The following is a 51,684-nucleotide window of genomic DNA, read 5'->3' as shown; positions in this document are numbered from 1 at the left end:
GTCCGACAACCGCTCACCCGCAGGCACCCTGACCTGCCCCACCCTCGCCACACCACAACCAACGAGCGCAGGACATTTAAGTCACCGGCATTGCGGCTAGGCGTCGATCCGCGAGCGGTCGAGCGTCGCCGCGGAGCTGGTGATGAACTCCTTGCGGGGTGCCACGTCGTTGCCCATGAGCAGGTCGAAGACCTGCTCGGCCGAGTCCAGGTCGCCGATGTTGATACGGCGCAGGGTCCGGTGGCGCGGGTCCATCGTGGTCTCCGCCAGCTGGTCCGCGTCCATCTCGCCGAGGCCCTTGTAGCGCTGGATGGCGTCCTTGTAGCGGATGCCCTTGCGCTGGTACTCAAGCAGGGTCTGGCGCAGCTCGTTGTCCGAGTAGGTGTAGACGTACTTGTCCTGGCCCTTCTTGGGCTGGACGAGCTCGATGCGGTGCAGCGGCGGGACGGCGGCGAAGACCCGGCCCGCCTCGACCATCGGGCGCATGTAGCGCTGGAAGAGGGTCAGCAGCAGGCAGCGGATGTGCGCGCCGTCGACGTCGGCGTCGACGAGGAGCACGATCTTGCCGTAGCGGGCGGCGTCGATGTCGAAGGTGCGGCCCGAGCCGGCTCCTATGACCTGGATGATCGCTCCGCACTCGGCGTTCTTGAGCATGTCCGAGACGGAGGACTTCTGGACGTTGAGGATCTTGCCTCGGATCGGCAGGAGCGCCTGGAACTCGCTGTTGCGGGCGAGCTTGGCGGTGCCGAGCGCGGAGTCTCCCTCGACGATGAAGAGCTCGCTGCGCTCCACGTCGTCGCTGCGGCAGTCGGCGAGCTTGGCGGGGAGCGAGGAGGACTCCAGCGCGGTCTTCCTGCGCTGCGCCTCCTTGTGCTGGCGGGCCGCGATGCGCGTCCTGGCGGCCGCGACGGCCTTCTCCAGGACGGCGCGGGCCTGGGCCTTGGCATCGCGCTTGGTGGACGTCAGGAAGGCCTTCAGCTCCCGGGCGACCACGGTGGCGACGATCCGGCGGGCGGCCGAGGTGCCGAGCACCTCCTTGGTCTGCCCCTCGAACTGCGGCTCGGCGAGCCGGACCGTCACGACGGCCGTGAGGCCCTCCAGGGCGTCGTCCTTGACGATGTCGTCCTCGGCGACGCGCAGCATCTTGGCGGAGCGCAGGACCTCGTTGACCGTCTTGGTGATGGCCTGCTCGAAGCCGGAGACATGGGTGCCGCCCTTGGGGGTGGCGATGATGTTGACGAACGACTTGACCGTCGTGTCGTAGCCGGTGCCCCAGCGCAGGGCCACGTCGACGCCCAGCTCACGGGTGACCTCGGTGGGGGTCATGTGACCGCGGTCGTCGAGGACCGGGACGGTCTCCTTGAAGGTGCCCTGACCGGTCAGGCGCAGCACGTCGCAGACGGCCTTGTCCTGCGCGAGGAACTCGCAGAACTCGCTGATTCCGCCGTCGAAGCGGAACGTCTCCTCGCTCTTGCCCACGCCCTCCAGGTCCCGTTCGTCCCTGACCACGATGGTCAGGCCGGGCACCAGGAAGGCGGTCTGGCGTGCGCGCTGGTGGAGGTGGTCCAGGGAGAGCTTGGCGTCCTTGAGGAAGATCTGGCGGTCCGCCCAGTACCGCACGCGGGTACCGGTGCGGGCCTTGGGGACGCGCTTGCCCTTCAGCAGCCCGTTGCCCGGGTCGAAGGGGCTGTCGGGGCCCTGCTCGGTGAAGATGCCCGGGACACCGCGGCGGAAGCTGATCGCGTGGGTGGAGCTGTTCCGGTCCACCTCGACGTCGAGCCTGGCCGACAGCGCGTTCACCACGGAGGCGCCCACGCCGTGCAGACCGCCGGAGGCCGCGTACGAGCCGCCGCCGAACTTACCGCCGGCGTGCAGCTTGGTCATGACGACCTCGACGCCGGACAGCCCGGTCTTGGGCTCGACGTCGACCGGGATGCCCCGCCCGTTGTCGCGCACCTCGACGGAGCCGTCGTCGTGGAGGATCACGTCGATGTGGTCGCAGTAGCCGCCGAGAGCCTCGTCGACCGAGTTGTCGATGATCTCCCAGAGGCAGTGCATCAGGCCGCGGCTGTCGGTGGACCCGATGTACATACCAGGGCGCTTGCGGACCGCTTCGAGCCCTTCGAGTACGAGCAGGTGCCGCGCGGTGTAGTTGGAACCGTCACGGTCTGCGGTCAGCAGCGCACTGGACGGCACGGACGTTTCGGCGGTCACGCGGTTCGCTCCTCGCTGAATTTGAAAACTGGCCCGGTGGGGTAAGGCCCGGCGTCGGTCACCGGTCAGAGGGTACCGATGCCTGGTAGAGCCGTTGTCACGCCACCCTCCTGATTTCTCATGCTAGTGCAGAGTCGTATGGGTGTTCGATCCCTCGATGGGGTGACGTGAACATCACGTTCCCTTCCGCGCATGAACCATTTAGGCTCCGGGCACGTCCTCATGAACAACCGGCAACCCAGCCGGGAGGACGAAACCGAGACAAGCAATGCGAAATCCGTAGAGCGACGCAATACGGCTCATTCGCCGCCAACCGGCAGCAGCAGCCACCTCAGGAAGAAGTTTCGAGGAAAAGCCACGAGCGGGAACGTTTTCGGCCTGGTTGGATGTTGACCCTGGTACGACAGCTCGTCGAGCTAGAGAAGAGGCGACGTGACTACTGTTCTGACCCCCGCGAGCCCCCTGACGGCCGCTGACCGCTGCGACCGCTGCGGCGCCCAGGCGTACCTGCGCGTCGTCCTGACCAGCGGCGGTGACTTGCTCTTCTGCGCCCACCACGGTCGCAAGTTCGAGCCGGAACTCAAGAAGATCGCCGCGGAAATACAGGATGAGACGGACCGGCTCACCGACGTGCCGGCCAAGGCAGTAGACGAGGACCGCTGACGCCTCGCATTCACGACGAGCCATGGGCCGGTCGCTGACCGGACGACGGGCGGCCACCCCCGCGTTCAACGGGGGTGGCCGCCCGTTCTCGCGCCCGAGGCTCAGAGGTTCGCCGGCAGCACGGTCGAGACCCGCGTGTAGACGCCCGGATTCTCGGCCTGCCCACAGCCGCTGCCCCAGGACACCAGACCGATGAGCCGCCCATCGGCCACCAACGGCCCGCCACTGTCCCCCTGGCAGGCGTCCTTGCCGCCCTGCGGGTCGCCCGCGCACAGCATCGTGTCGGCGCGGTACACGGTCCCGAAGCCACCGGGGTAGGCCCGCTCGCACGCGGCGTCGGGCAGGACCTGGACATGCGCCGCACGCAGTCCGGAGGCGTAGGTCCCCTTGCCGGTGGTGTCCCCCCACCCGTACACGTCCGCGGCCGTCCCCGGCGCCTCGGCCGCGTCACCGACGCGGGCCGGCGTGATCACGTACGACTCGGGCAGCGGGCTCGCCAGCGTCAGTACGGCCAGGTCGTTGGCGTTGGCTGTCGGGTCGTAGTCCGGACTGATCCAGGTGCCGGTGACACGGACCTCCCGCCCGCCCGCGCCGCCGAGGGCGCTCCGGCCCGCGATGACCTTGAAGTCGGAAAGCTCCCAGGGCGCACCGCCCAGGACGTCCCTGCCCAGGCAGTGGGCCGCGGTCAGCACCCGCGTGGGCGCTACGACCGCTCCCCCGCAGAACTGACCCGCCCGCGTACCTCCGAACCGGTCACGGCTGGAGAGGGCGACCGCCCATGGCGCGTCCGCGATCTGGGCGGGCTGCCCGCCCACCACGACACTGTCGGCGGCCGCGGGAGCGGCGGCGGCGAACGGAGCGGCCGCCGTGGAGATCAGGCCCAGGACAGCGGTGACTGCTCGGGCGATGGGGCGACGCATAGAGCCTCCTGACTCTCCGATGATGTCGGTTAACCCAGCGTCGTGCAGAGACCCGCGCGATGCACCTCGCAAGGCCGAAGGGCCCGACTCCCTCTCGGGGAACCGGGCCCTTCGGCTCGTACGACCGCGGACTAGTCGAGGTAGTCGCGCAGCACCTGCGAACGGGACGGGTGGCGCAGCTTCGACATGGTCTTCGACTCGATCTGGCGGATGCGCTCACGCGTCACGCCGTAGACCTTGCCGATCTCGTCCAGCGTCTTCGGCTGACCGTCGGTGAGGCCGAAGCGCATGGAGACCACGCCCGCCTCACGCTCGGAGAGCGTGTCGAGGACGGAGTGCAGCTGCTCCTGGAGGAGCGTGAAGCTGACCGCGTCGGCCGGGACGACCGCCTCGGAGTCCTCGATGAGGTCACCGAACTCGCTGTCTCCGTCCTCACCCAGCGGGGTGTGAAGGGAGATCGGCTCGCGGCCGTACTTCTGGACCTCGATGACCTTCTCCGGGGTCATGTCGAGTTCCTTGGCCAGCTCCTCGGGGGTGGGCTCGCGGCCCAGGTCCTGGAGCATCTGGCGCTGCACGCGCGCCAGCTTGTTGATGACCTCGACCATGTGCACCGGGATACGGATGGTGCGGGCCTGGTCGGCCATGGCGCGGGTGATCGCCTGACGGATCCACCAGGTGGCGTACGTGGAGAACTTGTAGCCCTTGGTGTAGTCGAACTTCTCGACCGCGCGGATCAGACCCAGGTTGCCTTCCTGGATCAGGTCCAGGAAGAGCATGCCGCGGCCGGTGTAGCGCTTGGCCAGCGAGACCACCAGGCGGAGGTTGGCCTCCAGGAGGTGGTTCTTGGCGCGGCGGCCGTCCTCGGCGATGATCTCCAGCTCACGCTTGAGCTTGGGCGCCAGCTTGTCGGAGTTGGCAAGCTTGTCCTCGGCGAACAGACCGGCCTCGATGCGCTTGGCGAGCTCGACCTCCTGCTCGGCGTTGAGCAGCGGGACCTTGCCGATCTGCTTCAGGTAGTCCTTGACCGGGTCGGCGGTGGCACCGGCGACGGCGACCTGCTGCGCCGGAGCGTCGTCCTCGTCCTCGTCGGACAGGACGAAGCCCTTGTTCTCGCCCTCGGCCTCCTCGTCCTCACCCTTGCCGGGCGCGACGTCCTCGAGGAGCTCCTCGCCCTCGACGACCTCGTCGGCGTCCTTCTTGGAGGCCGTCTTCTTGGCCGTCGCCTTCTTGGCGGCCGCCTTCTTGGCCACCGTCTTCTTGGCCGCGGTCTTCTTCGCGGCCGCCTTCTTGGCCGGGGTTCCGGCCTCGTCGGCCGGGTCCGCGCCCTCTGCCGCCGGAGCCGCCGCGGCGGCCGAGACGGTCTTCGTCACGGTCGTCTTGGCGGTGACGGTCTTGGTGGCGGTGCGCTTGGCCGGGCTCTTCGCTGCGACGCTCTTGCGGGCGCGCTTCGGCGACTCCGCTGCACTGACCATCAGCGTCACACCCTCTTCCTCGAGGATCTGGTTGAGGCTGCGCAGAACATTCTTCCACTGGGTTGGCGGAATCTGGTCAGCCTCGAAGGCCCGACGCACGTCATCGCCGGCGATCTGCCCATCAGCCTTTCCCCGCTCGATGAGCGCCATCACAGACTCGGACTCGGCGATCTCCGGCGGGAGCGTACGGGATGTGCTGGCCGACACGAACAACCTCTCGGAACGATGGAAAACGGCTTCCGGCCCCGCCCATGATCGGGCCGGAGCCGACGACCGTCGACGGGGAATGTGCCGACGGCGCGGGCTGGACCGGGGAACTGCACAGCGCCTGACACGGCTGCTGTATTCCTTCCTCGGCTGTCACCTCTTAGGTCATCGCACGACTTCGAAGAGTGTTACGCCCAATCCGCGTGGCCCGAGTCACACCCCATGTACGACTAATCGGTCAGAACGGGTGTTCGTGCCACATTCGCGCCGCCGGAACCCCCGCGGCCCCGGGGACACGTCATGATCCCCGGGTTCCGCGCGGGTCCGGCGACACGCGATGCGCGCACTCCGCCCGCCCGGCCACGGCCGGGGTCAGTGCTCGCGCGGAGCGGGCACGACGCGCTCCACCTCCGGGTGGACCGTGAGCAGCTGCCGCATGGCCGCCTCGGCTCCCTGGGCGTCGCCGGCCGCGAGGCAGTCGACGATACGCGCGTGGTGCGCCAGGCAGGGCTCACCAGGGCGGTCACAGCCGGTGGCGGGGCCGCCGGAGACCTGCAGGGCGGCGGCGACGATGCCGGAGAGGTGCTCCAGCATGCGGTTGCCGGCGAGCTGGATCAGCAGGGAGTGGAACTCGGCGTCGGCCCGGGTGAAGGTGATGCCGTCACCCTGGGCATAGGCGTGGCCCATGATCTCGACCATGTCGGAGAGTCGCTGCTGGACGTCCTCACGGCCGTGACCTGCGGCAAGCCGCGCGGCGAGGGGCTCGATCGTCCAGCGCAGCTCGTTCAGCTCGCGGCGCTGGTCGTCGCGTTGTGGCCCGAAGGCGCGCCACTCGATGATGTCCGGGTCGAGCAGATTCCAGTCACTGACGGGCCTGACCCGGGTGCCGACGTTGGGACGGGCGCTGACCAGGCCCTTGGCCTCGAGCACGCGCAGCGACTCGCGCACGACGGTGCGGGAGACCTCGAAGCGCTGGCCGATCTCCTCCGGGACGAGCGGGCGGTCGGCACCGAGGTCACCGGAGACGATCATCTGCCCCAGCTGCTGGACGAGCTGGCCGTGCAGCCCTCGGCCGCGGCTGCCGGCGCTACGACGCCCGACCCGGCCGAGGTCCGTCTCCACCCCCTCCCAGGAGGGCGGACCCACGCGCCCAGCAACGGGCGCCTCCGCGTACGGGTAGCGATCGAGGTCGCCCGGGGCGCCGAGGCCGGAGTCGACGGGGCGGGCGGCGGTCATCATGGTGTGCGCAAGGGTACTCACGCATCCTTTGTCGGCGTTGCCCCGGTGACCCTTGAGGTCTTTGGTGAAAAGCACACGAAAGGGTGATCGGCACTCGCTACACAATTGACGATTTATCGGACATAGATGGGCATTTTCAAGAGAGTTGCCGGGGAAGCGAAAGCTTCCGATCTTGGTGTGATCACCAACGCGCTCTGCGATGAAGGCCGGTGATCAGATACGCGCAGAGCAGAGCGGTCAACGCGAGTGCCAACGCCACCCCTACGGGCTGGGCCACCACGCGCAGCGCACCCAGCAGCCAGCGGTCGGCCGCCACCGGCCACTGCACGCTGGCGAATTCCCGCAGCCGGCCGGGGAGTCCGGCGATCGACCGGCCCGCCGGTGCCCAGCTGACCAGCCGCAGCAGTGGAGCAACGACGACGGGCACCGAGAGCACGGCTGCCACTCCCGCCGTGGCGACCCGGAAGACGCCCGCCCCCAGCACCCCCGCCCAGGCGCAGCCGACGATCAACCCCAGCCAACTCGCACAGAGGGTCGGCCAGTTTTCGGGTACGGGAACCAATTCTCCGCCGTAGACGAGGCGGAGCGCCTCCAGATCGGCCACCACGACGAGCACGGCGAGGACCACGGCAACGGCGGCCGCGACCGTCAGCTTGGCGAGCAGCAGCCCGAGCCTGCGCGGCACGACACCGCGTCCCGTGGTGAGTGCCGGGTAGCGGTACTCGTCGCCGAACGAGAAGGCGCCGAGCAGTCCGGCGCCCAGTGCGGCGGGTGGCAGCGGTGAGAGCTCGGGCCATCCGGCCAGCACCGTGGGCAGAGGTGTCCGGCCGCTGCGCGCGAGAAGTACCGAGATCACCACCGAGGCGACGAGGACGGCCGCCGCGACGAGCGGAGTCGCCGGTACGCCGGCCAGCCTGCGGATCTCGTACCGCAGCGGCCTCAGTGGCGAACGCGCCGGCCGCCGGGCCCTCGACGTTCCGGGCCCGGAGGAGGCCCCGGTTCGGCGTTCTTCGGGCTCGGCCGGACCTGAGGGATCCCGCGGGCCCAGCGGGCCGGTGTCGCCCACCTCGTCGGCCAGCTGGTGGATGAGGACTCCGTGCCGGAAGGCTGTCTCGCCGATCGCGGCGCAGTCACTGCCGTACACGGAGAGACGGTTTCCCCGTTCGGCGATCACTTCGACGGTACGGCGGGCCGCGCGCGCCTCCTGGGTGACCGCGGCGGCGAGCCGCGCCGCGTGGGGCGTCCGCACGGCCACACGTGGGCGCAGCCGGGTACGGGCGAAGGCGGCCGCGTCCTGTGCCGCGACGAGCCGGCCCTTGTCGAGCGTGACGACACGGTCGGCGTTGCGGGCCGCGTCCTTGGGATTCGTGGTGGTGTAGAGGACGGTGCCGCCGTCGGTGGCATGAGCGCGCAGGAGTTGGTGCAGCCACGCCTGCTCGCGGGCGGAGAGTCCGGCACCCGGCTCGTCGAGCAACAGCGTGTGCGGGTCGCCCAACAGGGCCGAGGCGAGGCCGAGTCGGCGGTCCATGCCACGGGCCAGCCTGCCGATGCGCTGGTCATGGAGGCCTGCGAGCCCTACGAACTCGAGCATGTCGTCGGCCCTGGTCGCCGGGACCCCGGCTGCGGCGCACAGCATCCGCAGCTGGCTGCGCAGGGTCCGCGAGGGGTGTCCGGGAACGTCGCCGAAGAGCACTCCGACCTCGCCCGCGGGGTGCGCGATGCGCTGCAGTGGGCGGCCGCGGAAGTAGGTGACGCCCCGGCCCGGCTCGAGTTCGAGCATCAGCCGCAGGGTCGTGGTCTTGCCGGATCCGGCGGGGCCGAGAAGGGCGGTGACCTGGCCCGGGGGGGCGTCGAAGGTGAGATCGTCCACGGCGGGCGGGAGGTCACGGCGGGGGCTGCTGGTGAGTCCGATGGCCTGGAGCATCGCTTCTCTCGCGGTAGGTGAGACCGCTCCGCGGCAGGGCGGCTACCCAAGCAAGATAACGCCACATTTCAGACTTTTAGTGCATGGTTGGACCCCGGGGGCGCCGGAGATCGGAACGGATCGACGCGGTCAGACTTCTGGACGGAGCATGGGCGGATTGAGCAGTGTCGCCCCACCGGCGCGGAACAGCTGTGCGGGCCGCCCTCCCTGACGGGTCGTGGTCCCGCCGGCCGGAACCAGGAACCCCGGTGTGCCGGTCACCTTCCGATGGAAGTTGCGCGGGTCGAGCGCCACACCCCACACCGCCTCGTAGACCCTGCGGAGCTCGCCGACCGTGAACTCCGGCGGACAGAACGCCGTTGCCAGTGAGGAGTACTCGATCTTCGAACGGGCTCGTTCGACACCGTCGGCGAGGATTCGCGCGTGGTCAAAGGCGAGCGGCTCGGCCTGCTCATCGCTCTCGGTCGAACCGTCCTTGCCGAGCACTTCCTCCACCGGCGCCCAGCGGGCACTGTTCGCGTCGCCGCCGGCGCGCGGGGCCGGCAGATCCGGGGCGAGCGCCAGATGAGCCACGCTGACCACCCGCATCCGGGGGTCACGCTGCGGGTCGCCGTAGGTGGCCAGCTGCTCCAGGTGGGCACCGTTGCCGGGCATGGGTGCCGGGGTGCCCGGGTCGTGGACGCAGAGCCCGGTCTCCTCCACCAGCTCACGCGCGGCGGCCGCGCCGAGGTCCTCGTCGGCCTTGACGAAGCCGCCGGGCAGCGCCCACCTGCCCTGGAACGGCGCTTCCCCCCGTCGTACCACCAGCGCACACAGGGCGTGGCGCCGCACGGTGAGCACGACCAGGTCCACGGTGACGGCGAAGGGCGGAAAAGCCGACGGGTCGTAGGGAGGCATGTCGTGATCATAGTCGTCTTCCTGACGATAAACACGCCCCTGCCGTGCATCGACGACGACTTCTTCGCGCTTCCCAGCAACGTCCCTCACCGTGTCGAGCGACATCCGATCAGACCCCCAGCTGGAGGCCGTCGGCGGCCTCCTCGACCATGCCGAGGCCGAGCCGGCTCACCCGTGCGGAAAACGGCTCACCGGCGACCCGGATGCCCGACAGCTGGACCGCGCCGAGCGGAGCCGACCGGACGGGGTGGAGGGCGACCGTGCCCCCCGGAGCGTCGGGCCGGATCCCCACGAGGGCCGTCATGAGGTGGACGGCGCCGGCGGCGGCGACCGCGGCCGGCCGACAGGCCGCCGGATGCGGAACCGGGACCGCACCTGCCGCCCGCACGCTTCCCGCGTACATCTCGGGCAGCCGGTAGCCGAACGCCTCCGCCGCGTCGAGGGTGCCCTTCAGCAACGACGCCGCCTCCCTCTCGTATCCCTCCGCTGCGAGACCCGCCACCGCCACCACCGTCTCGTGGACCCTGACCGCGCCCGCCCGGTGACCGAACGGGTTGTGGCCCGGCTCTTTGGTGCCGAGGCTGCGCAGTCCCCAGCCGGAGTCCAGCGCGGGGGTGCCCAGCATTCGGGCCAGCTGGTCGGTCGCGGATCTGTCCAGCAGGCCGGGCGCGTACCGGCCGCCACCAAGAAGCCCGGTGTCGAGGAGGTGCGATGCCCAGCCGCCGAGCTGTGTCCACGGCCGACCGCCCGGTGCCAGGGCCGCGGCGGGCCTGCCCCCTGACCGGTCGTCGATCCAGAACTCCGCCCGGAACCGCTCGCGCAGCGTGCGGGCCCAGTCCCGCCAGCCGTCTCCCCCGGGTCGGCCGCAGGCGTCGAGCAGGTCTGCGCCGAGCACGGCCGCGCGGTGGGCGTGCGCCTGCGTCTCGGCCCGCCAGGGCCCGGCGGGCCCCGGGTCCGGGACGAACCCGTGTGGGTCGGCCGCGGTACGGAGCCAGAGGAGGCACCTCTCCGCCGCGGGAAGGAGTTCCGCGAGGTCCTGCTCGGGCAGGCCCCAGCGCCTGGCCTCCGCGAGGACCGTGGGGAAGGCGAGGGTCGCCTCGATTCCCGTGCAGCGAGGCGGGAGGAAGGGGCCCGCGTCTCTGAGCGGGCCTGGAATGCGTCCGGCCGCCGGCCCCGGTCCGTCGAGCTGGATGCGGGCGATGGCCCGGAGCGTCGTGACGGCGAGCCGAGTGCCGAGCGGAAGCGCCATTCGCGCGGCCCAGAGCCCCTCGGCGGTGACGGGTCCGCACCGCCAGGGCACTCCGGCGGCGAGATGGACGTCGGCCGGGTGTTCCTGGTCGCGCTGGAGCAGCGCCCGCAGGTCGTCGACGGCGACACGCAGCAGCTCGCCGACCCGAGGGTCGTCCCCTTCCGCGCTGGCCTCCGCGACACCGATGCCACCGGGACGGCCGGTACCCGGCCCGGTGGGACCGGGAAGTCCGTGGGGGCGGTCGCCCCGCACTCTGAGTTCGATGGTCCGGGCGGATCCGGGAGCGAGGTCGACCTCCCAGCGCAGCAGCCCCGCAGCCGCCAGTGCGTCGGTCGGCGGCGGGTCGGTGCTGACGGACGCGCACCGGCCGTCCTCCGCGGTCCAGCGCATCCCCGTGCCGTGGACGCTCGCGGCGATCTCGGCTCCCGCCCTCCCGGCCGCGACGGCGCCCAGATCCGCGAGATCCGTCCCCAGAGAGATTTCCACCGGGAGCCTGAGTGGCCTGCCGGCGAAGCTGCGCAGTGTGATCCGCTCGGTTCCGTCGGCGCTCCGCGAGCGCTCGACGGTGAGCCCGGGGTCGGGCCCGGAGTCTCCCGCCATACGGACCACGGAGAGGAATACAGCACGGTCCGCCGCGTCCTGGCGGCCCGCGAGGGCGAGGGGCTCGCGGCCGGCCACCCGCAGCACGCAGCGGGAGAGGAGGCGGCGCCCGGAGGCGTAGACCCCTTCGAGACCGTGTCCGGTGAGCTGTCCGTTCTTGGAGGAGACGGCGACGGCGGGCAGGGCGACGCAGAGGAGCGCGTCGTGCACCGACGGAAGCTCCGGCGGCCGTACGGCTCCAGGGGGCTTGGGGCCGGTGGCGGGTGCGTGCCCGGCCGGGAGTCCGGGGGCCGGGGCGGGACGGGTGGCCATGGGTGGTGTGCGGTGCTCTCTGTGCGATCCGGACTACCGATGAGGGTTCGGCGGCACGGGTCGTCGGGCTCCGCCACTGACGTGAACGCCGCTGTGGGCTGCCGGGTCACGGGCGTCATCGCTCCCTCCTCGTCCCGCGCTGCCCGCCGCGCCGCGCCGCCGCATCCCGCGGCGGCCTGGGCGCGATCTTGCCGGGCCGGGTGCCGGCACCCGTCCGGCCCTGCCTGACGGCCTTGGCCGACTTGGCCACCTGCACCGGCTTGGCTCGCTTGGCTGCCCTGTCCACCCGTTCCGCCCCGCCCGCCGGCGGGCGGGTGTCCTGGGAGCCGATCGGCCGGGCCTCGGCGCGGGCCTCCACAGCAGTGGCCGCCCTCGATTCCCGTTCGTGCCTCAGGCAGCTGCGCAGCGACTCGGGGTCGAGCCCCTCGTTGCAGGCCTGGTGCAGCAGGCGGGCGAAGACGTATTCGGGGTCGGCTTCCAGCGCGAGGCCCAGTGCGGCGCGGGCCGCCGGTTCGTCCCCGGTGGACCAGGCCACCCAGCCGGCGAGGGTGAGCGGGGCCGCGGCGTGCTCGTCGAAGGGGGCGACGCAGCGCCGGGCCAGCGCGCGCCACAGGCGCAGGGCGGCGGCGCCCTCGCGGCCTTCCATCCACTCGGCGGCCTGGTCCCGCGTGTCCCGGTCCTGAAGGCCGAGAATCAGGGTGGCGGCCTCGTCGGCCCCGATCGACGCGTCGTCCGCCGCGTCCTGCTCGGCCGTCCCGTCGCGGCCCCCCGGGATCGTCACGGGCGTGCTCGCCGTGGCGCCGGCCGGGTCGGACGGGATGTCGAAGCGCCGGAGCATGTCCCGGGCGAGCTTGAGCGTCGTCTCCCTGACCTCGGCCCGCCCGACGCCTGGCGGGCCATCGAAGATCTTGGGGACGATCAGGGTCGAGCCCTCGTTCAGCGCCTTGCGCTGCTGCTCCTCGTCGGGCCACGAAGGACGCGGCTTGAGTCGTGCCTCCATGTCCCGCAGGGATCCGCGGACCTGGATTCCGGCGTAGGCGGCCGAGGCCGCCATGACCGACGTTCCGGTGAGCGCCATGGGCGTGCCGTCGGCCGGGCAGCAGCGGCTGTCGGGGCAGCAGTAGGAGAAGTACAGGCCGTCGGAGATGCAGAGGGCTTCGTAGACGGGAATGTCGAGTGCGCCGCAGGCGGTGCGCAGGCGCTGCGCGAAGGGGCGCAGCCGCTCCATCACATGGCGGCCCGTCTCGCCCGGTGGGGGGTCCTGACAGAGGAAGACGACGATGCCGTCCGGGCGGGTGCCACGCCGGGCGCAGCCGTCGACGAGGCACTCCGCGAGCTGCTCCGCCGTCGAGTCCCATTCCCTCGACGATCGCGGGATGCCGAGCCTGACCCGGCCGCCGAATCGTCCGAGCTCGCCGTGGAGGGCCACGAGGACGACGGAGTCGCTGGGATGGAAGCCGAGCATGAAGGGCAGGGCGTCGGCCAGTTCGGCGGGGCCGCGCAGGGTGATCTGCTGCGCTTCGGTCGTTCCACGGAATTCGTGCGGGTTCGTGTTCATGGTCACGACGGTCTCGCGAGGTGAGCCGACTCCGAAAGCCCTGTGGATAACTCGGCGGGGAGGTCCTCACCAGGTTTTCCACAGGTTTCGAGGCTCGTTCGCGCATTGTCCGAGTCATCGGGTTGCATGGGGGGCATGACCAACGCAGAGCGCCTTCCCGACCGCGCGGCCCTCCGAGCCACCGCCGACGCCGTACTCGCCCGCCTTGTCGGCGATCCCACGGGCACGGCGAGACTGCGCGAGGACCAGTGGCGTGCCATCGAGGCGCTCGTCGCGGACAAGCGGCGTGCGCTGGTCGTCCAGCGGACCGGGTGGGGCAAGTCCGCGGTGTATTTCGTCGCGACGTCGCTGCTGCGCGAGTCCGGCAGCGGTCCCACCGTGATCGTCTCCCCGCTCCTGGCGCTGATGCGCAACCAGGTGGAGGCGGCTGCCCGTGCGGGCATCCGCGCCCGGACGATCAACTCGTCGAACACGGAGGAGTGGGAGACGGTCCAGGACGAGGTTGCGGCGGGCGAGGTCGACGTCCTGCTGGTCAGTCCGGAGCGGCTCAACAACCCCGGCTTCCGTGACGAGGCCCTTCCCCGGCTGGCCGCAGCCACGGGCCTGCTCGTGGTTGACGAGGCCCACTGCATCTCCGACTGGGGCCATGACTTCCGGCCCGACTACCGTCGTCTGCGAACGATGCTGGCCGAGCTGCCGGCAGGTGTTCCGGTGCTCGCCACCACGGCCACGGCCAACGCCCGGGTGACGGCCGACGTCGCCGAGCAGCTCGGTACCGGCGCGGGGACCGACGCGCTGGTGCTGCGTGGCCCGTTGGACCGGGAGAGCCTGAGCCTCGGTGTCGTCCGGCTGCCCGACGCCGCGCACCGGCTGGCCTGGCTGGCCGATCACCTCGACGAGCTGCCCGGTTCGGGGATCATCTACACGCTCACGGTGGCCGCCGCCGAAGAGGTCACCGCGTATCTGCGCCAGTGCGGCCATACGGTCTCCTCGTACACCGGCCGCACCGAGAACGCGGACCGGCAGCAGGCCGAGGAGGACCTGCTGGCCAATCGGGTCAAGGCCCTGGTGGCGACGTCGGCCCTGGGCATGGGGTTCGACAAGCCGGACCTGGGCTTCGTGGTGCACCTCGGTTCGCCGTCCTCTCCCATCGCGTACTACCAGCAGGTGGGCCGTGCCGGGCGTGGTGTGGAGCATGCCGAGGTGTTGTTGCTGCCGGGCAAGGAGGACGAGGCGATCTGGCAGTACTTCGCGTCGGTCGCCTTCCCGCCCGAGGAGCAGGTGCGCCGCACCCTCGACGTCCTGGCGCAGGCGGACCGTCCGCTGTCCCTCCCTGCCCTGGAGCCCCTGGTGGAGCTGAGGCGGACCCGGCTGGAGACGATGCTCAAGGTGCTCGACGTGGACGGTGCCGTACACCGGGTGAAGGGTGGCTGGACGAGTACGGGACGGCCCTGGGTGTACGACTCCGAGCGCTATGCCTGGGTGGCGCGGCAGCGTGCGGCCGAGCAGCAGGCCATGCGCGAGTACGCGGCGGGGACGGGCTGCCGGATGGAGTTCCTGCGCCGTCAGCTCGACGACGAGGAGGCCGCGCCGTGCGGCCGCTGCGACAACTGCGCGGGGTCCCGGTTCGACCCGAAGGTGAGCGACGCGGCGCTCGATGCCGCCAAGGGGGAGCTGGGCCGTCCCGGTGTGGAGGTGGAGCCGCGCAGGATGTGGCCGACCGGACTCGCTGCGGTGGGCGTCGACCTGAAGGGCCGTATCCCCGCGGGCGAGCAGTCGTTCGGCGGACGGGCGCTGGGCCGGCTCTCGGACATCGGCTGGGGAAACCGGCTGCGTCCGTTGCTGTCCGAGCGGGCGTCCGACGGTTCGGTTCCCGACGATGTCGTGCAGGCGGTGGTGCGGGTGCTCGCCGACTGGGCGAAGGGGCCTGGGGGTTGGGCGTCCGGGGCGCCGGACGCTCCGGCCCGGCCGGCCGGTGTGGTGACGGTGGCCTCGCGCAGCAGGCCGCAGCTGGTCGGCTCGCTGGGGCAGCGGATCGCGGAGATCGGCCGGATGCCTCTGCTGGGGGCGGTCGAGTACGCGCCGGAGGCCGAGGAGCTGCGGATCTCCCGGACCAACAGCGCTCAGCGGGTGGTCGGGCTGCACCAGGCGCTGATGGTGTCTCCCGCCCTGGCGGAGCGACTGGGCTCGGCCGGGGGCCCCGTGCTGCTTGTTGACGATCTGTCGGACAGTGGTTGGACGCTCGCCGTGGCGGCCCGTCTGCTGCGCCGGTCGGGTGCCGAGGGGGTGTACCCCCTGGTGTTGGCCGTCCAGGCGTGAAACGGGGAGTGAACAGTGGGCGTCTGGGCAGGGATATGAGTGTCATACCAACCCATTCCAGTCAGCGGTCTCAATTGCTCGTTGCCGCCTGCGCACAGGCCCGCAAGAATTGGGAGACCGCCCGGCATGGCCCCGTACGCGGTCCGGAAGGACTGTGCCGTGGTGCGCCCTCACTCGCCCCTGCCCGCCCAACGGGCGCGTATCCGAAGGGAGGACCGTGACCTTCGGATTCGCTCCGTCCGCAGCCACCTCGATCACCTCGTCCGAGTCCGCCAGCCGCCTCGCTCGGATACTGGAGCCCGCCGAGTGGGCGGCTGCCGGAATCCCGCTGCTGCGGAACCCTCGTGAGATCGTCGGCGGACTGCACACACGTCATCGGCCGACGCCCACGACGGCGGTCGTCGCGGTGCTCGACCACGAGGAACGCCTCATCGCCAGCGCGTCGTTCACGCGTCGCCCGGTCGTCGCGGACGGCTGGGAGTTCCGTAACGCGCTCCTGGCCCATCTGCGTCGCGTGATCCCGCACGACCTGCGTCGGCGTACGCCGGTGCGTACCGCCGTGCTGCTCTACTGCCGAGAGGGCGACGAGCGTTGGACGGAGGAGGACGGCGCCTGGATGTGGGGACTGCGGGACGCGTGCACGCTCCACGGACTGCGCTGCGGTGCGTACATCGCGCTCACCCGCGGTGGTTGGCAGGTGCTGGGCGAGGGACGCGGAGGGCGGCACCCGAGCCTGGGATCGCGTCCCGACGCGCTCGGCGACGCCGCCTCCGAGCGAGGCATCTTCGCACCGCGCACGGCCGGCGGTGCCGCCGAACCGCTGCGCCGGACCGCGGCCCGCTGAGACGGACGCCGGCACGCGGGACCACGGCCCGGCTGCCCGCGAGGGGCAGCCGGGTCAGGACCGCGGGAGGCTCTCCGGCTCAGACACCCGCGCCGAGCACGGCGTTGATGCGCTTCGGGTCGCCGCAGACGATGAGCAGCGCGGTCGCGCGTCCCATCGCCAGGGGCAGCGTCCAAGCGGCGACTTCGTCGCTCGAGCCGTTGACCGCCACGACGACGACGGGCCGTGCCGCGGCACGCTCCACGGCGGAGGCGTCGGCGAAGAACACGTCGTCGCCTGCGTCCTGCTGAGCCCAGTAGGCGGCCTCGCCGAAGGACAACTCGTGCGCAGCCCACGGGTGCTGCTCACCGGTGGTGAGCACGAGGATGTCGCCGGGGGCGCGCCCGCTTTCCAGGAGCAGATCGACGGCCTCTTCGGCGGCGTCGAGCGCGCCGTCGACCGGGGCCGGGATCAGCTGGATCTGCGGACCGGACCGCTGTTCGGAACGATTCTCCGTGCGGGACGACGGGGACTGCCCGGCACCGGGGTGCGGGCGCGGTACCGGTGGCGCGGGGCGAGCCGGTCCTGGACCGGGACGCCCGGGACGCGGCGAAGCCGCGGAACGCGGACCGGGTACGGGACGGGGGGTCGGCGCGGGGTGGCCTGCGGCCGTGCCGCGGGGACCCTGGGCACTCTCGTGAATCTGAGGCTCCTCGGGGATGAGAGGCATAGTGGATGTCTATCAAACGCCGGCGCGCGAAGCTCCGGCGGGTGGGCACAATCGTGCGACCCGGCTGTCGGCATGGGCCCTGCCGGGAAATTCAGAAGTCGAAGCCGAGTTGGCCCCCGCTTTCCAGTGCGACCGCCTCAGCGGAGATCCGGACCTTCTTGAGGTGGCTCCACTGGGGCAGCGCGTCGAGATACGCCCAGGAGAGACGGTGGTACGCCGTGGGCCCCAGCTCTCGCAGGGCGGCCTTGTGGACCGGCGAGGGGTAGCCCGCGTTGTCGCCGAAGCCGTACGCCACGCACTCCTGCGCCTCGGTCTCCAGCTCGGCCATCATCGCGTCGCGTCGCACCTTGGCGATGACCGAGGCAGCCGCCACGGCGACGCAGGACTGGTCGCCCTTGATCACCGTACGGACCTGCCAAGGGCTGCCGAGGTAGTCGTGCTTCCCGTCGAGGATCACCGCGTCGGGGCGTACGGGCAGGGCGTCAAGCGCGCGCACGGCGGCCAGCCGGAGCGCGGCGGTCATGCCGAGTTCGTCGATCTCCTCGGGGGAGGCGTCGCCGAGGGCGTAGGCGGTGACCCATTTCTCCAGCTCAGCGGCGAGGGCGGTACGACGCTTGGGCGTGAGCAGCTTGGAGTCCGTGAGTCCCTCGGGGGGTCGCCGCAAGCCGGTGACGGCCGCGCAGACCGTGACGGGACCGGCCCATGCTCCGCGTCCGACCTCATCGACCCCGGCGATGATCTTGGCGCCGGTGGTGGCTCGGAGCGAGCGCTCGACGGTGTGAGTGGGTGGTTCGTAGGGCATGGCGCCAGACACATTACGCCGATCGGCACAGCCCGCGATACCCGGATTCCCATCAGACGTCCGAAGCGGCCGGAAGAAGCCCTCGGCGGCCCCGTTCCGGCGTGTTCTGATCGATCATCGCGACGGCCCGGGCGTCCCCCTACCCCTTCCCATGGCGGAAAGGGGACAGGGGGTCTACGCACCCATGCGGACGGACGGTCACGGCCGGGTTCAGGGGGCGCCGTTCGAATCGCCGTGCCAGGCGCCTCCCGCATACGGGTCGTACTCGTCCTCCCTGCTCGGCACCCCGCACTCGGCCGGAGTCCGGTCGATCCCACGCTCCGCCAGGATCGAGCGCGCCCGCGCCTCCGACCAGCTGGTGGCGTACCAGCTGCCGTCGTCCTCACGCAGGCGCGCCTCGATGTCGAGGAGCGCACAGGAGCGCTGCGGCTCGGGAAGCCGGTCGAGCGCGGGTACGGCGTCGGCCGAGAGACCCGCGAGATAGGGAACGTCGATCTTCTCGGAGCTGCGGAACCGATCGACGTTCTGCTCGGCGACGATGGCGTCGGGCGAGGCCAGGCCGAAGAGGAGCATGCCCGCGGCGGCGCTCACGGCCACCGCCCGGGGCAGCAGGCGGGCGCCGAAGATCCCCGCAGCCATGATCAGCAGAATCACCAGACCCAGCCACATCTCCATGGCGGCCACCGAGATGCGCAGCCGCGTGAGCCCGTACGCGTCCACGTACAGGTCCATCCTGCGTAGTGCCGAGGCGACCACGACCAGGGTGAGGAGGCACAGGGTGCCGAGGACGGCGCGTACGAGCGTGCGGTCGCGCGGGTTTGCACGCGGCGCCCAGCGCAGGGCGAGGCCGATCACCACGAGGGTGAGCAGGGTCGCCATGAGGAGCTGCCAGAAGCCCTGCCGGGCGTACTCGGAGTAGGTCAGGTCGGTTTCGCGCAGGACCTTGTCGTATCCGCCGAAAAGGACGGCGAGTTGGACCGCGTTGAACGCCGCGAAGAGCAGGTTCAGTACGACGAGAGGCAGTGACCACTCCAGGCGTGCCCGTGCCGTGCCGGGGCGGACGGCCATCCGGTCCCAGCGCAGAGGTGCGGCGGCGGTACGGGCCACGGCGACGGCACCGAACAGCCCGAGCAGGAAGAACGAGAGCCGCCAGGGCGCCTGCTCCAGTGAGATGTCGGGGATGAGCGCGCCGAGCAGATCGGCGAAGGCGGCGTCGGCGCCGGCGAAAAGCGCGCCGAAGACGACGAGGAGGACGACGGCCACCGCGACGGTCCTTACGACCGGCCCCCACCGGCCGCGCGAGCCGTCGGCTCGGTCGCGCACCCCGCGCCAGACCCAGGCGGTGCCGGAGCCGAGGGAGTCGAAGAGCCCGACGGGTGAGAGCAGGACACTCGGCCAGCCCCGGCCACCGTGCAGGGCCAGGGCCGTCGCCCCGAGGGCGGAGACGATCGCGAGGAAGGTCGGCCAGCCGGCGTCCCGCAGCGCGGGTACGGCGAGGAGGGCGAGGCCGCCGATCGCCCAGACCAGCGTCCAGGGCCGCAGTCGGCGACCGGCCGCCCGAGCGGTGAAGCCGGCAGCGAGGACCGTCGGAGCAGCCACGATCATCAGGTTGAGCCCGAGCCCCTCGCCGAGGAGCAGCGCACTGAGCAGGGCGGTCGCCAGGACGGCCCAGAGCGTCGGAGCGGTCACCGGGGCCGGGGCGGCGGGGCGCAGTCGGTCGAGCCATGGCTCGACCGGAGGCACGGGTGGCGCCCAGGGGTGCGACGGCCTGCCGCCCGGCCCCCCGGCAGCCGCCACGGCCCGCACCTGCTGCGGCTGGGCCTGGCGCTGTGGCTGCGGCTGCGGCTGCGGCTGAACGGTCGGCACAGCGCCGGACGGCGTCGTACCCGCGGTGCTCTGCGGCTCAGAGGCAGGCTTCACCTCCGCTTTGTCCTGCGGTGGCGGTTCGGACGGTATGTGGGACACGGGACCCCCTCCCGACCCGGCCGCGTTCGGTGCCGTGGCGGCGGAGGGGAGCGGTCCGGGTGTCGCGTCGGCGCGCTCTCGTCATGATCAGCGCTGCGGAGTGGCCGACTCTAACGCCGCTCCGGCCCGACGGACCCGGCCGGGCGGCGCTGTGTCAGGACCGTGACACACGCCGGCCCGTTCCAGGGGTACGGGCCGACGTTCAGGATCATGTCGCCAGGGGCCCAAGGCCGGACCGGTACCGGGCCGGCCGGACCCCGGGGCGGGCAGGAGCATCGGATCAGGGACGGACGGTCGTCGGCAACCACTCCGGGAGTTCCTCGGTCCGCTCCAGCCAGGAAGCGGGCGGCGCGCCGGCCGTGTTGGAGGCAACGACACCGCCGGCGATCGCGCAGGTGGTGTCGACGTCCCCGCCGACCTGGGCGGTCGTCCAGAACACCTGCTCGTAGTCGCCCAGGGCCCGGGCCGCGGACCAGAGTGCGAACGGGACGGTGTCGTGGGCGCTGGTGCGGCGCCCACTGCCGAGCACCGCCGCGACGGTGGCGGCGTCACCGTAGTCGAGCATGTCGCGTGCGCGGCGCAAGCCCGCGCCGACGGCGCTGCGCGGCACGAGGGCGACGACTCCGTCCAGCAGGTCCGTGGGCTTGGGCGGACCCGCCGGATTCGCCACGAGCGCGGCGGCGGCCGCCACGGCCATCGCGCCGACGACGGCTTCCCGGTGCTGGTGCGTGGTGTACGCGGAGATCTCGGCCTGGTGGGTCGCCTGCTCCGGGTCGTCCGCGTACCAGGCGCCGAGCGGGGCGATCCGCATCGCGGCGCCGTTGCCCCAGGAGCCCTGTCCGTTGAAGAGCGCGGCGGCCAGTTCACGCCAGTCGCCGCCCTCCCGGATGAGCCGGAGCATCCGGTTGACCACGGGCCCGTAGCCCCGGTCGAAGTCGTGGTGCTCGGCGAACGAGTGAGCGAGCGCGTCCTGGTCGATCCGGTCGTGCTGGGCCAGCACGGCCAGGACCGAGCAGGCCATCTCGGTGTCGTCGGTCCACTGCCAGGTCCCCGACGGAAGTTCGCGTCGTTTGAGCAGCGGATAGTTGACGGGAACGAAGAACTGGGAGCCCAGGGCGTCTCCCACGGCCAGCCCTCGAAGGCTGGCCAGGGCGCGTTCGAAGCGCCGGTCGAGAGAGGAGTCAGCGGTCATCGCTGAACCACTCTATCCGGTGTGGCCGTACGGTTCCGGGGTACGCCAATGCTCGAACGGCCGGTCCAGGCTGTATCGGCCGTCCTCACCGAGCAGCAGCGTCCGCGTCTCGCCGTTGCCCGGATTGGACAGCGACTCGAACTCGGCGACGGACCAGTGGAACCAGCGCATGCAGAACAGCCTCATCGTCAGCCCGTGGGTGACCAGCAGGACGTTCGGGGGGTGGTCCGGCGCCTCGAAGCTGCGGTACAGGCTTTCCAGGAACGCGCCGACCCGGTCGTAGACGTCCGCTCCCGACTCGCCCTGCGCGAAGCGGTAGAAGAAGTGCCCGTACGCGTCGCGGTACGCCTTCTGGAGGCGTACGTCGTCCCTGTCCTGCCAGTTCCCCCAGTCCTGCTCCCTGAGCCGCGGCTCCTCCCTCACCCGGACCTGCCGGGGGTCGAGCCGGAACGCCCGGAACGTCTCGTGGGTGCGGCGGTACGGAGAGACGTACACGCTGACCTGCTCCTCCCCGAACAGCTCCCGTAGCCGCTCCCCCGTCTCCCGCGCCTGCCGAAGACCGGTGTCGGTGAGTCTGAGCGCGTGGTCGGGCTCCCGCTCGTACACCGTGTCGTCGGCGTTGCCTTCGGACTCTCCATGCCGTACGAGGACGATGCGCCGCGGTCGTGCCATGTCATGACCCTAGATGGCCGCCCCCGGGCGGGCTCGACCGGGGAGGCGTCCGGCGTCCATCCGGCGTATGGCTCCGGTGAACCGGCGGCGCACCTGCCGGTCGTGCGAGACCATGACCAGGGCTCCGGCCCACTGCCGAAGCGCCTCTTCCAGCTGCTCGACAAGGTCGAGGGCCAGGTGGTTGGCGGGCTCGTCGAGCAGCAGCAGGTCGACCGGCCGGGCCAGCAGGCGGGCGAGGGCGAGCCTGCGGCGCTGCCCAGCGGAGAGGCTTCCGACCGGCACGTGGAGGTCGCTCGGGCGGAACAGTCCGTACGAGAGGAGCAGTTCTCTCTGCTCGTCGTCCGTGAGCCCCAGCCCGCGGCCGAAGGAGGCGAGGACGCGCTCCGCGGGCCGGTGGGCCGGTATCTCCTGGGCGAGGAACCCGATCCGGCCGCTGCGTCGGACTTCCCCGCTGTCCGGCTCGATGAGCCCCGCCATGACGCGGAGCAGGGTGGACTTGCCTGCGCCGTTGCCGCCGTGGACCAGGAGCTTCTCCCCCGCCCGGACGGTCAGCCGATCCACGACCAGCCGGTCCGCGACACGCACCGAGGTCAGCGAGATCAGCTCCCCTTCGGCGCTTCCGGCGACCGGACGCGCGGCGAAGGAGAGCGGTCGCGGGGGCCTGGGGACCGGTTCGGCCCGGAGGCGGCGCAGTCGCTCCTGGGCGTTGCGGACCCGGCCGGAGACCGACGCCTGGACCCGGCCGCCGGCCCGGTCGTACGCCATCTTGTTGTTGTCCTTGATCGAGCCCCCCAGGGCCACGCCGTGGGCGGTGGTCGTCGCGTACGCCTCGAGCCGGGCCGTCTCCTCGTGCCATGCCTGGTACTCCTGCTCCCAACGCTGCCGGGCGGCCGCACGCTCGGCGCGGAAGCCGGCGTATCCGTTCCCGTACCGGACGACCGTGCGCCGGTCGGCGTCGACCTCCAGGACGGACGTGGCCACCCGTTCCAGGAAGACACGGTCGTGGGAGACGGCTACGACCGTGCCGCGGTGGGCGAGCAGTGCCTCCTCCAGCCAGTCCAGGGCCCGCTCGTCGAGATGGTTGGTCGGCTCGTCCAGCAGGAGTATTTCGGGCGCGGCGGCGACGCCGCAGGCGATGCCGAGCCGGGCCTGCTCGCCGCCCGACAGGCTGCCGAGCAGGCGCTCGCGTCCTACGGAGGCGAGGCCGAGACCCTGCATGGCCTTGTCCACGCGGGCGTCCGCTGCATAGCCGCCTCGCAGTTCGAAGGATGTGAGCAGCTCTCCGTAGGCGTCGAGTTCCTTCGCTCCGGCCGTGGCGAGCGTCGCCTCGCTCTCACGGAGCCGCCGTTCCATGGTCCGGAGTTCGGCCAGGGCGTCGTCGATCGCGTCGCCCACGGTGTGGTCGGGCGAGAGGTATGGGGTCTGCGCGAGCATGCCCGTGCCGCCCTCGACGAGGGTCGTGACCTCTCCCTCGTCGGGCGCTTCGAGACCCGCGAGCAGACGGAGAAGGGTGGATTTGCCCGCTCCGTTCTCCCCCACGATCCCGACCCGCTCACCGGGGCGCACGGTGAGCGAGATCCGGTCGAGCAGCAGGCGTTCGCCGCGGGACACGGTCACCTCATGCAGAGAGATCTGTGTGGGCAAGGGCGCCTCCGGCTTCGGTCGACAGGGAATGGCGGTCCCGTAAATGCAACGGAAGTGGCATTACGAAGACTATGGCACACTCGACTCCCTAACGCAACGGGAGTCGCAATTGAACGCGTCGACGGAAAGTGACGAGACACCCCCGCCCGGCAGTCGCCGCCCCGGCGGCCGCACCGCACGCACCCGGGCAGCCGTGCGCGACGCCGTCCTGGCAGGGCTGACCGAGCACGGTTATCCGGCCCTCACCGTCGAGTACGTGGCGGAGCGTTCCGGCGTGCACAAGACGACGCTCTACCGCCGCTGGGGCGGCCTCGAAGGGCTCCTCGCGGACGCCCTGGTGCTCGCCGGCGAGGACAGCTGGATGCCGCCGGACACCGGCAGCCTGGAGCACGACCTGCGGGCGCTGGCCCGCGAGGTGGTCGAGTCCTTCTCCGACCCCGCGGCGTCCGCGGCTCCCACCGCGTTCGTCGGCGCCGCCTTCCAGTCGGAGCGCGCCGCGGATGCGCTGCGCGCCTTCTACACGGAGCGCTTCACCCGCTGCGAGGCGGTCGTCGAACGGGCTCTGGCTCGCGGCGAAGCGCCGGAGGGCACGGACGCGGGCGCGGTCGTCCGAGCCGTCTCGGCGCCCCTGTTCCTGCGCCTGTTCGTCACCCGCGAGCCGGTCGACACGGCGCTGGCCGACCAGTCGGCCCGCGCGACGGCGGCCGCCGTCGCGGCGGGGGCCTACCTCACCCCGTCGGACCCCGCCGAACCAGCCGGCCTCGGCGGCCGGGCCGATCCCACCGAACCAACCGATCCCACCGAACCCGGTGGCCCGACCAGTCCGACCAGCCCCGCCAGCCCCACCGACCCCGTCCGTCCGAGCGGACGACATCCCGGCGAGGCGTGATCAGACCGTCCAGGACGGCTCGAGCTGCACCACGTCACCGCTGAGCGCCGCCACGTCGGCCTCCGTCTGGGCACGCAGTCCGAGCCGTTCGACCCGCTCCACCCGGTACTTGCCGTGCTCGGCTGCGGACCGCCACATCGACAGCACCACGAACTCGTTCCCCGGGGCCTCGCCGAACACCCCTCGCAGCATCCCCGGGGAGCCGGCCATCGCCGGGTTCCACACCTTCTCCTGCATCAGGGCGAAGTGCTCGACACGGCCCTCGTGCACCCTGCAGTGCGCCACCCTCGCCACATCGGCGTCCGCGAACTTCGGCTCGAAGCCGGTCTTCACATCGAAGCGGTGGTCGAAGAGCTTGACCTGGCTGTCCTTGAACGAGCCGGACTGCGTCGCCGCCAGCCGGTCGTGCGATCGCGCCATGAACGAGTCGTAGAACGCGCGGCTCTCCCAGAACGAGAAGACATGGGCGACACCGGGCCGCGCCCGGCTCCATCCACCGCCCTGGCCCCGGAACCCCGGCTCACCCAGCAAACCCGCCCATTTCCGCTGCCCCCGCTCGAACCCGCGACGGTCCACCACGGTGCAGCGAATCCACTTGACCAGCACGGCGCCATCGTACGGGGCATTCACCGTCCGCCACCCCGTTCTCGCGCGCAGCGCTCATGACACCATGAGCAACCGGTCCAAGACCATGGGCAGTTGACCGGGCCCGGGTTTATCAGTCGTACACAGAGAGGGGATTCACGATGAGCGGACTCAACAAGGGGGTCGGCAAGGTCGAGGTGACGCTCAAGTGGGACCCCAGTCCGATCGGCGCCGCGGCGCACGATCTCGACATCATCGCCGGGGTCTACACAGCGGACGATCCGTACGGCCCGCCCGCCTATCTGGTGCACTTCGACAACCGCTCCCCCGACGGCACGATCACGCTCAGCCGGGACAGCCGTACGGGCCAGGGCTTCGGCTACGACGAGGCGATGATCCTCGAACTGGACCGTCTCGCGCCGCGCTACGCGCGTGTGGTGGTGGGAGTCGCCATCCAGCAGGGCTCCGGCAAGCTGACGTTCGGCGCCATCGCCAACACCGGCGTACGGGTGCGCGAGGGCTACACCGAGCTCGCCGCCCATGGCTTCGAGGACGTCGCCGGAGCCACGGCGGCGACGATCGTGGAGTTCACCCGCCACGGACCGGACGGCTGGTCCTACCGGTCGATCCGCCGCGGCTTCGACGCGGACCCGCAGACTTTCGCGGCGACGATGGGCGCCAGGACCACCTGACCCATCCCCGGCGCGGACGCGTCAGGCACCTGGGAGGGGACCGGCCCGAGGCCGGTCTCCTCCGGCCGCCAGGGAGGCCCGTGGGTCGAGCTCCGGTACGACGGAGTGGACGGGCCACGTCGGCCTTTCATGACCGGCCGCCAGGCCCTCCCGCGCCGTGCGGCGCCATCGCGCACGGCCGAGCAGGGGCGAGCGTTGGCCTCCGCTCTGTTCCGCGCCGACGTCGCTCCGTGTGGGGAGACGGCGCTCCACCCGGACGAGGGGTGCGTCCGGCGCCAGGCCATCGGCCGCAGGGCATGGTCGAACAGCGTGGTCGGGGTTCCGGGCAGTCCGATCCCGGGCGTCCCGCTCACAGGCGGACGGACGACTCGATTCTGTCGATCACGCCCAGAACCCTGTCACCGGCCCCCCGTCCGGCACAGGCCCGACGAGGGCCTGGACCCGGCGGACGTCCCCTCGTCGGTCGCACCGAGCAGCAGCCGGGCAACCAGGTCCACGAGCGCCGAGGGCGGTGGCGCCGAAGAATCGGCACCACCGCCCTCACGCGGGAACCTCACCCGCGAGCCGGCCCCGTTGGGTCAGCTGCAGCCGCTGGTGGAGCCGCAGCCCTCGCAGATGTAGCAGGAGCCGGCCCGCTGCATTTTCGTACCGCAGGAGAAGCACAGCGGGGCGTCCGCGCTGATGCCCAGCTGCATCTCGACGAGCTCAGCCGAGGTGTGCGCCTGCTTCGGGGCCGGGACCTCCGCCTTCGGCGGGGTCGTGACGGCCTTCAGGGTCTCCGTCTGACGCGGGGCGGACTGGGCCAGGCCCTCGACGTCCATCTCGTCGTCGGCGGCCTCGTAGGAGCCCGTCTCCAGGTGGCGCTGACGCTCCTCGGCCGAGTGGATGCCGAGCGCGGAGCGGGTCTCGAAGGGCAGGAAGTCCAGCGCGAGACGGCGGAAGATGTAGTCGACGATCGACTGGGCCATCCGCACGTCCGGGTCGTCCGTCATGCCGGCCGGCTCGAAGCGCATGTTGGTGAACTTCGAGACGTACGTCTCCAGCGGGACGCCGTACTGCAGACCGACGGAGACGGCGATGGAGAACGCGTCCATCATTCCGGCGAGCGTCGAACCCTGCTTGGACATCTTCAGGAAGACCTCGCCGAGACCGTCGTCCGGGTAGGAGTTCGCGGTCATGTACCCCTCGGCGCCACCGACCGTGAAGGAGGTGGTGATCCCCGGGCGGCCCTTGGGCAGACGCTTACGGACCGGGCGGTACTCGACGACCTTCTCGACGGCCTCGCGGATCGTCGCCTCGGACTTCGCGGTGACCTCGGCCTTCTCCTCCTCCTTCTTCTTCGCGGAGAGGGGCTGGCCGACCTTGCAGTTGTCGCGGTAGATGGCGAGCGCCTTGACGCCCATCTTCCAGGCCTCGAAGTAGACCTCCTCGACGTCCTCGACCGTGGCCGTCTCCGGCAGGTTCACGGTCTTGGAGAGGGCGCCGGAGATCCACGGCTGGATGGCGGCCATCATGCGGACGTGGCCCATCGCGGAGATGGAACGCTCGCCCATGGCGCAGTCGAAGACCTCGTAGTGCTCGGTCTTCAGACCAGGGGCGCCGATCACATTGCCGTGCTCGGCGATGTGGGCGACGATCGCCTCGATCTGCTCCTCCTGGTAGCCCAGGCGGCGCAGGGCCTGCGGGACGGTGCCGTTGACGATCTGCATCGAGCCGCCGCCGACCAGCTTCTTGAACTTGACCAGGGCGAGGTCGGGCTCGAGGCCGGTGGTGTCGCAGGACATCGCGAGACCGATGGTGCCGGTCGGAGCGATGACCGACGCCTGCGCGTTGCGGAAGCCGTTCTTGGCGCCGAGGCGGAGCACGTCCTGCCAGGCCTCCGTGGCCGCTGCCCAGATCGGCGAGTCGAGGTCGTCCATGCGGACGGCCACGGTGTTGGCGTCGGAGTGCTGCTTCATGACGCGCTGGTGCGGCTCGGCGTTGCGGGCGTAGCCGTCGTACGGACCGACGACAGCGGCGAGCTCGGCGGAGCGCCTGTACGAGGTTCCGGTCATCAGCGAGGTGATGGCGCCGGCCAGGGCGCGGCCGCCGTCGGAGTCGTACGCGTGGCCGGTGGCCATGAGCAGGGCGCCGAGGTTCGCGTAGCCGATGCCCAGCTGACGGAAGGCGCGGGTGTTCTCGCCGATCTTTTGGGTGGGGAAGTCGGCGAAGCAGATGGAGATGTCCATCGCCGTGATGACCAGCTCGACGACCTTGGCGAAGCGCTCGGAGTCGAACGACTGGTTGCCCTTGCCGTCGTCCTTGAGGAACTTCATCAGGTTCAGCGAGGCGAGGTTGCAGGACGTGTTGTCCAGGTGCATGTACTCGCTGCACGGGTTCGAGCCGTTGATGCGGCCGGACTCGGGGCAGGTGTGCCAGTGGTTGATCGTGTCGTCGTACTGGATGCCCGGGTCGGCGCAGGCCCACGCGGCCTCGGCCATCTTGCGGAACAGTGCCTTGGCGTCGACCTTCTCGATGACCTCGCCGGTCATACGGGACGTCAGGCCGAAGGTGCCGCCCTCCTCGACCGCCTTCATGAACGTGTCGTTCACGCGGACCGAGTTGTTGGCGTTCTGGTACTGGACGGACGTGATGTCGTCGCCGCCCAGGTCCATGTCGAAGCCCGCGTCACGCAGGGCGCGGATCTTCTCCTCCTCCTTGACCTTGGTCTCGATGAAGTCCTCGATGTCGGGGTGGTCGACGTCGAGGATGACCATCTTGGCCGCGCGGCGGGTGGCGCCGCCCGACTTGATCGTTCCCGCGGAGGCGTCGGCGCCGCGCATGAAGGAGACCGGGCCGGAGGCGTTGCCACCGGAGGAGAGGAGCTCCTTGGAGGAGCGGATGCGGGAGAGGTTCAGGCCGGCGCCGGAGCCGCCCTTGAAGATCATGCCCTCTTCCTTGTACCAGTCGAGGATCGACTCCATGGAGTCGTCGACGGACAGGATGAAGCAGGCGGAGACCTGCTGCGGCTGGGGCGTGCCGACGTTGAACCAGACCGGCGAGTTGAAGCTGAAGATCTGGTGCAGGAGGGCGTACGCCAGCTCGTGCTCGAAGATCTCGGCGTCGGCGGGCGAGGCGAAGTAGCCGTACTCCTCGCCGGCCTTCGTGTAGGTCTTCACGATCCGGTCGATGAGCTGCTTCAGACCGGTCTCGCGCTGCGGGGTGCCGACGGCCCCGCGGAAGTACTTGCTGGTGACGATGTTGACCGCGTTCACCGACCAGAAGTCGGGGAACTCGACGCCACGCTGCTCGAAGTTGACCGAGCCGTCGCGCCAGTTGGTCATGACGACGTCACGACGCTCCCAGACCACCTCGTCGTACGGATGCACGCCGGGGGTGGTGTGGATGCGCTCGATGCGCAGGCCCTTGCTCGCCTTGGCTCCCTTGGCGCGGGAACCTCGTGCCGGACCGCTCGCCGTCTCTGTCATGCCGCCTCCCATATACGGGCAAAACACCCTGAAGTGCCCAGATGATTCCAGGGCACTGTCTTCCTGTCTGCTGTCACGAACGCCACTCGGGGCGCTTGCGACACGTCTCTTCGGCCGCGCACGGCCGGCCACTGCCGGACCGTCGGTCCGGCCGGCCGGTCAGTCGGCGGCGGTGGCGGGAACGGGGACCTCGGGGGTCACTCCGGTCCCGCAGTCCTCTGCGGGCTGCCGTCGCTCGCGGAGCTCCGCGACGGCGGCCTCGAAGTCGTCGAGGCTTTCGAAAGCCTTGTAAACGGATGCGAAGCGCAGGTACGCGACCAGGTCGAGTTCCTGCAACGGGCCGAGGATGGCCAGCCCCACGTCGTGGGTGGTCAGCTCGGCGCTTCCGGTGGCGCGCACCGCCTCCTCGACCCGCTGGCCGAGCTTGGCGAGGGCGTCCTCGGTCACGGGCCGCCCCTGGCACGCCTTGCGCACGCCGGAGATGACCTTGGTGCGACTGAAGGGTTCCGTGACGCCGGAGCGCTTGACCACCATGAGCGAGCACGTCTCCACCGTCGTGAAACGACGGGAGCAGTCGGGGCACTGGCGGCGGCGTCGGATCGACGTCCCGTCGTCGGTGGTGCGACTGTCGACGACACGGCTGTCGGGGTGCCTGCAGAAGGGGCAATGCATGGTTCCGACCCTCCCTCACGGCACGACTGAATAGCCTCGCCGAGCCCGTCAATGCCCCTCGAAGCGACCACCAGCATAGGCGATGCGGGCACCCCCGAGAGACGGGGGACCACAACTTCTAGGTGGCTGATGCAATCCAACCACTAGATCTGGGGTTGGGCCCGATTTCCGGCGCTTCGCGCGTGTCGCGCGGGCCTGGTGCGGAGGGCCGCCCACGAGGGTACGGGAAGCGCGCGGCTCCGCCGATTCGGGGGCCACGAGTGCGAGACTGGAGAGGCACCCCGCCCGCATCCGGGCCGACGCTGAACGGTACCGTAATGACCGAATTGCCACCGGCGCCCGGGCCTGCACATACACCCACCCGCGCACACACGTAAGGCAATCTGCGGTTTTTCACTCGAACGTGTGTTTGGCGCAACCTTTCGAAAGCCACTACCGTTGTGCCAGCGAGGGAGACCATTCGAGAGGGGCCGCCGACGTGACCACCACCGCAGACAGTGCCACCATCACTGCCCAGGACCGCTCCCAGGGCCGACTCGAGGCGGTGCATGCCATGAATGACGCAGCCATGAACGGGGACGGGGAGCCGGGTCGACCCGCGCGCTCGTTGCCCGGACGACCTCCAGGCATCAGGGCCGACAGCTCCGGCCTCACCGACCGGCAGCGCAGGGTGATCGAGGTCATCCGGGACTCGGTCCAGCGGCGAGGCTACCCGCCGTCGATGCGGGAGATCGGTCAGGCGGTGGGCCTGTCCAGCACCTCCTCCGTGGCACACCAGCTGATGGCGCTGGAGCGTAAGGGCTTCCTGCGCCGCGACCCGCACCGCCCCAGGGCGTACGAGGTCCGCGGATCCGACCAGCCGAGCACCCAGCCGACGGACACCACGGGCAAGCCCGCCGCCTCGTACGTGCCCCTCGTCGGCCGGATCGCCGCCGGCGGCCCGATCCTCGCCGAGGAGTCGGTCGAGGACGTCTTCCCGCTCCCCCGGCAGCTCGTCGGCGACGGTGAGCTCTTCGTCCTGAAGGTCGTCGGCGACTCCATGATCGAGGCCGCGATCTGTGACGGGGACTGGGTCACCGTCCGTCGGCAGCCGGTCGCGGAGAACGGCGACATCGTCGCCGCCATGCTCGACGGCGAAGCCACGGTCAAGCGCTTCAAGCGCGAGGACGGCCACGTCTGGCTGCTGCCGCACAACGCGGCGTACCAGCCGATCCCCGGCGACGAGGCCACCATCCTCGGCAAGGTCGTGGCGGTGCTGCGGCGGGTGTGACACCACCTCATCGGCTCTGACCGGGCCCCGGAACCCACTGCGCCGGTTCCGGGGCCCTGCTCTGTTCTCCTTCGGGCCTGTGCCGGCCGCCTGGGTACCGCGTGACAGCCGCGACCGAGGCCCGGCCTGTCGCCGACCGGGCCTCGGCCCGTCAGACCCCGGCTGCCTTCGAGGCGGCGTCGATCGCCGCCAGCGACTTTCGCACCTGGTTACGGTCTGTCGTGTACCAGAAGTCGGGCAGCGAAGCCTTCAGATAGCTGCCGTACCGAGCCGTGGCCAGCCGCGGATCGAGTACGGCGACGACGCCGCGGTCGCCGGTGGCCCGTACGAGACGCCCCGCGCCCTGGGCCATCAGCAGGGCCGCGTGGGTGGCGGCGACTGCCATGAAGCCATTGCCACCCGCGTCCTCGACCGCCTTCTGGCGGGCGCTCATCAGCGGGTCGTCGGGGCGCGGGAACGGGATCTTGTCCATCACGACCAGCTGGCAGCTGGCGCCCGGGACGTCCACCCCCTGCCAGAGGGAGAGCGTCCCGAACAGGCACGTCTGCGGATCCGCGGAGAAGTTCTTGATCAGCTCACCGAGCGTGTCCTCGCCCTGGAGCAGGATCGGGAACTCGGGGATCCGCGAGCGCAGCTCCTCGGCGGCAAGCTGCGCGGCGCGCATCGACGAGAACAGACCGAGCGTCCTTCCGCCCGCCGCCTGCATGAGCTCCGTGAGCTCGTCGAGCATGTCCGCACGGTCGCCGTCCCGCGCGGGGCGGGCCAAGTGCTTGGCGACGTAGAGGATGCCCTGCTTGGGGTAGTCGAACGGCGAGCCGACGTCGATGCCCTTCCACACCGGCATGTCGTCGCCCTGGGTTCCCTCGGGGGCCAGGCCCAGCGAGGCACCGACGCCGTTGAAGTCACCGCCCAGCTTCAGCGTCGCCGAGGTGAGGACGACGGACCGGTCCGCGAAGAGCTTCTCGCGCAAGAGGCCGGACACGGAGAGCGGGGCGACCCTCAGCGAGGCGCCGAAACGGTCGTGGCGTTCGTACCAGACGACGTCGTACTCGGAGCCCTGGGTGATCCGCTCGGCGACGCCGTGAACGGTCTCCACGGAGGCCAGGGCCTGCTTGCGGACGGCGTCCTCGTCCTGGACGGACTTGTCCCGAGTGGAGCCGAGGGCCGAGATCACCGCGCGCGAGGCGTCACGCAGCGCCATCAGGGCGTAGCCCAGGTCCTCCGGGATCTTCTCCAGACGGCCGGGCAGCGCCAGCTCCATCAGCCGCTCGAAGCCCTCCGCGGCGGTCTGCAGCTGGTCGGCGACCTTCTCGTCGACCAGCTTCGCGGATCGGCGGACAGCGCGGTTCACCTGGCCGGGGGTGAGTTCGCCCGTGGCGACGCCCGTGACCCGGGAGACCAGTTCATGGGCCTCGTCGACGATCAGTACTTCGTGCTGCGGCAGCACCGGGGCGCCTTCGATCGCGTCGATGGCCAGCAGCGCGTGATTGGTGACGACGACCTCGGCGAGCTTGGCCCGCTCACGGGCCGCCTCGGCGAAGCACTCCGCCCCGTACGCGCACTTGCCTGCGCCGAGACACTCCCGCGAGGAGACGGACACCTGGGCCCAGGCTCGGTCCGAGACGCCGGGCGTCAGATCGTCCCGGTCACCCGTCTCCGTCTCGTCCGACCAGTCGCGCAGCCGCAGCAGGTCCTGTCCCAGCTTGCTCGTGGGGGCGGCGGCCTCGAAGGGGTCGAAGAGACCCTCCTCCTCGTCCTGGGGCACCCCCTCGTGCAGGCGGTGGAGGCAGAGGTAGTTCGACCGCCCCTTGAGCATCGCGAACTCCGGGCGCCGCCGCAGCTGCGGGTGCAGGGCGTCGACCGTACGCGGAAGATCGCGCTCGACCAGCTGGCGCTGGAGCGCCAGCGTGGCCGTGGCGACCACCACGCGCTCACCGTGTGCCAGGGCAGGCACCAGATAGCCGAGGGACTTTCCGGTGCCGGTGCCGGCCTGGACCAGCAGGTGGGAGCTGTCGTCGATGGCCTCGGCAACAGCCTCGGCCATGGTGACCTGGCCGGGCCGCTCCGTACCGCCGACGGCGGTGACGGCGGCGTGCAGGAGGTCGGGGAGGGATGGCTTCGTCATAGCGCGTCCACCCTACGGCGCGGCACTGACAGTCGGATCACGCGAGCGGGTTCGGGACCGTTCCGTGGACGGCGGCGTGCGGCCGCTCGGGGCGGTCGCGGTAGCCGTCCAGATGCAGACGGTTGCGGTTGAGACAGAGCCGCTCGATCCGTGGGGTGAGGAGATCGAAGAGCTCGAACCGTTCCTTCAGCTCGGGGAAGCGCGCCTGGTGACGCAGGATCTCGGCCCGTACGAGGGCCCAGAAGTCGTCCTCCGGCACGGCGAGTTGTTCCTCGCAGAGGGGAGCGAGGTAACGGAAGACGCCGACGAACAGCCCTGAATGGATGAACTGGGTGAGGAACTCGGGATTCTCGGTGAGCAGGACGGCCCGGACGTCGTCCGGCATCGACTCGTGCTCGGGCAACGGGTGGGCGCTGATGTTGACGTCGTCGACGAAGTCCTTGATCGCCAGTCGTACGGGGACGTCCTGGTCGTCGTAGACGACGATGGCGTTCTCCCCGTGCGGGGAGAAGACGGTGCCGTACCGGTAGAGGAAGTGCAGCAGCGGAGGCAGCAGCGCGGCGAAGAGCCGCTGGAGCCAGACGGTGGGGGCGAGCCCGGATCGCTCGACGAGCTCGGCGACGAAGGCGCGCCCTTCCGGATCGGTGTGGAGCAGGGCGGCCAGGGTCCGGGCGTGTTCGCCGGGCGGGAGCCTGAGGGGTTCGCGCCAGATCGCGCCGAGGAGTTCCTTGTACTGGTAGGGGACCTCGGGCAGCCGGTCGTAGAGAGGGTGCTGGACGGTGACCGAGGCGACCTCGCCGAGGAGGATCACGCCGCACTCGTCGCGCAGGAACGGGTCGGCGCCCCGCAGCCCCTGGACCCAGGAGGTGACAGCGGGTGCGGCGAGGGTCCGTTCCGTGGGCAGCCCGCGCCAGACGAGGGTGTTGAGCACGGAGAGCGGCAGCTTCACCGTGTGCCGGTCGGGCCTGCTCGTGTTGAGGAAGGTACGGATGGACTGCTGGGGCACACGCAGGTCGCCGTCGGCGGGCAGGGGCACGATCGCCCCCGCGGCGACGGCGGGGGCGTAGAGCGGGAGGATGACCTCGTCCCACTGCCAGGGGTGAACGGGCAGGAGGAGATACCCGTCGGGATCGAGTCCGCGGTCCCGGAGCACCGCCCGGAACGCCTCTCCGACCTCGGCGTCCAGCTCCCGGGTGTAGAGCTGCTCGGGGGTGTGGAGGCCGGGGACTCCGCGGTAGGCGGCGAGGTCGGTGCTGACGGCGATCCAGGGGAGCCGGGCAGGGCGGCAGGCTTCGGGGGCCCAGCGCGCGGCATCGGTGGCCGAGAAGCCGATCCTGCCCTTGTTGAGGACGAGCCAGGGGTGGCCGGTCTGGTGTCCTTCGAGTTCGGCGTAGTCGAGGTCGGCGAGCCGGTCGGCGGTGAGGGCCGTCCGGTCGAGGCGGGCGTCGGCGGCGAGGGTGGTGGTGAGCTCGCGGATCAGATGGCCGAGGGTGGGGCCGTCGAGGTTCAGCAGCCGGCGGGCCCGGACGAGGAAGTCGAGCGGGTCGGTCAGCGGCTGTCCGTCCCGTGCCAGGGAGTCGGGGGCGATACGCCAGCTTCCGTAGGCACCGCGGCGGGCCGTGAAGGTCAGCGCGGAGCCGTCGTCGAGGCGCAGGAGGTACGACTGAAGGCCGTGAGCCACACCTGCGCCGCCGGGGGCTCCGTGGGCGCCGGGGGCGCCGGAGGCTCCGGGGGCTCCTGCGCCGCCGGGGGCTCCGTCGGCGTCGGGCTCCGTGCCGGACGCCGGTACGGGCTCGACGATCTCCTCGTACGCGAACTCGGCGATGGTCTTGGCGAGCAGGCGCGAGGCGGCGCGGGTCCAGGCCTCGGGGGTCAGCTCGGCCGGTGAGAGCAGTGCGGAGTCATGGGTGGCAGGGGACATCGGCACGGGGACTCCTCGGGGTGGGAACCGCTGTGGGTCGAGCGGTGTATGTAAGGCAGGGAGGCGTTCACAGGACGTGACGAAGGGCCCGGTCGCGGACCATGAGGGCGGCTCGCTTGTCGGGAAGGTCGACTTCCGCGGAGAAGCGGAAGCCGGCGCTCAAGAAGGCTGAGACGGACGGGGTGTTGCGCAGGTCGGGTTCGGCGATGACACGCGTGCCGTGCGGACGGCGGTCGAGCACCAGATCGGCGACGGCGCGGAGAAGCGCGGTACCGACACCTCGGCCTCGGTCGGCGACGCCGCCGAGGAGGAGGTGGATGCCGGTGTCGTGCGGACGGGCGGGATAGTGCCGGGCGAGCGGGTCGAGGTCGGCGCGGTAGATCTCGAAGTAGCTCATCGGTGTGGAGTCGAGGACTCCGAGGCAGGGCACGCTGCGGCCGTCGCCGTCGAGTTGCGCGCCGATGTGGGAGGCCGTGACGGTCTCGGGTCCGGAGAGTTCCCAGAAGGCGGCGACGGCCGGGTCGTTCATCCACCGCGTGATGAGGGGCAGGTCGCGGTCGAGCCTGACGGGTACGAGGCGGAACGTGCCGATGGGGGTGGTGACGGGTCCCCAGGTGGCGACCCCGTCGAGGAGGTCGCCGTGGGTGGTCGCCGTGCCCTCGCCGGCCGCGATGAGGGCGATGAGTTCGTCCGAGAGATGCAGGTCCAGAGTGTCCTCACTGCCCGTGCCGGAGGCGGGCAGAGAGCCGGTTGCGGCGGCGGGGCCCGTGTCGGCGCCAGGGGGCGTACGGACGCCTGCCCCGACGCCTGAGCCGGTACCGGTATCCGGGCTCGTGTCGGTGCCAGGACGCGCGTCGGCGGGAGGCACGGTGGTGGTCTCCTCTCGGCGGGTTCGGTCGGGTGGTGGTTTCGGCCGGCGGCGTTCGGCCGTCCGGTCGGGCGTGGTGCTCAGGAACGGAGAGGGTTGGTGATGGCGACGTAGACGGATTGGGTGTCGACGGGGCCGACGAGTTCGTCGAGGCCGTGCAGTCGGGTGAGGAGATTGGCCTTGCAGCGCAGTGTCGCGGCCTCCAGAAGCCGGTGCGGGAGTGGAGAGCCGAGGCTGGTGGCGGAGGTGAGGAACTGGCGGAACGCGGCGAGCAGGACACGTTCGTCGGCGAGGTGCTGGGAGCCGAAGGCCCCGATGAGCCCCAGGACGTTGTTGATCCCGAGGTAGTAGGCGAAGCGTTCGTCGGTGACCTGGTCGGAGACGAAGGTGTCGCTGACCACCCCGATCCCGGGGAGTCGGCTCTCCAGCTCGTCGCGGCGTGACTCGCGGAAGTAGTAGCCCTGATTGTCGCGGTAGCGGCCGCCGATGGGCCAGCCGTCGAGGTCGAGGAGCACCAGGGTGTTCTGCTGGTGGGCCTCCAGGGCTACGCCGGCCGCGCCGTCGAGCCAGAGGACGGGGCGGACGACCTGGTCGAGGTAGCGCAGGAACCACTCGGCTGCGACGGCCGTCGTGGGCCGGCCGGTGCGGGCGGCCAGGCGGGTCACGACGTCGGCGAGGCGGGAGCGCATGCGCGTGGTGCCGGGCCAGGGGCGCGGGGCGGTGAGGGCGGCGATGCAGACGGCGTCGTCCCCGGCGGCGAAGGGGTTGTGCCGGATCATCACGTCGAGCCCGGGGACGGGTTCGCCGTCCGGGGTGTCGACCGCGAGCCAGGCGGGGTCGCGGACGATGTCGAAGCCGGGGTGGGCGGCCTGCCACTGGTCGACGAGGCCGGTGCGCAGGAGCCGATGGACCTCGACGCCGCGGTGGAGTTCCTTACGGAGGTTCTCCCGGCGGGAGTTGGTGATGCGGACGCCGAGGGAGAGCTTGAGCATCGTCCGCGCGCCGGGCCGGTGCACGGTACGGACGGAGGAGGTGGGGTGCCACGCGGCTCCCGAGGGACCGAGGTCGTGGAGCAGGCCGGACGCGAGGAGGGAGGCTACGGCGGGACGGTGCGGCAGTTCGCGCGCCTGCCAGGGGTGCAGGGGCAACGGGACGGCACCCGGGGGGACGTCGAGTCCGTCGGCGAGACCCGTGGCGAGCTGGGCGGCGGTGACGGCGCGGCCCTGTTCGGTCCAGGCGGAGTCGGAGCTGAGGACCGAGGGGTCCACGGCCATCCAGTGCAGCGGGAAGGAGCCGTACAGCTCGGGTGAGTAGAGCCGGGCCTCGGCGTCGGAGAGCCCTTCGCGACTCTTGGAGGTGGGGTGGAGCGGGTGGCCGAGCAGCAGGGACTGCTCGGCGGTCAGGAAGAGGTCGGCTTCGGGACCGGGGGTCGGGCGGCGCCGACGGTCGGTGATGAAGTCGGCGGTACGGCGGGCCGAGTCGGCGACGCGGCCGACGAGTTCGATGCCTTCCGGGCGGCCGGTCTCGCGGCTGATCAGGGCGGCGACGGTGACGGCGTCGGCACGGGGGGCGGTGGGGTGCGGCCCCTCCAGGGCGGGCGGGCCGAAGCGGTGCCATCCCGTGGGCGACCAGTAGAGGACGGGAACGAGGAGGGCGGTGCCGCTGGCTTCGAGGGGGATGCGGAGAGTCGTGGAGCCCGGGGCGGGCAGGTTCTTCTCCCGTACCCAGCAGCGCAACAGGTTCTCGATGGTCGCCGCGTCGGCGGCCCGCAGCGGATCCGGGTCGTCGAGCGGGTCGTGGCGGATGTCTGCGCCACCCGCGACGGTGACCGAGGTCGAGGGCTGGGGGTCGTACGGGCCGGAGTGCTGGCGTGGGACGGTGGCCTGCTCGACTGGGATCTGCTCGACGGTGAGCGGGCCGCGGGCGGCGCTGCCGGTGTCGGACGCTTCGGAGGCGTGGCTGGCGTTCACGGCGGGGGCTTCCTTGTGAGGGTGTCCGGGATCGGTCCGGGTCAGTGGGACGGCCCGGTCGGCGCGGCCTGTCCGGTGGTTGCGGTGGTTGCGGTGGTTGTGGTGGTTCCGGCGGTTCCTGTGGTTCCGGCGGTTCCTGTGGCGTTCCTGAGATGGGCGGCGTGCGGGCGCGGACGGTGGGCTCGTTCGGCGGCGGCCAGGGCGTCGGCGAAGCGGTCGAGGACGGCCTCGGCCTGCTCGTCCGTGAGGGTGAGCGGAGGCAGGAGGCGGACGACACCCGAGTGACGGCCGCCGAGTTCGACGATGAGACCTCGGTGCAGGCACTCCTGCTGGACGGCCACGGCGAGGGCCTGGTCGACCGGTGCAGCGCCGGCGTCGTCGCCGGGGCTGTCCGGGTCCACGAGCTCGACGCCGATCATGAGCCCGCGGCCGCGTACGTCGCCGATGCAGGGGTGGGCGGCGGCGAGTCCCTGGAGGCGGCCGAGCATCCGGGCGCCCAGGGTGGCGGCGCGGTCGGCGAGCCGGTTCTCCCGTACGTACGCGAGGGTGGCCGCGCCGGCGGCCATGGCGAGCTGGTTGCCACGGAAGGTGCCCGCGTGCGCGCCGGGCTCCCAGGCGTCGAGTTCCGCCCGGTAGACGATGACCGCGAGCGGGAGGGAGCCGCCGATGGCCTTGGAGAGGACCATGACGTCGGGCACGACGCCGCTGTGCTCGACGGCCCAGAAGGCGCCGGTGCGGCCGACGCCCGTCTGGATCTCGTCGGCGATGAGCGGGATGGACCGGGCCGCGGTGATCTCCCGCATGCGGCGCATCCAGTCGTCGGGGGCGGGGATGACGCCGCCCTCCCCCTGCACCGGTTCGAGGATCATCGCGGCCGGATGCGTGACCCCGCTCTTGGGGTCGTCGATGAGGTTCTCCGTCCAGCGCGCGGCCAGCTCGGCGCCACGATCGCCGCCGACGCCGAAGGGGCAGCGGTAGTTCTGCGGGTAGGGCAGCCGGGTGACCCGTACGTCCGTCGCTCCCCCCGAGGCGTCCAGAGCACCGGCCGTCATGCCGTGGTACGCGCCGGTGAAACTCAGCAGCCCGCTGCGGCCGGTGGCCGTGCGCACGAGTTTGAGTGCGGCCTCGACCGCGTCCGTGCCTGCCGGTCCGCAGAACTGGATGCGCGCGTTGTCCGCGAGTCCGGCGGGCAGCGTGGCGAACAGCTCCGTGGTGAACGCGTCCTTGACCGGGGTGGCGAGGTCGAGGACATGGAGCGGAGCCCCGGAGTCGAGCACCTTCTTGATCGCTTCGAGGACCACCGGGTGGTTGTGCCCGAGGGCCAGGGTCCCGGCACCGGAGAGGCAGTCCAGATAGCGCCGGCCGTCGGCGCCCTCGATGGTCAGCCCTCTGGCCCGCACGGGAACGATCGGCAGTGAGCGCGCGTAGGTGCGCGCCGACGATTCGCGCAACGACTGGCGGCGCAGGATGCCTTCGAGGGCGCCCCCCTCTCCGGTCCTCCGTTCACCCTGGTGCGCCTGCGCGGCCGACGGTACGGCCGGAGCTGGTTCGGTCACGGCCACGGCTCGGTGTCCTCCCGCTGTAACAGTTGCGTTGCACATCGGCACGTTGCTCCACCCTGCGAAGGGCAGCCCTGAGCGCCTCCTCCGTGTCCCCCGTACGTACCAACGACGGGAACTGCCAAGGATCACGGGGCAATCTCAAGATCCTTGTCGTGTCCGGGATCACGGCCAGGCAACGACCGTACGAGGACCGGAACCGTGGACCTGCCCGGTACCGTCCCCTCCGGCACCGGCATAGTGGGGCCGCACTTCGGCGCCGGTCACGGCGCCATCACTGTTCACTCATGCACAAGTTGACGTAGTCCCAGGGGGATCACGAGATGCGATCGATTCGTCCGCTGCTGGCCGCGGCAGCCGCCGTCGCGGCGTTGACGCTGACGGCGACGGCCTGCGGCCCGACCGAGGAGAACGCCGGCAACAAGCCCAGCGCTCCCGCGAGCCCGTCCACCGGCGACAAGATCACGATTCCGGACGACCTCAAGGACCGGCTCAAGGAGCACGGGATCGATCTGGACAAGTGGAGGAACGGCGAGTGGAAGAACTGGGACCGCGACAAGTGGCTGCGTGAGGCGAAGGACTACGTCAACCCGATCATCGAGGACCTCTGGGACCCGGACCGGATGCGGGACGCGCAGCGGCCCGACAAGCCGGTCGAGGAGGAGGACATCTCGGGTGACAAGGGAGTGACCGACCCGACCCCCACGCCGGTCAGGGCGAAGGGTGTCCCGGCGGCGTACCACTCCAACGCCCCGGAGGCCGGCAAGGTGTTCTTCGACGGCCCCGAGGGGTCGATGGTCTGCTCGGCCACCGTCGTGAAGGACCCGGCCAACCCCGGCAAGTCCAACATGGTCTGGACGGCGGGCCACTGCGTGCACGCCGGCAAGAAGGGCGGCTGGTACCGCAACATCGCCTTCGTGCCCTCGTACAACGACAAGGCCCTCTCGACCGCGCAGCTGGAGAACGCGACCCGCGAGCAGGTCGCGCCGTACGGCGTGTGGTGGGGTGACTGGGCGCAGACCTCCGAGCAGTGGATCTCCCAGGGGGCGGCGACCGGCGGTCAGGGTGCTCCGTACGACTTCGCGGTGATCCATGTGACGCCGGAGAAGGGCAGTACCGGCAAGTCGCTGGAGGAGACGGTCGGTTCGGCGCTTCCGGTGGAGTTCAACGCTCCCGCCGTGTCGAAGATCGCGAACATGGAGGCGACCGGCTACCCCGCGGGCCCGCCGTTCGACGGCCAGAAGATGTACCAGTGCAAGGACAAGCCGGGCCGTCTCTCCGTGAAGACCGATCAGCCGACGATGTACCGCATCGGCTGCACCATGACCGGTGGTTCGTCCGGTGGCGGCTGGGTGGCCGCCGGCAAGGACGGCCGGCCGACGCTGGTGTCCAACACCTCGATCGGCCCGGTGACGGCAGGCTGGCTGGCCGGTCCGCGCCTGGGCGTCGAGGCGAAGGGCATCTACGACGAGGTCAGCAAGAAGTACGCCGGCCGATAGGGTCTTCCGTTTGGATCAGGCCGGATCAGGCACCAGGGCAGGCGAGCCCGGCACGATCCAGACGAGAGGCCCTGGGCAGCCGGTGTCCAAGGGGCGGGACCCTGCGGGGTCCCGCCCCTGTCTCCGGGCATACTCTGCACCGCAAGTGACGCGTCCATGGCAACGCGACCGTGGCATCGGTCCGTGGCGTCGCCCGGGCGCGGGAAACATCATCTGGGGGAATCTCAACTCATGCGTTCCGCACGACTCATACCGACCTTCGCCGCGCTGGCCTCGGCGCTCGCGCTGACCGCCACCGCCTGCGGCCCGACCGAGACACCGGCGGCCGACAAGCCCGCGGCGGAGACGAGTGCCCCCGCCACCGAAGGCGGCGACTCCGCACTTCCCCAGGATCTCGCCGACAAGCTGAAGAAGCACGGCGTCGACCCGGACAAGTGGAAGGACGGCGAGTGGAAGAACTGGAACAAGGACACGTGGCTCCGTGAGGCCGAGGACTTCGTCAACCCGGTGATCGAGGGGCTCTGGGACTCCCAGCGGATGCAGTCCGCCAAGAGCCCGGACCAGACGATGACCACGGCGGCCGGCGCCGGGGGCAGCGACCCCACGCCGCGGCCCGTTCGGGCCCAGCGGGAGAAGACTCCGTACCACCGCAACGCGGCGCCGGTCGGCAAGATCTTCTTCGACTCGCCCCAGGGTCACATGGTCTGCTCGGGCACGATCGTGAAGGACCCGCGCAGGCCCGGGAAGTCCAACATGGTGTGGACCGCGGGCCACTGCGTCCACGCGGGTCAGCGGGGCGGCTGGTACCGCAACATCACCTTCGTCCCGGCCTACAACGACCTCGGCAAGTCGCCGTCCGCGCTGCGCAACGCGAAGCCGCACGAGGAGGCGCCCTACGGCCAGTACTGGGCCGACTGGGCGGTGACCTCGGGCGAGTGGATCCAGCGTGGTGGGACGAACGCCGCCTGGCCGTACGACTACGCCGTGCTGCATGTGAAGCCTGCCCAGGGCAAGAAGTCCCTGGAGGAGACCGTCGGCGCCGCGCTGCCGATCGACTTCTCGGCGCCGACGGCGGCGCAGGCCGGAACGATGGGCGCCTGGGGCTACCCGGCGGCGCCTCCGTACAACGGTCTGATCATGCACAAGTGCCTGGACCGGGCGACGCGGTTCACCACGGCGCCGGCCACGCCGACCATGTACCGCATCGGCTGCACGATGACCGGCGGTTCGTCCGGCGGCGGCTGGTTCCGCGCGCTGCCGAACGGGTCGACCGCGCTGGTGTCGAACACCTCGATCGGCCCGGCCGGCGGCAACGGCTGGCTGGCCGGACCGCAGCTCGGCCGGGGCGCGAAGAACGCGCACGACATGGTGAGCAAGAAGTTCGCCCGCTGACCCGGCGTGCTTGACGCAAGGGGCTCGGACCCGGTCCGAGGCATCCGTGCCTGCCAGTCCTGAGCTCGGCGTACTCCATGCGGAAGGCCCCGCCCCCTCGTCGGGGCGGGGCCTTCCGGCTGTCGCGTGAGCGAACCGGTCAGTGAGCGGCCGGAACGTACGGCGTCAGGAACGCCGCCAGCTCCTCGTGCACACGCGCCTTGAGCAGCGTGCCCTCGGGCGTGTGCTCCTCGGAGAGCAGCTCGCCCTCGGCGTGCACCCGGGAGACGAGACCGCCTTGCGTGTACGGCACGAGTGCCTCGATCTCGACCTGTGGCCGCGGCAGCTCGGCGTCGATGAGCGCGAGCAGCTCCTCGATGCCCTCGCCCGTGCGGGCGGAGACCGCGATCGCGTGCCGCTCGACCCGCAGCAGCCGCTGCAGGACGAGAGGGTCGGCCGCGTCCGCCTTGTTGACGACCACGACCTCCGGCACGTTCACCGCGCCGACGTCGCGGAACACCTCGCGTACGGCCGCGAGCTGCTCCTCCGGAGCCGGGTGCGAGCCGTCGACCACGTGCAGGATCAGGTCGGAGTCCCCGACCTCCTCCATCGTGGAGCGGAACGCCTCGACGAGGTGGTGCGGCAGATGCCGTACGAACCCGACGGTGTCGGCCAGGGTGTACACCCGGCCGCTGGGCGTCTCGGCCCGGCGCACGGTCGGGTCGAGGGTGGCGAACAGGGCGTTCTCCACCAGCACGCCCGCGCCGGTCAGCCGGTTGAGCAGGGAGGACTTGCCCGCGTTGGTGTAGCCGGCGATGGCGACCGAGGGCACCTTGTGACGGCGCCGCTCCTGCCGCTTGATGTCACGGCCGGTCTTCATCTCCGCGATCTCCCGGCGCATCTTCGCCATCTTCTCGCGGATCCGACGCCGGTCTGTCTCGATCTTGGTCTCACCGGGACCACGGGTGGCCATGCCGCCACCGCCACCGCCGCCCATCTGGCGGGAGAGCGACTGACCCCAGCCTCGCAGTCGCGGCAGCATGTACTGCATCTGCGCGAGCGCGACCTGCGCCTTGCCCTCTCGGGACTTGGCGTGCTGGGCGAAGATGTCGAGGATCAGGGCGGTCCGGTCGACCACCTTCACCTTGACGACGTCTTCGAGGGCGATGAGCTGGCCGGGGCTGAGTTCGCCGTCACAGACGACGGTGTCGGCGCCGGACTCGAGCACGATGTCCCGCAGCTCACGGGCCTTGCCGGAGCCGATGAAGGTCGCCGGGTCCGGCTTGTCACGGCGCTGGATCACGCCGTCGAGCACCAGGGCACCCGCCGTCTCGGCGAGGGCGGCGAGCTCCGCGAGGGAGTTCTCCGCGTCCTGCACGGTCCCCGAGGTCCATACGCCGACCAGCACGACGCGCTCCAGGCGCAGCTGCCGGTACTCGACCTCGGTGACGTCCTCGAGTTCGGTGGAGAGGCCCGCCACGCGCCGCAGGGCGGCGCGCTCGGAGCGGTCGAACTGATCGCCGTCCCGCTCTCCGTCGATCTCGTGGCTCCAGGCGACGTCCTCTTCCATCAGGGCATCGGCCCGAAGGCTCTCGGTGCGGCTCGCGTCCGCGAAGCTCTGCTCGTCCTGGGAAGGGGATGAAGAGGAGGTCATTTGATCCTTACGTCGATGGGAAGTGGTTGCGTCGATCACAACGTGTGACGGCACGGAAAGATTCCCGGGCCGGCCGCGTCGTCGACCTGACGATGGTGACACGGTCGGCCCGAGCCCGTCATCCGGGTTACCGAGCCTTCGCGGCGCCGCGCGCCTCGCCCGCCGGGCGAGAGCGCCAGTCCGGGTGGCCGGGCATCGGCGGGGTCTTCTCGGCATACAGCCATCCGGCGAAGAAGGACGTGAGGTCACGCCCGGCGACGTCGGAGGCCAGCGCGGTGAAGTCGGCGGTGGTGGCCGTGGCGTCCCGGTGCTCACTCACCCAGCGACGCTCCAGATCCTGGAAGGCCTCGGTACCGATCTCCTCGCGCAGCGCGTAGAGGACGAGCGCGCTCCCGTCGTACACGACCGGCCGGAAGAGGCTGATCTTCTGCCCGGGCGTGGGCGGCTCGGGTGCGGCGGGCGGTCCGCCGTCCGCGCGCCAGGCGTCGGAGGAGGCGTAGGCGGCCTTCATGCGCCGCTCCATGGACTGCCCGGCGGTCTCCTCCGCGTACAGCGCCTCGTACCAGCTGGCGTGCCCCTCGTTGAGCCACAGGTCGGACCAGGTGCGGGGCGAGACGCTGTTGCCGAACCACTGGTGGGCCAGCTCATGGACCATGATCGAGTCGACGTACCACTCCGGGAACCCGGGCTCGGTGAAGAGCCTTCTCTCGAAGAGAGACAGGGTCTGGGTCTCCAGCTCGAAGCCCGTGGCCGCGTCGGCGACCAGCAACCCGTAGGTCTCGAAGGGGTAGCGGCCGACCTGGTCCTCCATCCACTCCATGTGGGCGGGAGTGCGCTTGAGCCAGGGCTCCAGGAGGTCCCGGTCGGCTGTGCGGACGACGTCCCGCAGCGGCAGGTCGTGCGGGCCCGCGCGGTGGACGACGGTCGTGCGGCCGATGGAGACCTGGGCGAGTTCGGTGGCCATGGGGTGGGCCGTGCGATAGGTCCAGGTCGTGGTGGGTCCGTCGATGGTCCGGCCCGCCGGAAGGCCGTTGGCGACGGCAGTGAGCGTACTGGGCGCGGTGATCCGGAACGTGAAGAAGGCCTTGTCGGAGGGGTGGTCGTTGGAGGGGAAGACCCGGTGGGCGGCGTCGGCCTGGTTGGCCATGGCGAGGCCGTCGCCGGTGCGGATCCAGCCACCGGCGTCGGCAGGGCCGGTGGGGTCGCTGGTGTGGGTGACGGCGATGGTCATCGATTCGCCGCTCTCCGTCGCCGTGACGGGGGTGATCACCAGGTCCTCGCCGCTGGGCTGGAAGGTCGCGGGCGCCCCGTCGACCGTGACGGACTCGACCGTCCCGTGCGTGAAGTCCAGGTTGATGCGTTCCAGGTCGGCCGTGGCCACGGCCTCGATCCGGGTCACGGCGGCGAGCGGTTCGGTGTTCTCACCCGGATACGTGAGGGAGATGTCGTACGAGAGGACGTCGTAGCCGGGGTTGCCGAGGTGAGGGAAGAGCGGGTCTCCGATGCCGAGAGGCGTCGGCGCGGGGAGGGCGGCGGCGACGAGCCCGGCCGACGCGGCGACGAGGACGGCGGCGCGCATCCACCGCGCGCGTGGGGAGGGGTTTCGGGGTGTGAGCGGCATGGGCTACGGCTACCAGTGCCACCACCGGTCCCCCGGACGGCGCGCTCACCCGCCACCCGAAGGGGTCACCCCCGTGCTGACGTCATCCCTGTGCCCCGTCGCCCCCTGTGTCGCGCCATACCCGTGCCCCGCAACCCCCTGTGCCGTGTCATCCCCGTGCCGCGCCGTCCCCGTGCCGTGTCATCCCCGCCCGCGCCGTCCCTGTGACGTCACCGCTGCGCCGACGACGTCTGTCCCGCGCGCGCCGACGTCACTCGTCGTGCGTGGCGGGGTGCCGGGCGCGGCTCACGTCGTACACCCCCGGGACGTCACGCATGGCCCTCATCAGGGCGGGCAGTCCGGCCGCGTCCGGGAGTTGCAGGGTGTACGTGTGCCGGACGCGCTGTTCGCTCGGGGGCTCGACGGTCGCCGAGACGACGGCGACGCCCTCGCCGGCGATGGCCTCGGTGAGGTCGGCGAGGAGACGGGGCCTGCCGAAGGCCTCGGCGACGAGCGTGACGCGGCACTCGGCGGTGTCGCCCCAGCGGACGGTGACGGGTGCGCGCCCCAGGCGTCTCATCGTGCCGACGGCTGCGCAGCCGATGCGGTGCACGGTGACGGATCCGCCCCGCACCTGGAAGCCGGTGATCGCGTCGGGGGGCACGGGGGTGCAGCAGCCGGCCGGGCGTACGGCGGCGGTCGGAGCGCCGGGAAGGTCGGCGTGGAGCTTGGCGCCCGAACGCCGGTCGGCGGTGACGGAGGCCGGTGGCCTCGGGTCGGCCTCGGGCGCCCGGACGGCTTCCGGGTGCGCCTGCAGCCAGGCGGTGATCGCGATCCGCGCAGCGGGTGTACGGGCATGCTCCAGCCACTCGGGAGACGGCCCCGAGGCGGCGTCCTGGGTGAGGAGCAGCTGGACGGTGTCGCCGTCGTTCAGAACCGTACTGAGCGTTGCAAGGCTGCCGTTGACGCGCGCGCCCAGGCATCCGTGGGCGGCGGCTCCGTGCTGGGCGTACGCGGCGTCGACGCAGCTCGCCCCGGCCGGCAGGCCGAGTGTGCCGCCGTCGGCGCGGAAGACGGTGATCTCCTGGTCCTCGGCGAGGTCGGCGCGCAGCGAGGTCCAGAAGGTGTCGGGGTCGGGGGTGGACTGCTGCCAGTCGAGGAGCCGGGAGAGCCAGCCGGGGCGGGTGGGGTCGGCGCGCTCGCCCTCGTCGGCGGGTTCGACACCTTCACCGCCCGTCGGGGGTGTGTACGGGTTGCCCAGGGCGACGACGCCGGCCTCGGCGACCTTGTGCATCTGGTGCGTACGGATGAGGACTTCGGCGACGGCCCCGTCCGGGGCGGCGACGGCGGTGTGCAGCGACTGGTACAGGTTGAACTTGGGAGCCGCGATGAAGTCCTTGAACTCGGAGATCACCGGGGTGAAACAGGTGTGGAGTTCACCGAGGACGGCGTAGCAGTCGGCGTCCTCGGCCACCAGGACGAGGAGCCGTCCGAAGTCGCTCCCCCGCAGCTCGCCGCGCTTGAGGCGGACGCGGTGGACGGAGACGAAGTGCCGTGGACGGACGAGGACTTCGGCGCCGATGTCCGCCTCGCGCAGGACTGCGGCGACGCTGTCGGCGATGGTGGCGAGGGCGTCGCCGGCGCCGGTGTTCCCGGCGATGAGGGCGCGGGTGTTCTCGTACTCCTCGGGGTGGAGGATGGCGAAGACGAGGTCCTCCAGCTCGGTCTTCAGCGCCTGGACGCCGAGCCGTTCGGCGAGCGGGATGAGGACGTCACGGGTCACCTTGGCGATCCGGACCTGCTTCTCGGGGCGCATCACGCCGAGGGTGCGCATGTTGTGGAGGCGGTCGGCGAGTTTGATCGACATGACGCGGACGTCGTTGCCGGTGGCGACGAGCATCTTGCGGAAGGTCTCGGGTTCGGCGGCGGCGCCGTAGTCGACCTTCTCCAGCTTGGTCACACCGTCGACGAGATAGGCGACCTCGTCGCCGAACTGCTCCCGCACCTGATCGAGCGTCACCTCTGTGTCCTCCACTGTGTCGTGGAGCAGTGCGGCGGTCAGCGTCGTGGTCTCGGCGCCGAGTTCGGCGAGGATCAGGGTGACCGCGAGCGGATGGGTGATGTACGGCTCACCGCTCTTGCGGAACTGTCCGCGGTGCGAGGACTCGGCCAGGACGTACGCGCGGCGCAGCACGGCCAGGTCGGCGTCCGGGTGGTGGGCCCGATGGGCCTCCGCCACATGACCGATGGCGTCCGGCAACCGGTCCCTGGTCGTGGGGCCGACCAGGGCCGCACGGCCCAGCCGGCGGAGGTCGAGCCTCGCGCGCGCCGCGCGGCCGCGGCTGCGGCTGGGAGCGTCGGGACCCACGGCCTCCGCTGCGCTCACAGGGTCGGTGGCCTCTGCACTCATGGGGCACCTCCGGCGACGTCGACCGGCGGTGGACGGGCAAGGCGTGCCCGCGGGGCCGGTGCTTGATGCTACCGACCCCACCACGTGGCGCAGTGCCGCTCTCGCCCAGCGTGAAACGGATCACCCATTCGAGCGAAGGATCAGTCGTTGACTGTTTCGAATGTGTCCGTCGGGTGTGTTCGGTGCTTACCGATGCCGGTCTCGGCACCGCGGTGTCGACGTACCCCGGTGTCGAGATCTCCGAGGCTCAGTGGCCGCCGAGCCAGGCCGGGTCGATCGTGCCTTCGGCGACGATGACGGCCGGACCGGTCATCTCCACCTCGCCGTCGGGGTGCTCGGTGATGGTCAGCGACCCGCCGAGGACGTCCACGGTGTACGCGACGGGCTCACCGCTCACGGCGGGGTCGAGGCCGTCCCGGCGGGCGGCGGCCACGGCGACGGCGCAGGCGCCCGTGCCGCAGGAACGGGTCTCGGCGGCACCGCGCTCGTGTACGCGCATGGCCACGTGGCGCGCCCCCCGGTCGGCGACGAACTCGATGTTCACACCGTCGGGGAAGACCTCGGCCGGGGCGTACGGGGGCTCGGTGAACAGGTCGCCGGCGTGGTCGAGGGACTCGACGAACGCGACGGCGTGCGGATTGCCCATGTTCACGTTGCGGGCGGGCCAGCTGCGGCCGTCGACGGTGACGGTGACGCCTTCCTCGGGCAGCCGGGCGCGGCCCATGGAGACGGTGACGGAGCCGTCCTTGTCCAGGTGGGTGTGCTTGACCCCGCTGCGCGTGGCGATGGCGACCTCGCCGGCCGTGACGTGCCCGGCGTGCTCCAGATAGCGGGCGAAGACACGGACGCCGTTGCCGCACATCTCGGCGACCGAGCCGTCCGCGTTGCGGTAGTCCATGAACCACTCGGCCTCGCCGGCCATGGCACGGGCCTCGGGGTGGGCCGCGCTGCGGACGACGCGCAGCACACCGTCACCGCCGATTCCGGCCCGTCGGTCGCAGATCCGCGCGATGGCGGCGGCCGGAAGGTCGATGGCGTTGTCGGCGTCCGGGATGATCACGAAGTCGTTCTCGGTCCCGTGGCCCTTGAGGAAGGCGATGGCTGGGGTCTGTGTGCTGGTCACGGGATCAACTGTACGGGTCAGGTCGGACAGTCGCCCGAAGATCCACCCCTCGGGCGAGGTGACCTCAGGGGTGACCGGTGACCTCAGCGGAGGCGGGCGACGCGCCAGACGGCCAGGGCTACCAGGAGCGCGCTGAAGAACACGTACAGGGCGATCACGCGCCAGTTCGGCCGCTCACCGGAGCCGCGGGCCGGGAGCCCCGGCCAGGCTGATCCGACCCTGCGGGCGGCCATCATGCCCCAGCCGGCCGCGCAGGAGCTGATCAGCAGGCCGAGCATGGCGACGACGGCGCCGCCGTCGCCGGACCCGAAGGCCAGGGGGAAGGCGAACATCAGCGAGCCGAGGGCGGCGAGGCCCACGATGGGTGCGAGCTGCCAGATCCGGAGGCGGCGTTGCGGCCGGAGCTCGACCTCGACCTCGTCGGGGTCGACCTCGACGGACGTGCCTTCGGCGTCGTCCGGACCGTCCGGGCTCAAACCGGGCGCTTCACCCGGAGCTTCGCCCGTGACCGCTTCGTGCTGTTCTCTGTCGCGAGGGCCGGCCTCCATCGCCACGCGCCCTCCCACTCGGACTCCACTTGGTCGATCGATGCTCGATGATGGCACGCCAGAGACCCCTGGAATGACGGGCGTGGCGTCCCGATGCCATCACGTGATCAGGCTGTGACCGCTCGTTCGACCAACGTCAGCGCCTTTCGCGGGAGTTCCCCGCGGTCTTCCGCCGCTCCACTCAGCCAGTGGACCCGCGGGTCGCGCCGGAACCACGAGTCCTGGCGGCGCGCGAAGCGCTTGGTGGCGCGTACGGTCTCCGCGCGCGCCTCGTCCTCCGCGCACTCCCCCGCGAGCGCCGCGAGCACCTGCTGGTAGCCGAGCGCGCGGGCGGCCGTACGCCCCTCCCGCAGTCCTCGCGCCTCCAGGGTGCGCACCTCGTCCACGAGTCCGTCCTCCCACATCCGGTCCACGCGCGTGGTGATGCGCGCGTCGAGCTCGGGGCGGGCCACATCGACGCCGATCTGCACCGTGTCGTAGACCGGGTCCGGGCCGGGCAGGTTGGCCGTGAAGGGCTTGCCGGTGATCTCGATGACCTCCAGGGCCCGGACGATGCGGCGGCCGTTGCTGGGCAGGATCGCGCGGGCGGCCTCGGGGTCGGCCTCGGCGAGGCGGGCGTGCAGGACGCCGGAGCCCCGCTCCTCCAGCTCGGCCTCCAGGCGGGCGCGGAGGGCCGGATCGGTGCCCGGGAATTCGAGCGCGTCGATGGCGCCGCGTACGTACAGTCCGGAGCCGCCGACCAGGATCGGGGTACGGCCCTCGGCGAGCAGGCGGTCGATCTCGGCGCGCGCGAGGCGCTGGTACTCGGCGACGCTGGCGGCCTCCGTCACGTCCCAGATGTCGAGGAGGTGGTGCGGGATGCCGCCGCGCTCTTCGAGCGTCAGCTTGGCGGTACCGATGTCCATCCCTCGGTAGAGCTGCATCGAGTCGGCGTTGACGACCTCGCCGCCCAGTTGCTGGGCGAGGAATACACCCAGATCGGACTTTCCGGCCGCTGTGGGACCGACGACGGCGATGACCCGCGGGGCGGGAGCTGCACTTCTCACCGTCACAGTCTCGCAAACCTCTCGACCGGTCCCCGAACGAGCGACGTGACGGCCCGCAACCGGGTTCGTTGCCAGTTGCGAGGTTCCGACCGCCGGTTTCCGTACCGGCTGCACCGGGTGGCGCAACAGGGCGCCCCGGGCGCCGCGGGGCTTTTCCCACACGAGTACGCTATGGAGTGGAAATGGGCGTTTTTGCAATGTTTCGGCGGAAGGGCAAGGAAGCTGCCGAGGCGTCGACGGAGGAGGCCCAGGCTGTCGTCGTGACGGACGCACCGGAGGAGGCGGAGGCCGGGGCGCGGAGCGACGAGACCACCGGGGCCGGGACGAAGGACGGGGCCGAGGGGGGCTCGACCGACCAGTCGGCCGACGTGTCGGAGGCGGGCGACGGGGAAGCCGTGACGGAGGTCGCCGAGGCCGTGGAGGTCGTGGAGATTCCGAAGCAGCAGTCTGCGGAGGAGGCCGCGGACAACGAGGCCGGAGAAGGCGCCCGGAAGTAGAGGTACCTGGCGACAGGGCCTGGCAGAAGGACTCACCGGAGGGAAGGTGACCCATGGGTCTCCTGGATTCACTGAAGGCCAAGCTCGCCCCGGCGAAGGACAAGGTCTCGGATCTCGCGCAGCAGCATGAGGCCAAGATCGACCACGGCCTGGAGAGGGCCGCGAAGGTGGTCGACGAGAAGACCAAGGGCAAGTACAGCGCCAAGATCGAGTCGGGCACCGGCAAGGCCAAGGACGCCCTGGGGCGGATCGCCCACAAGGACGACGGCGGCACCGCGGGCCCGGGCACGGTTCAGGGCGACGGCCAGGGTCCCACGCCGCCGAAGCCGCCCACCCCACCGGCCGCCTGACGCCTCCACGCCTGGCGTCACCGCCTGGCACGACCGCCTGGCGTCAACCGGACGGCCCCTCCCGCACGGCGGACGGCCGCGGAGCACGATGCTCCCCGGGCGTTCCCCCTTTTTCCCCCCCCCCCCCCTAGAGAGGGAGAAGGGGTGAGAGGGTGTCCGGCAAGGG

Annotated in this window: 37 protein-coding genes and 1 pseudogene; 10 read left to right on the top strand and 28 right to left on the bottom strand. The window is 71.2% G+C overall.

Annotated features, from left to right (window positions below; all coding sequences use genetic code 11):
• Window positions 1-96 precede the first annotated feature (96 nt).
• Complete coding sequence (locus tag ACFUJR_RS23980) at window positions 97-2,214, bottom strand: type IIA DNA topoisomerase subunit B (protein ID WP_383181509.1); 2,118 nt, start codon at window positions 2,212-2,214, stop codon at window positions 97-99.
• Between the two features lie 432 nt (window positions 2,215-2,646).
• Between ACFUJR_RS23980 and ACFUJR_RS23975 the strand changes: the two genes are divergently transcribed.
• A complete protein-coding gene (locus ACFUJR_RS23975; protein WP_137992866.1) occupies window positions 2,647-2,877 on the top strand; it encodes a hypothetical protein in 231 nt (76 codons plus the stop codon).
• Window positions 2,878-2,978: 101 nt separating this feature from the next.
• On the opposite strand, the gene ACFUJR_RS23970 is transcribed toward ACFUJR_RS23975, so the two are convergent.
• The 7 genes from ACFUJR_RS23970 to ACFUJR_RS23940 form a co-directional block, all read right to left on the bottom strand.
• Entirely contained in the window at window positions 2,979-3,797 is an 819-nt protein-coding gene (locus ACFUJR_RS23970) for a serine protease (protein ID WP_383168477.1), read from the bottom strand.
• A 131-nt stretch (window positions 3,798-3,928) separates the two neighbouring features.
• Window positions 3,929-5,476, bottom strand: coding sequence for an RNA polymerase sigma factor (locus tag ACFUJR_RS23965; protein WP_383168480.1), 1,548 nt, complete (start codon window positions 5,474-5,476; stop codon window positions 3,929-3,931).
• 372 nt (window positions 5,477-5,848) lie between these two features.
• A complete protein-coding gene (locus ACFUJR_RS23960) occupies window positions 5,849-6,736 on the bottom strand; it encodes a FadR/GntR family transcriptional regulator (protein ID WP_383168483.1) in 888 nt (295 codons plus the stop codon).
• Between the two features lie 160 nt (window positions 6,737-6,896).
• Window positions 6,897-8,639 (bottom strand): ATP-binding cassette domain-containing protein, encoded by a 1,743-nt coding sequence (locus tag ACFUJR_RS23955; protein WP_383168486.1) that lies wholly within the window; start codon window positions 8,637-8,639, stop codon window positions 6,897-6,899.
• Between the two features lie 129 nt (window positions 8,640-8,768).
• A complete protein-coding gene (locus ACFUJR_RS23950; RefSeq protein ID WP_383168489.1) occupies window positions 8,769-9,536 on the bottom strand; it encodes an NUDIX domain-containing protein in 768 nt (255 codons plus the stop codon).
• Between the two features lie 109 nt (window positions 9,537-9,645).
• Window positions 9,646-11,697, bottom strand: a complete 2,052-nt coding sequence (locus ACFUJR_RS23945) for a glycogen debranching N-terminal domain-containing protein (RefSeq protein WP_383168492.1) — start codon at window positions 11,695-11,697, stop codon at window positions 9,646-9,648.
• A gap of 115 nt (window positions 11,698-11,812) precedes the next feature.
• On the bottom strand, window positions 11,813-13,255 hold the full coding sequence (locus ACFUJR_RS23940; RefSeq protein WP_383168495.1) for a DUF4192 domain-containing protein: 1,443 nt from the start codon (window positions 13,253-13,255) through the stop codon (window positions 11,813-11,815).
• Window positions 13,256-13,390: 135 nt separating this feature from the next.
• Here ACFUJR_RS23940 and ACFUJR_RS23935 point away from each other — a divergent pair, with 135 nt between their 5' ends.
• Window positions 13,391-15,574 (top strand): RecQ family ATP-dependent DNA helicase, encoded by a 2,184-nt coding sequence (locus ACFUJR_RS23935; RefSeq protein WP_383168498.1) that lies wholly within the window; start codon window positions 13,391-13,393, stop codon window positions 15,572-15,574.
• A 217-nt stretch (window positions 15,575-15,791) separates the two neighbouring features.
• Complete coding sequence (locus ACFUJR_RS23930) at window positions 15,792-16,418, top strand: hypothetical protein (protein ID WP_383168501.1); 627 nt, start codon at window positions 15,792-15,794, stop codon at window positions 16,416-16,418.
• Window positions 16,419-16,497: 79 nt separating this feature from the next.
• On the opposite strand, the gene ACFUJR_RS23925 is transcribed toward ACFUJR_RS23930, so the two are convergent.
• From ACFUJR_RS23925 to ACFUJR_RS23900, 6 genes are all read right to left on the bottom strand, one after another.
• A complete protein-coding gene (locus ACFUJR_RS23925) occupies window positions 16,498-17,127 on the bottom strand; it encodes a hypothetical protein (protein ID WP_383168504.1) in 630 nt (209 codons plus the stop codon).
• A 91-nt stretch (window positions 17,128-17,218) separates the two neighbouring features.
• On the bottom strand, window positions 17,219-17,929 hold the full coding sequence (locus tag ACFUJR_RS23920; protein WP_383168506.1) for a ribonuclease HII: 711 nt from the start codon (window positions 17,927-17,929) through the stop codon (window positions 17,219-17,221).
• Between the two features lie 210 nt (window positions 17,930-18,139).
• Entirely contained in the window at window positions 18,140-19,894 is a 1,755-nt protein-coding gene (locus ACFUJR_RS23915; protein WP_383168509.1) for a DUF4173 domain-containing protein, read from the bottom strand.
• Window positions 19,895-20,174: 280 nt separating this feature from the next.
• Window positions 20,175-21,086 carry an ADP-ribosylglycohydrolase family protein gene (locus tag ACFUJR_RS23910; protein ID WP_383168511.1) on the bottom strand — a complete coding sequence of 304 codons (912 nt, stop codon included), beginning with the start codon at window positions 21,084-21,086 and terminating at the stop codon, window positions 20,175-20,177.
• Between the two features lie 12 nt (window positions 21,087-21,098).
• Entirely contained in the window at window positions 21,099-21,758 is a 660-nt protein-coding gene (locus ACFUJR_RS23905; RefSeq protein ID WP_383168514.1) for a histidine phosphatase family protein, read from the bottom strand.
• A gap of 9 nt (window positions 21,759-21,767) precedes the next feature.
• Complete coding sequence (locus tag ACFUJR_RS23900) at window positions 21,768-23,402, bottom strand: ABC-F family ATP-binding cassette domain-containing protein (protein WP_383168517.1); 1,635 nt, start codon at window positions 23,400-23,402, stop codon at window positions 21,768-21,770.
• Between the two features lie 109 nt (window positions 23,403-23,511).
• Here ACFUJR_RS23900 and ACFUJR_RS23895 point away from each other — a divergent pair.
• Window positions 23,512-24,144: pseudogene (locus ACFUJR_RS23895) on the top strand (TetR/AcrR family transcriptional regulator); the annotation flags it as partial.
• A 147-nt stretch (window positions 24,145-24,291) separates the two neighbouring features.
• On the opposite strand, the gene ACFUJR_RS23890 reads toward ACFUJR_RS23895, so the two are convergent.
• Window positions 24,292-24,897: a YdbC family protein gene (locus ACFUJR_RS23890; RefSeq protein ID WP_383168520.1), complete on the bottom strand. Its 606-nt coding sequence runs from the start codon at window positions 24,895-24,897 to the stop codon at window positions 24,292-24,294.
• Between the two features lie 140 nt (window positions 24,898-25,037).
• On the opposite strand from ACFUJR_RS23890, the gene ACFUJR_RS23885 reads away from it, so the two are divergent.
• The gene (locus tag ACFUJR_RS23885; protein ID WP_383168523.1) at window positions 25,038-25,568 is read left to right on the top strand and encodes a TerD family protein; all 531 of its coding nucleotides are present in this window, start codon (window positions 25,038-25,040) and stop codon (window positions 25,566-25,568) included.
• A 578-nt stretch (window positions 25,569-26,146) separates the two neighbouring features.
• On the opposite strand, the gene ACFUJR_RS23880 is transcribed toward ACFUJR_RS23885, so the two are convergent.
• Complete coding sequence (locus tag ACFUJR_RS23880; protein ID WP_383168526.1) at window positions 26,147-29,035, bottom strand: vitamin B12-dependent ribonucleotide reductase; 2,889 nt, start codon at window positions 29,033-29,035, stop codon at window positions 26,147-26,149.
• A 159-nt stretch (window positions 29,036-29,194) separates the two neighbouring features.
• Window positions 29,195-29,707, bottom strand: coding sequence for a transcriptional regulator NrdR (nrdR, locus tag ACFUJR_RS23875; RefSeq protein ID WP_383168528.1), 513 nt, complete (start codon window positions 29,705-29,707; stop codon window positions 29,195-29,197).
• Between the two features lie 478 nt (window positions 29,708-30,185).
• On the opposite strand from nrdR, the gene lexA reads away from it, so the two are divergent.
• Window positions 30,186-30,977: a transcriptional repressor LexA gene (lexA, locus tag ACFUJR_RS23870; protein WP_383168531.1), complete on the top strand. Its 792-nt coding sequence runs from the start codon at window positions 30,186-30,188 to the stop codon at window positions 30,975-30,977.
• A 151-nt stretch (window positions 30,978-31,128) separates the two neighbouring features.
• On the opposite strand, the gene ACFUJR_RS23865 is transcribed toward lexA, so the two are convergent.
• The 5 genes from ACFUJR_RS23865 to ACFUJR_RS23845 form a co-directional block, all read right to left on the bottom strand.
• Window positions 31,129-33,102 (bottom strand): ATP-dependent DNA helicase, encoded by a 1,974-nt coding sequence (locus ACFUJR_RS23865; protein ID WP_383168534.1) that lies wholly within the window; start codon window positions 33,100-33,102, stop codon window positions 31,129-31,131.
• A 37-nt stretch (window positions 33,103-33,139) separates the two neighbouring features.
• Entirely contained in the window at window positions 33,140-35,023 is a 1,884-nt protein-coding gene (locus ACFUJR_RS23860; RefSeq protein ID WP_383168575.1) for an IucA/IucC family protein, read from the bottom strand.
• Between the two features lie 67 nt (window positions 35,024-35,090).
• Window positions 35,091-35,891, bottom strand: a complete 801-nt coding sequence (locus ACFUJR_RS23855; protein ID WP_383168537.1) for a GNAT family N-acetyltransferase — start codon at window positions 35,889-35,891, stop codon at window positions 35,091-35,093.
• Window positions 35,892-35,971: 80 nt separating this feature from the next.
• Complete coding sequence (locus ACFUJR_RS23850) at window positions 35,972-37,861, bottom strand: IucA/IucC family protein (RefSeq protein WP_383168540.1); 1,890 nt, start codon at window positions 37,859-37,861, stop codon at window positions 35,972-35,974.
• Window positions 37,862-37,902: 41 nt separating this feature from the next.
• On the bottom strand, window positions 37,903-39,423 hold the full coding sequence (locus ACFUJR_RS23845; protein ID WP_383168543.1) for a diaminobutyrate--2-oxoglutarate transaminase family protein: 1,521 nt from the start codon (window positions 39,421-39,423) through the stop codon (window positions 37,903-37,905).
• Window positions 39,424-39,743: 320 nt separating this feature from the next.
• Here ACFUJR_RS23845 and ACFUJR_RS23840 point away from each other — a divergent pair, with 320 nt between their 5' ends.
• A complete protein-coding gene (locus ACFUJR_RS23840; protein WP_383168546.1) occupies window positions 39,744-40,919 on the top strand; it encodes a trypsin-like serine peptidase in 1,176 nt (391 codons plus the stop codon).
• A gap of 231 nt (window positions 40,920-41,150) precedes the next feature.
• The gene (locus ACFUJR_RS23835; RefSeq protein WP_383168550.1) at window positions 41,151-42,311 is read left to right on the top strand and encodes a trypsin-like serine peptidase; all 1,161 of its coding nucleotides are present in this window, start codon (window positions 41,151-41,153) and stop codon (window positions 42,309-42,311) included.
• Window positions 42,312-42,450: 139 nt separating this feature from the next.
• On the opposite strand, the gene hflX is transcribed toward ACFUJR_RS23835, so the two are convergent.
• The 6 genes from hflX to miaA form a co-directional block, all read right to left on the bottom strand.
• Window positions 42,451-43,944, bottom strand: coding sequence for a GTPase HflX (hflX, locus tag ACFUJR_RS23830; RefSeq protein ID WP_383168554.1), 1,494 nt, complete (start codon window positions 43,942-43,944; stop codon window positions 42,451-42,453).
• Between the two features lie 127 nt (window positions 43,945-44,071).
• Window positions 44,072-45,565, bottom strand: coding sequence for a M1 family metallopeptidase (locus ACFUJR_RS23825; protein ID WP_383168557.1), 1,494 nt, complete (start codon window positions 45,563-45,565; stop codon window positions 44,072-44,074).
• Window positions 45,566-45,815: 250 nt separating this feature from the next.
• Window positions 45,816-47,954 carry a RelA/SpoT family protein gene (locus ACFUJR_RS23820; protein ID WP_383168560.1) on the bottom strand — a complete coding sequence of 713 codons (2,139 nt, stop codon included), beginning with the start codon at window positions 47,952-47,954 and terminating at the stop codon, window positions 45,816-45,818.
• A gap of 247 nt (window positions 47,955-48,201) precedes the next feature.
• Window positions 48,202-49,077 carry a diaminopimelate epimerase gene (gene dapF / locus ACFUJR_RS23815; protein WP_383168563.1) on the bottom strand — a complete coding sequence of 292 codons (876 nt, stop codon included), beginning with the start codon at window positions 49,075-49,077 and terminating at the stop codon, window positions 48,202-48,204.
• A gap of 83 nt (window positions 49,078-49,160) precedes the next feature.
• Window positions 49,161-49,625: a hypothetical protein gene (locus ACFUJR_RS23810; protein WP_383168578.1), complete on the bottom strand. Its 465-nt coding sequence runs from the start codon at window positions 49,623-49,625 to the stop codon at window positions 49,161-49,163.
• A gap of 107 nt (window positions 49,626-49,732) precedes the next feature.
• Window positions 49,733-50,671: a tRNA (adenosine(37)-N6)-dimethylallyltransferase MiaA gene (gene miaA / locus ACFUJR_RS23805; RefSeq protein WP_383168566.1), complete on the bottom strand. Its 939-nt coding sequence runs from the start codon at window positions 50,669-50,671 to the stop codon at window positions 49,733-49,735.
• Window positions 50,672-50,853: 182 nt separating this feature from the next.
• On the opposite strand from miaA, the gene ACFUJR_RS23800 reads away from it, so the two are divergent.
• Together ACFUJR_RS23800 and ACFUJR_RS23795 are read left to right on the top strand one after the other, a co-directional pair.
• Window positions 50,854-51,168 (top strand): hypothetical protein, encoded by a 315-nt coding sequence (locus tag ACFUJR_RS23800; protein WP_383168569.1) that lies wholly within the window; start codon window positions 50,854-50,856, stop codon window positions 51,166-51,168.
• Window positions 51,169-51,221: 53 nt separating this feature from the next.
• Complete coding sequence (locus tag ACFUJR_RS23795) at window positions 51,222-51,518, top strand: antitoxin (RefSeq protein WP_383168572.1); 297 nt, start codon at window positions 51,222-51,224, stop codon at window positions 51,516-51,518.
• Window positions 51,519-51,684 lie beyond the last annotated feature (166 nt).

Source organism: Streptomyces sp. NPDC057271, assembly GCF_042668715.1.
GTDB lineage: Bacteria > Actinomycetota > Actinomycetes > Streptomycetales > Streptomycetaceae > Streptomyces.
Note: the sequence above shows the minus strand (reverse complement) of the source record. Positions and strands in the feature narration are given on the sequence as shown.

What these genes read in the sequence shown, in the direction of transcription:
- ACFUJR_RS23970 (WP_383168477.1), bottom strand. Translation starts at nt 3,797, where the DNA reads ATGCGTCGCCCCATCGCCCGAGCAGTCACCGCTGTCCTGGGCCTGATC.
- ACFUJR_RS23955 (WP_383168486.1), bottom strand. Translation starts at nt 8,639, where the DNA reads ATGCTCCAGGCCATCGGACTCACCAGCAGCCCCCGCCGTGACCTCCCG.
- ACFUJR_RS23950 (WP_383168489.1), bottom strand. Translation starts at nt 9,536, where the DNA reads ATGCCTCCCTACGACCCGTCGGCTTTTCCGCCCTTCGCCGTCACCGTG.
- ACFUJR_RS23945 (WP_383168492.1), bottom strand. Translation starts at nt 11,697, where the DNA reads ATGGCCACCCGTCCCGCCCCGGCCCCCGGACTCCCGGCCGGGCACGCA.
- ACFUJR_RS23940 (WP_383168495.1), bottom strand. Translation starts at nt 13,255, where the DNA reads ATGAACACGAACCCGCACGAATTCCGTGGAACGACCGAAGCGCAGCAG.
- ACFUJR_RS23935 (WP_383168498.1), top strand. Translation starts at nt 13,391, where the DNA reads ATGACCAACGCAGAGCGCCTTCCCGACCGCGCGGCCCTCCGAGCCACC.
- ACFUJR_RS23925 (WP_383168504.1), bottom strand. Translation starts at nt 17,127, where the DNA reads ATGCCTCTCATCCCCGAGGAGCCTCAGATTCACGAGAGTGCCCAGGGT.
- ACFUJR_RS23920 (WP_383168506.1), bottom strand. Translation starts at nt 17,929, where the DNA reads ATGCCCTACGAACCACCCACTCACACCGTCGAGCGCTCGCTCCGAGCC.
- ACFUJR_RS23910 (WP_383168511.1), bottom strand. Translation starts at nt 21,086, where the DNA reads ATGACCGCTGACTCCTCTCTCGACCGGCGCTTCGAACGCGCCCTGGCC.
- ACFUJR_RS23905 (WP_383168514.1), bottom strand. Translation starts at nt 21,758, where the DNA reads ATGGCACGACCGCGGCGCATCGTCCTCGTACGGCATGGAGAGTCCGAA.
- ACFUJR_RS23885 (WP_383168523.1), top strand. Translation starts at nt 25,038, where the DNA reads ATGAGCGGACTCAACAAGGGGGTCGGCAAGGTCGAGGTGACGCTCAAG.
- ACFUJR_RS23880 (WP_383168526.1), bottom strand. Translation starts at nt 29,035, where the DNA reads ATGACAGAGACGGCGAGCGGTCCGGCACGAGGTTCCCGCGCCAAGGGA.
- nrdR (WP_383168528.1), bottom strand. Translation starts at nt 29,707, where the DNA reads ATGCATTGCCCCTTCTGCAGGCACCCCGACAGCCGTGTCGTCGACAGT.
- ACFUJR_RS23865 (WP_383168534.1), bottom strand. Translation starts at nt 33,102, where the DNA reads ATGACGAAGCCATCCCTCCCCGACCTCCTGCACGCCGCCGTCACCGCC.
- ACFUJR_RS23860 (WP_383168575.1), bottom strand. Translation starts at nt 35,023, where the DNA reads ATGTCCCCTGCCACCCATGACTCCGCACTGCTCTCACCGGCCGAGCTG.
- ACFUJR_RS23840 (WP_383168546.1), top strand. Translation starts at nt 39,744, where the DNA reads ATGCGATCGATTCGTCCGCTGCTGGCCGCGGCAGCCGCCGTCGCGGCG.
- ACFUJR_RS23835 (WP_383168550.1), top strand. Translation starts at nt 41,151, where the DNA reads ATGCGTTCCGCACGACTCATACCGACCTTCGCCGCGCTGGCCTCGGCG.
- hflX (WP_383168554.1), bottom strand. Translation starts at nt 43,944, where the DNA reads ATGACCTCCTCTTCATCCCCTTCCCAGGACGAGCAGAGCTTCGCGGAC.
- ACFUJR_RS23825 (WP_383168557.1), bottom strand. Translation starts at nt 45,565, where the DNA reads ATGCCGCTCACACCCCGAAACCCCTCCCCACGCGCGCGGTGGATGCGC.
- ACFUJR_RS23820 (WP_383168560.1), bottom strand. Translation starts at nt 47,954, where the DNA reads ATGAGTGCAGAGGCCACCGACCCTGTGAGCGCAGCGGAGGCCGTGGGT.
- ACFUJR_RS23810 (WP_383168578.1), bottom strand. Translation starts at nt 49,625, where the DNA reads ATGGAGGCCGGCCCTCGCGACAGAGAACAGCACGAAGCGGTCACGGGC.
- ACFUJR_RS23800 (WP_383168569.1), top strand. Translation starts at nt 50,854, where the DNA reads ATGGGCGTTTTTGCAATGTTTCGGCGGAAGGGCAAGGAAGCTGCCGAG.
- ACFUJR_RS23795 (WP_383168572.1), top strand. Translation starts at nt 51,222, where the DNA reads ATGGGTCTCCTGGATTCACTGAAGGCCAAGCTCGCCCCGGCGAAGGAC.